Here is a 57,193-nt window from a genome sequence, read left to right on the forward strand (position 1 = left end):
AAGGACAGGATCGCCGCGGTCTGGGCCAGCGCCTCGACCATCAGCACGCCCGGCATCACCGGCTTGTGCGGGAAGTGGCCGTTGAAGAATTCCTCGTTGGCGGTCACGTTCTTGATGGCGGTGATGGTCTTGCCCAGTTCGTAGTCCACGACGCGGTCCACCAGCAGCAGCGGGTAGCGGTGCGGCAGGTATTCCTTGATCTGGGTGATGTCGAGAATTTTGGATTCGGAGGTCATTGTTGTTCTGTCAGTGTTTTGATTGTTTTTTCAAGCGTACGGATCTTGTCGCGCATCGAGGCCAGGTTGCGCACGATGGCCGCGCTGCGTTCCCATTCGGCGTTCTTGGCCAGCGGATAGAAGCCGGTGTACTGGCCCGGTTCGAGCACCGAGCGCGACACCATGCTGCCCGAGGAGATATGGACGTTGTCCACGATTTCCAGGTGGCCCAGCACCATGGCGGCGCCGCCGAAGGTGCAATGCTTGCCGATCTTGGCGCTGCCGGCCACGCCGACGCAGCCCGCCATGGCGGTGTGCGCGCCGACATGGCAGTTGTGGCCGATCTGGATCTGATTGTCGAGCTTGACTCCGTCCTCGATGACGGTGTCGGCCAGGGCGCCGCGGTCGATGCAGGTGTTGGCGCCGATGTCGACGTCGTCCCCGATCAGCACCGTCCCGGTCTGCGGAATCTTGATGTAGACGCCGCCCTCGTTGGCGAAGCCGAAGCCGTCGGTGCCGATCACGGCGCCCGAGTGCACGATCCCGCGCTTGCCGATGCGGCAGCGCGCGTGGAAGGTGACGTTGGCGAAGAAATGCGTGCCTTCGCCGACCGCGGCCTCGCGCCCGATGTAGCAGCCGGCGTCGATCACGGCATGCGCGCCGATCACGGCGCCCTCCTCGATCGTGACGTTGGCGCCCACATGAGCGGTCGGGTCGACCACCGCGCCGGGGGCCACCACCGCGCTCGGGTGCACGCCCGGGGCCGGCGGTGCTTCGTTCAGCGAGACGAAGTACTGCGCGGCGCGGGCGAAGTAGGCGTAGGGGTTGGTGGTGACGATGCGCGCGCCCTCGTAGGTGGCGGCCACGGTCGGATCGTCCAGCGGCGACAGGATCAGGGCCGCCGCCTGGCTTTGCGCGGCCAGCGCGCGCAGCTTGCTGTTGCTGAGGAAGCTGATGTGCGAAGCGCCGGCGCTGTCCAGGGGAGCGATCGCTTGAACCTCGAGGTTCGGATCGCCCGCCAGTTGCCCGCCGAAGCGCTCGACCAAATCGCCCAGTCGAATGCCCATCTCGGTCTTTCCTTTAAATCGTATTTACTTTGACGCGTCGAGCAGCTTCAGGATCTTGTCCGTGATGTCGATGCGCGGGTTGACCCAGGCCGCCTCGGCCAGCACGGCGTCGAGCTTCTCTTCCGCCGCGACCTGCTCGAGCAGCTTGTAGGCCTTCTGGGCGATCGCCGCGCGCTCCTCGTTCTTGCGCTGCATGAGGTCTTCCTGGAACAGGTTGTGCATCCGCTTCCAGTCGGCTTCCAGGTTGATCAGGTCGCGCGTGCGGCGGCCGCGTTCACCCTCGTTCAGGCTGTTGGCCTCGTTCTCGAACTTCTTGCGCGCCGCGTTGAAGCGCTCGGCCGCTTCCTCGACCGCCTTCTGGCGGCTCGAGAATTCCGAGGCCAGCTTGGCGTCGGCCGCCTTGGCCATCTTCGATTCCGTCATCAGGCGCTCGGTGAACACGAAGCCGATGCGGCCCGACGAGGCCACACCTTGGGCCTGCGCTTGGGCATGCACCAGCGGCGCGGCGCAGAGCGCGGCGATCACGAGGCTGCGTGGCAGCGAGGCAATCAGATTTTTCAGCATAAGTCTCTCGCAATCCTCTTTCGGTACAGCCTTGCCAGGACGCGTCCCGGTCAGAAACCGGTGCCCATCTGGAACTGGAAGCGCTCCAGGCGGTCGCCAGGCAGGGCGTTCAAGGGCTTAGCATAACTCAACTTGAGCGGACCCACCGGGGAAATCCAGGACAGGCCGATACCGGCCGAGTAACGGAATTCCGATGGGCGGATCTTCGCGTCCTCCTGGAACACCTGGCCACCGTCGAGGAAGGTGAACCAGCGCAGGCTGCGGTCGGTGCCGCTGCCCGGGAACGGGAACTGCAGTTCCGCATTGCCGATCAGGCGCTTGGAGCCGCCGATCGCATCGTAGTAGGTGGGGTCGACCACGCCCAGCGACGAGCTTTCGTAGCCGCGCACCGAACCGATGCCGCCGGCGTAGAAGTTCTTGAAGACCGGGTAGTTGTTGCCGCCGATGCCCTTGCCGTAGTCGAACTCGCCGCGCAGGGCCAGGGTCATCCACCGTGTGAGCGGACGATACCACTGATGCTCGTACACCATTCTGTAGTACTTGGCGTCGCCCAAAGCGTCGATCTCGAGGTTGGCGCGCTGGAAGCGGCCGCGGGTCGGCGTCACCGCGCTGTCGCGGGTGTCGCGGCCCCAGGCCACGGTCAGCGGAATCGCATTGGTGACGGCCTTGCCGACGCCGCCCACCGGGCCGCCGTTCTGCTCGACGAAGGTGCGGTACAGCACCGGCGAGCTCTCGTCGGTCTCGATCTGGGTGCGCTCCAGGCCGGCGCCGAAGTAGACGGTGTCGGACTCGGAGAACGGCACGCCGAAGGTCATGTTACCGCCGGTCTGGCGCACGGTGTACGAACCGATGTTCAGCGCCGGCGGGCGCGAGGTGCGCAGGTAGAGCTGGAAGGCGCGCGAGATGCCGTCGTCGGTGAAGTACGGGTTGGTCTGCGAGAACGCGATCGTGCGGTTGTACTTGCTGGTGTTCAGTTCCAGGCCGACGGTGTTGCCCGAGCCCGCGAAGTTGGCCTGCGAGACCGATGCCGTGAAGGTGAACTTCTCGGCCTGCGAGAACGCGCCGCCGATCATGAAGTTACCGGTCGGTTTTTCCTCGACCACGATGTTGACGTCCACCTGGTCCGAGGTACCCGGCGACTCCGGGGTCTCGACCTTCACTTCCTTGAAGTAGCCGAGGCGGTCGACGCGGTCGCGCGAGAGCTTGACGCGGTTGGCGTCGTACCACGAGCTTTCGAACTGGCGGAATTCGCGGCGGATCACTTCGTCGCGGGTCACGGTGTTACCCGAGATGTTCATGTGGCGCACGTAGGCGCGCTTGCCCGGGTCGACGAAGAAGGTGAAGGCGACTTCGCGCTTCTCGCGGTCGATTTCCGGATTGGCCATCACGTTGGCGAAGGCGTAGCCGAAGGTGCCGAGGCGGTCGGCGATCAGCTTGTTGGTCGCTTCCTGCAGGTCGCCCGAATAGGTCTTGCCCGGCTGGAGCAGGATCAGCTTTTCCAGCTCGGCTTCGCGGCCGAACATCTCGCCTTCCAGCTTCACGCTCTTGACGGTGTACTTCTCGCCTTCGGTGATGTTGATGGTGAGGTAGATGTCCTTCTTGTCCGGGGTGATCGAGACCTGGGTCGATTCGACGGTGGCCTCGAGGTAGCCGTGGTTCAGGTACCAGGACTTGATGGTCTCCAGGTCGCCGGTCAGCTTCTGCTTGGAATACTGGTCGGCCTTGGAATACCAGGTGAACCAGCCCGAGGTCGAGAGTTGCAGCTGTTCGCGCAGCTGCTTGTCCGAGAAGGACTTGTTGCCGACGATGTTGATGCCGCGGATCTTGGCGACGTCGCCCTCGTCGACGTTGAACATGATCGTCACGCGGTTGCGTTCGATCGGGGTGACGGTGGTGGTGATCTTGACGCCGTACAGGCCGTGCGACAGGTACTGGCGCTTGAGCTCCTGCTCGGCGCGGTCCACCGATGCCTTGTCGAAGATCTTGGTTTCGCCGACGCCGATTTCCTTCAGCGCCTTGACCAGCATGTCCTTTTCGAATTCCTTGGTGCCGGTGAAATCGACGGTGGAGATGGCGGGACGTTCCTCGACCAGCACCACCAGCACGCCGTTTTCCTCTTCCAGGCGGATGTCCTTGAAGAAGCCGGTCGCGTACAGGGCCTTGATCGCCGCGGTCGCCTTGCCATCGTCGAAGGTCTCGCCCACGCGCACCGGCAGGTAGCTGAACACGGTGCCCGCTTCCGTGCGCTGAATGCCTTCGACCCGGATGTCCTTGACGACGAACGGGTTGACGGCCAGCGCTTGTCCGGCGCACATGGCCAGCACGGCTGCGCCGATCAGGCTGCGACGGATGAACGGCAGGGCAAAACGATCTGGGTGTAATTTCATTGGCTGGATCAAAGGGTCAGTCATTAATACATATTCCTTGACGCGATCATTGCGGGATCGGCGGGTCTCCCGCCAATCCCACGATGCTGCGCGGTACAGCATTCATTATTCTGCCGGTGCAGTCGGCCGCTGCTAGAACAGCCGCACCAGGTCATTGAAGACGGCGAGCGCCATCAGCATGAGCAGCAGGCCGACCCCGGCGCGCTGCGCGAATTCTCCGACACGCGCAGGAAGGGGACGCCCGGTCAAAACTTCCAGCGAATAATACAGTAAATGGCCACCATCCAGAACTGGAATTGGTAACAAATTCATTACTCCTAAGCTGATACTAATAAAGGCGATGAACTGCAAATAGCTCACCAGGCCGATACGCGCGGTCTGCCCCGCATAATCGGCGATGGTGATCGGGCCGGTCACGTTCTTCCACGAGGCTTCGCCGGTGATCATCTTGCCGATCATCTTGAGCGTCATGACGCTGGTTTCCCAGGTGCGCTCGGCGCCCTTGGCCACGGCCTCGAACGGACCGGACGACACGGTCACCATCTCCGGCGCCTGGGCCACCATCACCTTGATCATGCCGCGGCCGGCGGGATCGCGTTCCGGGGTCAGGCTGAGATTCAGCTTGCCCTGGCCGCGCTGGACTTCCAGCGCCAGCGCGCGGCCGGGAGCGGCGCGCACCGCCTCGATGAAAGCGATGCCGTCGGCCAGGGCCCGGCCGTCGGCGCGCAGCACCACGTCGCCCGGCTGGAGACCGGCGCGCTCCCCTGCCCCGCCGGGCAGCACCTTGTCGACCTTAGCCTGCGGACGCCAGAGGTCCAGGCCCAGGCCTTTCAGCACGTCGCCTTCGACGTCGAGCCTGGCGACCGCGCTCTTTGGAATCGTGGCGCCGTACGTGCCGCCATGGGCGCCGCGCAGCTCGAGGCGCGCCTCGTGCTTTTCGATGGCCGCCTGCAGCACCTGCCAGCGCAGCTCGGACCAGGATGCGACCGGTGCGCCGTTCACCGCGACCACGGTGTCGCCGCCGCGCACGCCGGCCTGGTAAGCGGCCGAGTTCTCGGGCAAGGCGCGCAGGCGCGCCGAGGGCTCCTCGACGCCGTGCATGAAGAGGATGGCCATCAGGCCGATCGCGAGCAGGAAGTTGGCCATCGGGCCGGCGGCCACGATGGCGATGCGGCGCCATACGCTCTGGCGCGTGAACTCGCGGTCCCATTCCGATTCGTCCTTGGGCGCGGTCTCCGGATCGCGGCTGTCCAGCATCTTGACGTAGCCGCCCAGCGGCAGCGCCGACACCGCCCATTCGGTCTGGTCCTTGCCGAAGCGGCGCGACCAGACCACGCGGCCCATGCCGACCGAGAAGCGCAGCACCTTCACGCCGCACCAGCGCGCGACCAGGTAGTGGCCCAGTTCGTGGATGATGATGAGAGGACCGAGGGCCAGCACGAAGGCCAGCACCGTTACCAGCAGGTTCATGGCTTATCCCCGCAGGCGCGCGATGGCCTGGTTGGCCGCGGCGCGCGCGCGCGCGTCCTGGGCCAGCACCGCCTCGATCGAGGGCGCGGGACCGTGCTCCACCTCGTCCATCACCTGGCGGATCACGCGGTCGATGTCGCGGAAGCCGATGGCGCGGTCGAGGAAGGCCTGCACCGCCACTTCGTTGGCGGCATTCAGCAGGGCCGGCGAGGTGCCGCCCGCCCGCAGGGCGTCGAAAGCGAGTGCCAGGCAGGGGAAGCGCGCGAAGTCCGGCTGGTGGAACTGGAGCGCGGCCATGCTGGTCAGGTCGAGCTGGGGCACGCCCGAATCGATCCGCTCCGGGAAGGCCAGCGCGTGCGCGATCGGGGTGCGCATGTCCGGGTTGCCCAACTGGGCCAGCACCGAACCGTCGACATAGGACACCATCGAGTGGATCACGCTTTGCGGGTGGATCACGACCTCGATCAGGTCGGCCGGGGCGCCGAACAGCCAGTGGGCCTCAATCACTTCCAGGCCCTTGTTCATCATGGTGGCGGAGTCCACCGAGATCTTGCGGCCCATGACCCAGTTCGGGTGCTTGCAGGCTTCATCGGGCGTCACGTCGCCGAGGGTCTCGACGGCGCGGTTCAGGAAGGGACCGCCCGAGGCGGTCAGCAGGATCTTGGCGACGCCGGCCGCCTCGGGCTGGCGGTTGTAGTGCTGCGGCAGCGACTGGAAGATCGCATTGTGCTCGCTGTCGATCGGCAGCAGGGTCGCCTTGTGCTCCTTGACGGCGTCCATGAACAGCTGGCCCGACATGACCAGGGCTTCCTTGTTGGCCAGCAGGACCTTCTTGCCGGCGCGCGCGGCGGCCAGGGTGGGCGCCAGGCCGGCGGCGCCGACGATCGCGGCCATCACGGTGTCGACCTCCGCGCTGGAGGCGATGTCGCACAGGGCTTGTTCGCCGTGCTCCACCGAGATGCCCAGGCCGGCGACCAGGCCGGCGAGCCGGGCGGCCGCTTCGGGCGTGCCGACCACGGCGCGCTGCGGACGGTGGACGCGGCAGGCCTGCGCCAGTTCCTCGACGCGGCCGTGGGCGCTCAGGGCATAGACACGGTAGCGGTCCGGATGGCGCGCGAGGACGTCGAGGGTCGAGGCGCCGATGGAGCCGGTGGCGCCCAGGATGGTGATGCGTTGCATGATCTTGCTTCCTTCTAGAGCCAGGCGCCGATCAGGGCAGCCAATGGCAGGACCGGGACGAGCGCGTCGATCCGGTCCAGTACGCCGCCGTGGCCCGGCAGCAGGTTACTGCTGTCTTTCATGCCGGCGCGGCGCTTGAGCTGGGATTCGAACAGGTCGCCGACCACGCTGGCCGCGACGACGAGGATGAGTACGGCGAACATGCCGAGCCAGCCGAGGCCGGCCTGCACGCGCACCGCGAAGGTGTCGGCGAAGGCGTCGCCGCCGAACAGCACGGTGAGCGTGGCGATGAGCAGCACGGCGATGCAGCCGCCGATGGCCCCTTCCCAGGACTTGCCCGGCGAGATGGAGGGCGCCAGCTTGCGCTTGCCGAAGGCCTTGCCCGAGAAGTAGGCGAAGACATCGGCGGCCCAGACGATGGCCATCACCGACAGCAGGTAGAGCGCCGAGTGCTGGAACATGGTGACGATGGCCGCGAAGCAGGCCACCACCGAGATCGCGTAGATCAGGCTGAGCGTGGTGTTGGCGGTGCTGGCCAGCGGCGGCAGGCCGAGCTTGAGCGAGGGTGCGAAACGCAGGGCCCACAGCAGCACGCCGATGGCGAACCAGAAGGTGGGCGCGCTGCCCGAAGGGGCCAGGAAGAAGGCGTAGGCGAAGGCCGCGGTCCAGAACAGCGCGATCAGGGCCGCGCGCTTGGCGCTGGCGGCCGGATTGAACAACCGGAAGGCTTCCCCGACCGCCGCGCCGAAGAACAGCGAGGCCACCACCGCGAACGCCGTGAAGTTGTTGGAGTACAGGACCGGCAGCAGCACTGCCAGCAAAACGAGCGCGGTGAGGATCCGGGTTATCAGCATCAGTTGGTCTTCTTCGCTACTTGTTCGCCGGTCTGGCCGAAGCGGCGCTCGCGCTGCCGGAAGGATGCGATCGCCTCGTCCAGCGCTTCGGGCGAGAAATCGGGCCAGAAGGTCTGGGTGAAGTACAGCTCGGAATACGCGAGCTGCCACAGCAGGAAATTCGAAATGCGTTCCTCGCCGCCGGTACGGATGAACAGGTCGGGCTCCGGGGCATAGGCCATGGCCAGGTGCGGGGCCAGCATCTCCTCGGTGAATTCGGTGACGCCGGGGTTGGCCTGCACCATCTTGCCGGTTGCCTGCATGATATCCCAGCGTCCGCCATAGTTGGCGCACACGCTGACCGTGAGGCGGGTGTTGTTGGCGGTGCGGCGCTCCGCGGCGGCGATCATGTCCTGCAGCTTGGCGTCGAAACGGCTCAGGTCGCCGACGACCTTGAGGCGAATATTGTTGGCGTGCATTTTCGACACTTCGCGCTCGAGCGCGGTGACGAACAGGCGCATCAGCAGCGAGACTTCCTCGGCGGGACGGCGCCAATTCTCGGACGAGAACGCGAACAGGGTCAGGTACTCGACGCCGAGTTCGACGCAGTGCTCGACGACGCCGCGCACGGCTTCCACGCCCTTGACGTGGCCGGCGACGCGCGGCAGGAAGCGCTTGGTGGCCCAGCGGCCGTTGCCGTCCATGATGATGGCGATATGGCGCGGCACGGACGGCGTTTCGGGAACAGCGGTGGTCGAACTTTTGAACATCATTACTTCCAGAGAACTGCGTCCAGAGAGCTGCGATCTGCGGGTGACAAATCGCCAGTCGGACAAATTGACAATCATAAGGGACACGGACCGGCCGCGGCAAGCTGCCGGGGCCGGTCCGCTGGAGCCGTCATGACGCCGTCTTTACACGGTCATGATGTCTTTTTCTTTTTCCTGCAGCAGCTTGTCGATCTCGGCCACGAACTTGTCGGTCAGCTTCTGGATCTCGTCCGACGAGCGGCGCTCGTCGTCTTCCGACGCGGTCTTGTCCTTGACCATCTTCTTGAGCGCCTCATTGGCGTCGCGGCGGATGTTGCGCACGGCGATCTTGGCGTCTTCGCCTTCGGTCTTGGTCAGCTTGACCATTTCCTTGCGGCGTTCTTCGGTCAGCGGCGGGGTCGGCACGCGGATGGTGTCGCCCTGAGACGAGGGATTCAGGCCCAGGTCGGAGTCGCGGATCGCCTTCTCGATGGTGCTCGCCATTTTCTTTTCGAACGGCGTCACGCCGATGGTGCGGGCGTCGATCAGGGTCAGGTTGGCGACCTGCGACAGCGGGGTCGGCGAACCGTAGTACTCGACCATGACGGAATCGAGGATGCCGGCGTGGGCGCGGCCGGTACGGACCTTGGCCAGGTTGGCCCTCAGGGTCTCGATGGACTTGGCCATGCGATCCTGGGCGTTCTTCTTGACGTCAGCTAAGGACATGCTGCTCTCCTGTTCTTCTTAATTCAGGTTGTTCAACTAAAAATCAGACGTGTACCAGTGTACCTTCGTCTTCGCCCATGATCACGGCTTTCAGCGCGCCCGGCTTGACGATGGAGAACACCTTGATCGGCAGCTTCTGGTCGCGGCACAGGGCGAAGGCGGTGGCGTCCATCACCTGCAGGTGCTTGGCGATCGCTTCGTCGAAGGTGATCGACTCGTAGCGGGTAGCGTGCGGATCCTTCTTGGGGTCGGCGCTGTAGACGCCGTCGACCTTGGTCGCCTTGAGGACGATCTCGGCCGAGATTTCCGAACCGCGCAGCGCGGCCGCGGTGTCGGTGGTGAAGAAGGGGTTGCCGGTGCCGGCGGCGAACACGACGACCTTGCCCTCTTCCAGGTACTGCAGCGCCTTCGGACGCACGTAGGGCTCGACCACCTGCTCGATGCTGATGGCGGACATCACGCGCGCGGTGATGCCGACATGGCGCATCGCGTCGGCCAGGGCCAGGGCATTCATGACGGTGGCCAGCATGCCCATGTAGTCCGCGGTGGCGCGGTCCATGCCCTGGGCGCCCGGGGCCACGCCGCGGAAGATGTTGCCGCCGCCGATCACGACCGCCACCTGCACGCCCAGCTTCGCCACTTCCGCCACGTCCGCCACCATGCGGTCGATGGTCGCGCGGTTGATGCCGAACGCATCGTCGCCCATCAGCGCTTCGCCAGACAGTTTCAGAAGGACTCGTTGGTAGGCTGGTTTTGTCATGATGAAGCGGCTCCTATGTGATGTTTCGAATTCGGTTCCGACCGGCGCTTCGTGGGCGGCGGTCTCATCTGCGGGGTGCAACAGATGGCTGGGGGCGCTGCGCGTTGAGCGCTGCGGGTTTGCTCGCAAACCTGGGTTCCCGCTTGCGCGGGAATGACGGGCTGAAGGAGCGGGCCAGAGGCGCCATTCCACGAGTCAGCTTTAAAACCGTCACCCCCGCGCAGGCGGGGGCCCAAGTTCGCCGCGCCGCCGCCAGTTCACGCCGCCGGCCACGCACACAAACCCTTCCCCCTTAAAAAAACGGGCCTTGCGGCCCGCTTTCACATTACTGCTTGTTAGCAGCCATCTGTGCTGCAACTTCAGCTGCGAAGTCGTCGACCTTCTTCTCGATGCCCTCGCCCACGACGTACATGGTGAATGCCTTCACCGTGGTGTTGGTGGCCTTCAGCATCTGCTCGATCGACTGCTTGTCGTTCTTCACGAACGCCTGGTTCAGCAGCGACACTTCTTTCAGGTACTTCTGCACCGAACCGTCGATACGCTTGGCGACGATCTCGGCCGATTGCGGCTGCTTGCCTTCGGCGACGGCCTTGTCGGCGTCTTCCTTGGCTTTCAGTTCCGCAACCGAACGCTCTTTTTCGATCATGTCCGCAGGCACTTGCTCCGACGACAGAGCGACCGGCTTCATGGCGGCGATGTGCATCGCCACGTCCTTGCCCACTTGCTCGTCGGCGCCGTCGAACTCGACCATCACGCCGATGCGCGAGCCGTGCAGGTAGGAAGCCAGCTTGCCGGTGGTTTCGAAGCGCTGGAAGCGGCGCACGGTCATATTCTCGCCGATTTTACCGATCAGTGCCGTACGCACGTCGTCGAAGGTCTTGCCTTCGTGTTCCAGGGTTGCCAGGGCGGCGACGTCGGCCGGGTTCTTTTCGGCGACCAGGCGGGCTGCCAGGTTGGCCATGGCCAGGAAGTCGTCGTTCTTGGCGACGAAGTCGGTTTCGCTGTTGATTTCGACCAGCGCGCCGATGTTGCCGGCGATGTAAGCCGACACCACGCCTTCGGCGGTGATGCGCGAGGCTGCCTTCGATGCCTTGCCGCCCAGCTTGACGCGCAGGATCTCTTCGGCACGGCCCATGTCGCCGTCGGCTTCGGTCAGTGCTTTCTTGCACTCCATCATCGGTGCGTCGGTCTTGGAGCGCAGTTCGCCCACCATCGCTGCAGTAATCGCTGCCATGTGTATTCTCCTAAATGTTGGTCCGGTGCACGGATGTCAGCGACACCCGCACGATATATTTCTGCTAAAACTTTTGCTTAAAAAAAGGGGGGCACGTGGTACGGCTCCCCCTTTCTACTGCAGGCAGGCCGCGCGGCCTGCCGTCAAATTATGCCTGCTCGGAAACTTCGACGAAGTCGTCGCCGCCGGCCTTGACCATCTCAACGACTTCGTTGGTGGCGTTGGCGCGGCCTTCCAGGATCGCATCGGCGACGCCGCGTGCGTACAGGGTGATGGCCTTCGACGAGTCGTCGTTACCCGGGATGATGTGGGTAACGCCTTCCGGCGAGTGGTTGGTATCGACGATGCCGATGACCGGGATGCCCAGCTTGCCGGCTTCGGTCACGGTGCCCTTGTGGTAGCCGACGTCGACGACGAAGATCGCGTCAGGCACGCCGCCCAGGTCCTTGATGCCGCCGATCGACTTCTGCAGCTTGACCAGTTCGCGCGAGAACATCAGCGCTTCTTTCTTCGACATCTTCTCGACCGAACCGTCTTCGATCGCGGCTTCCATGTCCTTCAGGCGCTTGATCGAGGTCTTGATGGTCTTGAAGTTGGTCAGCATGCCGCCCAGCCAGCGCTGGTCGACGTAAGGCACGCCTGCGCGCTGGGCTTCAGCGGCGATGATGTCGCGCGCCTGGCGCTTGGTGCCCACCATCAGGATGGTGCCGCGGTTGGCAGCGATCTGCTTCACCGTCTTCATGGCTTCCTGATACATCCCCATGGTTTTTTCCAGGTTGATGATGTGGATCTTGTTGCGGTGACCGAAGATGAACGGGGCCATTTTCGGGTTCCAGAAACGGGTCTGGTGGCCGAAGTGAACACCGGCTTCCAGCATTTCGCGCATAGTAACGGACATGTAATTTCTCCAGGGTTAAGTCTTGAATGTGGCCAGTCACCTTGTCGGCACCCTTTGGCGGCCACACTCGCGATTTCAAATAAATTCGGTAAAAACTGGACTGTTTTTACAACATTGCTCGATACGAATACGAGCAACCCGAGATTCTAGCGGGATTTGGTTCGTTTTTCAAGCGTGCGCGCAGCCTTTCCCTTCCCTCGCCCCGGGCGGGCCCCAACTAGGCTGGTCCACATCCTTTATAATGGAAGGATATCGCCTGGACATGCTTCCGGGCTTCCCTGTTTTCAGGACCGATTCCAAGAACCGATTCCATCTATGTCCATTTCCATCAAGACCCCGGAAGAAATCGAAGGCATGCGCCTGGCCGGCCGCCTCGGCGCCGAAGTGCTGGACTACCTCACCCCCTTCGTCAAGCCGGGCGTGAGCACCGGCGAGCTGGACCGCCTGGCCCACGAATACATGCTCAACGTGCAAGGCACCACCCCGGCCCCGCTGAACTACGCCCCGCCGGGCTACACTCCTTACCCGAAGTCGATCTGCACCTCGCTCAACGACGTGATCTGCCACGGCATCCCGGGCGACAAGGTGCTCAAGAACGGCGACGTGCTGAACATCGACGTCACCGTCATCAAGGACGGTTTCCACGGCGACAACAGCCGCATGTTCTATGTGGGCGAGCCCTCGATCCTGGCGCGCCGCCTGTCGGAAGTGACCTATGAATGCATGTGGCTGGGCATCGCCAAGGTCAGGCCGGGCGCCCACCTGGGCGACATCGGCCACGTGATCCAGCAGCACGCCGAGAAGCACGGCTACAGCGTGGTGCGCGAATTCTGCGGCCACGGCATCGGCCGCGTGTTCCACGAGGAGCCGCAAGTGCTGCACTACGGCCGCCCAGGCACCCTCGACAAGCTCGAGGCGGGCATGATCTTCACCATCGAGCCGATGATCAACGCCGGCCGCCGCGAAATCAAGGAAATGCAGGACGGCTGGACCATCAAGACCAAGGACCGCAGCCTGTCCGCCCAGTGGGAGCACACGGTGCTGGTCACCGAGACCGGCTTCGAGATCCTGACCCAGTCGGCCGGCACCCCGCCGCCGCCCGCCATCGTGCTGCCGCTGATCGGCCAGGCCGCCGCCACCGCGGAAGCCTGAGGAAGCGCCATGGGACAGGCCGCCCAGCTGGATTCCGCCCGCAGCGAACTGCGCCAGCGGCTCAAGGCCGAACGGCAGGCCGTGTTCCAGGCCTTCGACGAGGACGGCAAGCCCGAAAAACTCCTGCGCAACCTGCGCCAGTGCGTCGACGGCGTGCTGGCCGACGCATGGCGCGCGGCCGGCCTGCCGGCCACTACTTCGCTGGTGGGCGTGGGCGGCTACGGCCGCGGCGAACTGTTTCCCTATTCCGACGTCGACCTGCTGATCCTGCTGAGGCAGCAGCCCGACGCCATCACCCAGGCGCGCCTGGAGTCCCTGGTCCAGCTGCTGTGGGACCTGGGCCTGGAAATCGGCCACAGCATCCGCACCGTGGACGAGTGCCTGGTGGAGTCCGGCGCCGACATCACGGTCCAGACCAGCCTGCTCGAAGCGCGCCTGGTCTGCGGTGACGCCCCCCTGTTCGACGAACTGCAGCGGCGCTACCGCGAGGCGATGGATCCGCAAGCCTTCTTCCAGGCCAAGACGGCCGAGATGCGCCTGCGCCACGCCAAGTACGAATACACGGCCTTCGCGCTCGAGCCCAACGTCAAGGAAAGCCCGGGCGCCCTGCGCGACCTGCAGGTGATCCTGTGGGTGGCCAAGGCCGCCGGCCTGGCCGAGTCCTGGGGCCAGCTGGCCACCCGCGGCCTGATCACGCGCATGGAAGCGCGCCAGCTGATGGAGAAGGAGCGCGCTTTCAAGGACATCCGCATCCGCCTGCACCTGCACACCAGGCGGCGCGAAGACCGCCTGGTGTTCGACGTCCAGACCGCGATCGCCAGGACCTTCGGGCTGAACTCCAGCGGCGACGGCCCCAACGCGCGGCGCGCCAGCGAATACCTGATGCAGCGCTACTACTGGGCGGCCAAGACCGTCACCCAGCTCAACACCATCCTGCTGCAGGACATCGAGGCCCAGCTGTTTCCGCACCCGGTGCATGCGGTGCCGATCAACGAGCGCTTCAACGAGGTCGGCGGCCTGATCGACATCGCCGCCGACGACACCTTCGAGCGCGCGCCATGCGCCGTGCTCGAGATCTTCGTGGCCATGACCGAGCGCCCCGACATCAAGGGCATGACGGCGCGCACCACGCGCGCCCTGTGGCATGCGCGCACCCGGATCGACTCCGCGTTCCGCGCCGATCCGGCGAACCGCGCCCTGTTCCTGCGCATCCTGCAGGCGCCGGTGGGCCTGGTGCATGCGCTGCGCCGCATGAACGAGTTCGGCATCCTGGGCCGCTACCTGCCGGCCTTCCGCAAGATCGTCGGCCAGATGCAGCACGACCTGTTCCACGTCTACACGGTCGACCAGCACATCATGATGGTGGTGCGTAACCTGCGCCGCTTCACGATGCCCGAGCATGCCCACGAATACCCCTTCTGCAGCCAGCTGAGCGCCGATTTCCGCGACCGCTGGCTACTCTATGTGGCCGCCCTGTTCCACGACATCGCCAAGGGCCGCGGCGGCGACCACTCCAAGCTGGGCATGGACGATGCCCGCCAGTTCTGCCGCGCGCACGGCCTCTCCGACGAAGACACCGAGCTGGTGGTGTTCCTGGTCGAGCAGCACCTGACCATGTCGCAGGTGGCGCAGAAACAGGACCTGTCCGACCCGGACGTGATCGCCGCCTTCGCCGCGGTGGTGCGCGACGAGCGCCACCTGACGGCCCTGTACCTGCTGACCGTGGCCGACATCCGCGGCACCAGTCCCAAGGTGTGGAACGCCTGGAAGGGCAAGCTGCTGGAAGACCTGTACAAGGTCACCCTGCGCGTGCTCGGCGGCGAGCCGCATTCCGCCGACCGCGAGCTGCGCACGCGCCAGAAGGAAGCCCTGGCCACCCTGCGCCTGTTCGGCCTGGCGGCCGACGCCCACGAGCCGCTGTGGCAGCAGCTCGACGTCGCCTATTTCCTGCGCCACGACGCCTCGGACATCGCCTGGCAGACCCGCGCCCTGCACGACAAGGTCGACAGCGCCAAGCCGGTGGTGCGGGCGCGCCTGGCGCCGATCGGCGAAGGCTTGCAGGTGGCGGTCTACCTCAAGGACCAGCCCGACCTGTTCGCGCGCATCTGCAGCTACTTCGACCGCAAGAACTTCAGCATCCTGGACGCCAAGATCCACACCACGCGCCACGGCTACGCGCTGGACAGCTTCCTGGTCACGGCCGAGGGCTTCGAAGGCAGCTACCGCGACATCATCAGCCTGATCGAGCACGAGCTGTGCGCCCTCCTCCTGAGCCAGGAAGCGCTGCCGCCCCTGGCGCGCGGGCGCCTGTCGCGCATGTCGCGCAGCTTCCCGATCACGCCGACCGTCGACGTGCGCCCGGACGAGCGCGGCCAGTTCCACGTGCTGTCGATCGCCGCCAACGACCGCGTCGGCCTGCTGTACGCGATCGCCAGCGTGCTGCAGCGCTACCGCATCAACCTGCACACCGCCAAGATCATGACCCTGGGCGAGCGCGTCGAAGACGTGTTCCTGATCGACGGCGCCGCCCTGACCAACCCGCGCGTCCAGGTCCAGCTCGAGACCGACCTGCTGGACGCGCTCAAGATTTAATCCTTTTTTTCAGCTCCGACCAATGACCGAACCGCTCCGCCTCTCCAAACGTATGTCCGAACTCGGCCTGTGCTCGCGCCGCGAAGCCGATGAATGGATCGCCAAGGGCTGGGTGCGGGTGGACGGCAAGGTGGTGTCCGAGCTGGGCAGCAAGGTGCTGCCCACCCAGCGCGTCACCGTCGAACGCCAGGCCGCGGCCGAGCAGTCCAAGCGCGTCACGGTCCTGATCAACAAGCCGGTCGGCTACGTCAGCGGCCAGGCCGAGGACGGCTACCAGCCGGCCGTCACCCTTGTCAAGCCAGAGAACCGCTGGGCGGACGACCCCTCGACGGACCAGTTCCACCCCACCCAGCTGCGCAGCCTGGTGCCGGCCGGACGCCTGGACATCGATTCGGTCGGCCTGCTGGTGCTGACCCAGGACGGCCGCATCGCCAAACAGCTGATCGGCCAGGACACGTCGATCGAGAAGGAATACCTGGTGCGGGTGCAGTACACCAAGCCGGGCAAGCTGCCGGACACCGAGCTCAGGAAGCTGAACCACGGCCTGTGGATGGATGGCAAGCCTCTCCTGCCCGCCAAGGTGCGCTGGCAGAACGAGGACCAGCTCAGCTTCACCCTCAAGGAAGGCCGCAAGCGCCAGATCCGCCGCATGTGCGACATGGTCGGGCTGAAGGTGCTCGGCCTGAAGCGGGTGCGCATCGGCAAGGTCAAGCTGGGCGATTTGCCGCAGGGGCAGTGGCGGTATTTGCGGCCGGACGAGCAGTTCTAGAACGGTCTTATGCGGCCCGTGAGGGGAACTGGTCGTCGTTTGCCTGTGCGTCATCCCCGAGACTCGCATAGGACCGGTCCTGCTGCGTCTCCACAGGGCGCCAGTTCGACAGCAGCACATCATCCGAACCGCCGTAGATCTTCCTGAAGCGGAAATAACCGGCTTCTGCGATGAAGAACGGTTCTCGCCCCTCGACGATATAGCGGGGAATGAACTTGCTACGGTCGGTTTCCCCTGGCGCCTGCCGCCTCGCCCGTTCGAAGGCCTCGGCGGCCATGCGATGGTTGGGATGCATGCCATAGTCCGGCGCACCGGGGATATGGCCAAGGCGCGATGAAATCCTCGACTGCTGATGCAGCGTTTTTCGCATCGCCAGCTCCCGTGACCACTTCTCCAGGTCTTTCACGGCGTCGGCAGGGTTGTCCGACGCACCCAGCTTGAATGCAGCGCGGGAGTCGTGCACGTACTCGTCGAAGAAGCGCGCGACGGCCGGATCCGGCTGCCTGAACGGCCAATGTGTCGCTATCTCTTCCCACTCGCGCGGCACGGAATTGCCGAAGCCGGGCGCCTGCTTCCGCGGCCGGTGTCTTTTCCAGGCATCGAGGCTTTCCTCGAACTCCGCCAGCTCGCTATTGAACTCCTTGTTGGCGCACTCGAGATCATTCTTGTCGAAATTGCTTGCTCGCCTGAAGTTCATTTGTGTGTGCAGCGGCGCCGCCCCGGCGTCGCGCCGGGCGTAACGCCACTCCATCTGCAGGATCTGCTGCTCGCGCATGATGTCCGTGAGCGACCCCGACTTCTTCGTGCATGTCGATACATAGGCATTGAAGTCCTTGAGCACACGTGCATCGATGGCGAACTTCTTTTGCGCCCATTCGTCCGCCAGGTCGAGTCTCAAGGGTACGCCCGCCAGGCGTGCCTTCCTGTACATGTAAAGCAGGGGCAAGCGGGACAGCATATCGCTGCCATCGGGATTCACGCCCTTGCCCTGCTGCATGGGCCCGTAGCCGCCCCCTACGTCGGAGTGAACGCCAGGGAACACCACTTCTTCGGACCTTGGAGGAAGCGTTGACCCGACCGCGATGGAGTCGAGTGGAAAACTGCGCCGTAGCTCGTGCCCGGCGACCAGGTGGACGCAGCTCTTGATACTGGCCGGGATGCGAAGGCTGTCTTCAGCATCCGCCCATGCGCCATGCCCGTCCGCCAGCTGCGTCAACAGGGCGTTACCGTAGGTGTTGCCCAGGCCGACGGAAGCGACGCTATCGAACAGCCCCAGGAAATCGAACTCGACCGGAAAACCACCGAGGCTGTGGCCACTACGGCCGCACAGCATGGCGTCGAGCCGGCACAAGGAATCCAGCCAGTTGGCAAACGCCCGGGCCTGGGTCGCACCACGGGAAAAACCGAAGGTCGACACGTGGATCGTCTTCACGATTCCAGGGTCGATCTTCCTGGGCTTACCACCAGCGACAGGCCAGTGCAGCGACACGCTGGCGTGCAGCCGCTTCAAGAGACTTTCGAACGCCATGCGCGGCTGAATGTTCGCGTAGCCCATGTAGTCACGCAGGCCCAGTTCCGGCTTCGTCATATATCCCCTGGCAATCCTGCCCAGGGACAGGCGGATGGCGAGATCGGTGCTCTCGCGGTAGGACAGCAAGGGACGGCGATAGAAGAACCGGTGGACGCTGTTTATGGCCTGTATGAGCGCCCAGACAATGCGGTCTTCTCCCTCCCTGCCCCCGGCCCCGCCGAGGATCTTCGTGAATCCGGCTCCGCTGTCTTCGACCTGCTCGAATGGCGACGCCACCCCGGGCACATAGATGCGGTAGAAGTGCGGGAATCGCGGATCTTTTTCACCTTTCCACTTGGATGCCTCGGGCAATACCTTGGGTACGTCGAAACCCGGAAAGATGTCATAGAGACGCGCTACATTTGATTGACTGTTTCCCTGTTCGTCCGCCCTATAGTTGTTGCGTGTGCCGTCGAAAAAGAATCCGAGGAAGAGATTGGTTTCGCAAGAGCGCCTTGGATCGAATCCATAAGGCGATTCGCGAATCTCGAAGTTCTCGATTCTTTCTAGGTCACCCTTGGAATCGAAAAATTCTTTATTATTGAATGCTCGAGCATACTTATCACTTAGTTTAGGACAGAGTATCGAGCTCATGGCTTCTCCTTCAGACTCTGTCGAACACGGGCTTGCGACCGCTGTAACCCCTCTTTGAGACGAGTTTTTAGGTGTTCTATGTAACGAGGGTCGTCGGGACCTGAAAAATGTTTGACCTCGTCCGGCTCATATTTTTTATCAGACTCCCAAAATTCTTTGAGGGTTCGCTCAGAATTTTCTTCCAATTCCTTAAGCGAATTTTCGTAATTTTCTAAATAATCCGTTGCGTTCTTGTGCAGCAAGGCCCAACGTCCACGCCGATACTCGAGAGACGGCTCGGGCCAGCCCTTGACCTTGCCCGGCCATTGCGGATGGTCGGGCTGTAAATCACTAGACACCACGTCGAGTCCCCCCTCCGCCGTGCGCATCACCCATAGCTCACCCGCTTTCCCGTCCGCGTAAGGCGGCAGCTCGACGGTATGGACCTTGTCGATCGTATCGGCGCCATTGTTCGCGCCCTTGCCCACCCAATGACTCGCATACACCGTGAGCTTGATACCAGGCTTCCATTTCTCCGGCAAGTTGAAGCAGCATACGGTGCCGCCAGCACTGAACGGTCCGATGTGCTCGCCCACGCCCGTGTCCTCGCCCGCATTCGGCTGCGTAACACCAAAGTTGAACGGGTCGCCGGAATAGTTCACGCCATGGACGCTGACCGCTACGGAGCCTTTCGGCGCAACTGCACCGCCATCCAGCTCCGATGTACAGCCGGCGAGAAGAACGAGCACCGCATGCAGTGCGACCAGACAGCGCTTCATTGTTGATACTCCATGTTCTTTAGCTTCTAACCCAGCGAGTATTGCGACGTTCACCGTATAGAACGAAGGATTATGCTCATGGCCGTTCCTTCAAACTTTGCTGCACACGGGCTTGCCAATACTGCTTCCCCTCAGTTAATTGAGTCTTTAGATAATCCGCGTAGCAGGGATCATTGAATCCGAAGAAATTTTTTATTTCGTCGGGTTCGTACTTTTGATCGGAATCCCAGGATTCCTTAAGTGATCGCTCAGGTGTTTCTTCCAGCTCCTTGAGCAAGTCTTCGTAATTCTTTAAATAGGCCGATGCATTCTTATGCAGTAAGGCCCAGCGTTTACGCCGATACTCAAGGGACGGCTCCGGCCAGCCCTTTATCTTGCCCGGCCACTGCGGATGGTCGGGTTGCAAATCGCTGGATACCACGTCGAGTCCACCCTCGGCTGTACGCATCACCCATAACTCTCCCGCCTGCCCGTCCGCATAAGGTGGCAGCTCGACGGTATGGACCTTGTCGACCGTATCGGCGCCATTGCTCGCGCCCTTGCCTACCCAGTGACTCGCATACACCGTGAGCTTGATACCGGGCTTCCATTTCTCCGGCAAGTTGAAGCAGCATACGGTGCCGCCGGCACTGAATGGTCCGATGTGCTCGCCCACTCCCGTGTCTTCGCCCGCATTCGGGTGCGCAACGCCGAATTTGAACGGGTCACCGGAATAGTTCACGCCATGGACGCTGACCGCTACGGAGCCTTTCGGCGCCGCTGGACCGCCGTCCAGCTCCGATGTACAGCCGGCGACAAGAATAAGCATCAAATGCAGTGCGACCAAACAGCGCTTCATCGTCGATATTCCAGGCTCTCTAGCGTCCAATTAAAAATTGCTACATCCACCGAATAGAACAAAAGATCGTACTCATGGCTTCTCGCTCAAACTCTCCGCAACACGTGCTTTCGATTGCTGCAATCCTTCCTTATACCGATTCTCAAGGTAGTCGGCATAGCGAGGATCCTCCGGTCCAGAAAAGTTCGCTATTTCATCATGACGGTATTGCCGGTCAAACTTCCAGCTCTTCGTGATGGCTGCGTGTGGCGTTCTTTTCAGTTCCTCAAGAAGGCTAATATTGTCCTCTACGGCCTGTATGGCGTAACCATGAAGCAAAGCCCAGTGTTTACGCTGAAACTCAAGAGACGGCTCAGGCCAGCCCTTGACCTTCCCCGGCCATTGCGGATGGTCGGGTTGCAAATCGCTGGACACCACCTCGAGTCCCCCCTCGGCCGTGCGCATCACCCATAGCTCACCCGCTTTCCCATCCGCGTAAGGCGGCAGCTCGACGGTATGGACCTTGTCGACCGTGTCGGCGCCATTGTTCGCGCCCTTGCCCACCCAATGGCTCGCATACACCGTGAGCTTGATACCGGGCTTCCATTTCTCGGGCAAGTTAAAGCAGCAAACGGTGCCGCCGGCACTGAATGGTCCGATGTGCTCGCCCACTCCCGTGTCTTCGCTCGCATTCGGGTGCGTAACGCCGAATTTGAACGGGTCGCCGGAATAGTTCACGCCATGGACGCTGACCGCTACGGAGCCTTTCGGCGCCGCTGCGCCGCCGTCCAGCTCCGATGTACAGCCTGCGAGAAGAATAAGTACCGCACGTAGTGCGGCCAGACAGCGCTTCATTGTTGATACTCCAGCTTCCAACTCACAAGTACTGCGGTACCCTAACCCGCCGACCCGCGCCACGGCCGGAAGACAATCGCGTCGCTGACGCTCTACCGGGGAATGGATTCGAATAGCGGAAACGACCCGCGGGAAGCATTCAGCTGGCGGAACAGGCTTGGGAAGAATCGCCATGAAGCAGTAGAACAGCTTCGCTCAGGCAAGACGCTCCCACACAAACCGGCATTACTTTACTGCAGACTTAACAAATATGCCTTCAAACAACAACCCAATCGTGTGCGTTCATGCATCATTCATGCTCCAGTGTGATTCCACAGGAGCATCGCATGCTTGCCGATGCAGGTGCCCGACGGGTGAATGGCGGGATGGCAGGAATGGGCCAAGCCGAAGTAGACGGTAGGTCATGCATGATTCAAGATGGGATCGCACGCAACTCGTCGCCCGATCCAGAAATCGGGAAAGATAATGTTCGGGGTAAGCTGTTGAATTGAACGCGGCACGAGCACGTGCTCGATGTCGAAAACGTGGCCTGGGCGGTGTATGCGGTGTGGGCGCCGCCGGCCACCGAACACAATGGCAAGTTCTACCTGTTCTTCGGGGCGAACGATATCAAGACAGGCAGAGAGCGCGGCGGCATCGGGCCGCGGTCAGCGCCCTTCCGAGAAATCGTTCATGCTTTGCTTCCACACCGCTGAGCTTCGCGCCTCCCCGGCGGGGTCGCCCCAAGGTCGTCAGGCTCGACCCAGACACCTTGGAAGGCAGCTCTTGGTCGAGCGCACGAGCGTAAATGAGGTCAGGTGGCCGGAAAGAGAATGGGCGGGGGCCGGACTAGCCCGGCTCCTTGTCCGGTAGAGAAGAACCGGCTCCTACGCCGGTTGACAGCAGCCGATTGCTCGGCCGCTGTCAACGGCCCATTTAGTACGAGCGCTTCGTGCCGGTATCGTTCGTCATGCGATCCCAGCCATGACGTACTGCCGACTTCATTTTTTCCCAGGTTGAACCTCCGCCGGCATTGCGCGATTCCCAGTCGGACCTCAGGTCGCTTTCGACATCGTCCCATTGCCTGCTGCTGTAGCGGCTGTCGCCACGCATCTGCGAGCCATAGGTGTACGCCGGCGCGTAATCGTCATACGAACCGCCCGAGGCGCCGTAATTGCTCTGGAAGTGGCTACGATAGTAGCTGTCGTCGTTCGTGCCGCCGGACGCAGTCATGCCATCGAGTCGTTCCACTTCCACTTCGGTACGACGCACCGTATCGTGGACCTGTTCCTGGCGCTCGTTGACTTGCTTGCTGACCGTGAGCTCCTCGACAACGCGGGCCGATTTCTGGACGACGGCTTCCTCGGCGGTTTCCCGCATCTCGATGCTTTGCTCCCGGAAGGCGTCGACGTCGTCGGAGCTGATCGGCTGGTCGACGGCGCGGCGTTGCACGTCCACGTGCTCCTCGCGCAGGCTGATGCTTTCGTTGACCGGTGTTTCAACAATGCGCGAGTAGACGCGCACGCCGCCCTGCTGTACTTCGCGCTTGCCGATCTTGAGCTGCTCTTCGACGACGGGAATGCTCTGGGTCGCAGTATCGCGCTGGAGGGAGCCCGTGCGCCCGATGCTGGCCTGCTGATTTGCCGACTGCGCCGACATCGACGACGATTTCTGGAAGCCGGTGCTCATGCCCGCGGCTCCGGCCATGCCAAGCCCCGCCGCCGGCGGATTCCAGCCCTGCGACTTCCACTGACTGGCGCGCTCGTCGATATCGACGCTGTTCATGTGGGCTTCATTGAGTGCTTTAACGGCCTCGTCAGCTTCATCGTCATCGACGTCGGCGGTCAGCAGGAAGCCACCGCGACGTACGCCCTCCTCGTAGGTGTGGCGATCCTCATCGGGCAGGAATGCGTTCTTGATCGACGCCCACATGCCGGGAGCGCTATGGGACGAATAGGCGGTTTCACCAAGCGACGCTTTATCATGGATCTTGACGTTATCGGCATCGATATTGGTGGCGAGCAGACGCTGGCGGCCCGCTTCGGCATCGGCGCGCGTGTTGAACAATGCTGTGATAGTGCGAGACATAGGATTTCCTTTCTTGACAACGGTTAGGATTAGCGCTGGAGGACGACCAGCTCGGTCCGCCGGTTCTCGGCTTGACCGGTCGAGGTCGCATTTGAATCGACAGGATTGGTCTCCCCACCGGAGGCGGTTTCGATCCGAGTAGCGGCAATGCCGTCCGCCACGAGCGCTGCCTTCACGCTTTCTGCGCGCTCCTTGCCCAGCGTGGCGTTGGCAGTCGCGGCGCCACGCGCATCGGCATAGCCGACGATCCGGATGCGCGCATTCGGATACTGCTTCAAGGCGGCTCCCAGCGTGTTCAGCTCGTCACGGTCGACGGGGCGGATGTCGCTTTTGCTGGTATCGAAATGAAGCTTTTCAAACACGAAGGTGCGGGGCAATGCTTCGGTTCCGGCAAGGTAGCTGCCGACACCCGAGGTGCCGGCAAGGACCGCCCCGGTGGCGGGGACAGCGGCAGGCGCCGGGGTCGCCACCGTTGCAGGGGCAGTAGCCGGGACGGTCGCCGTGTCGGCGACAGGCGCGGTCGCAGGAACCGCTGCGACGGGTGCGCTGTCTCTCTCGTCACTACAGCGCCTGAGCCCGAACAGGAGCGCAAGCAGCCCCAGCGCCAAAAGTATCCAGGGAATCCAGTTCGCCTTCTTTGTCGCTGGGCCGACATGAATATTGCTTGGCGGCGTACCGTCGCCTTGACGATCCGATTGCGCCATGACGTCATCTCCTTTTATGCTCTTGGTTGGGTATCGTTGAATTTCCGGCGAGCGCAGCTTGTAACACCGATAAATTACGTAAATCCACACGGCATGAAGGCCTTGCCCGTCTGATCAGCAATTCATTTTAGCTATTGGGCCTTTCGTTTTTCAGGCTACCCTGCCAGCATAAAACGCGGCCTTCTGTAGGACGCAAGAGGGGTTGTTTGTACAAGCTACCCGACAGTTTGAAAGCTCGCGCGGATCGCGGCGAGCCTGGGTGAGGAGCGCACTCGTCAAGAGTGGCGTAGTCGCCTATTGCTTTTTTATGCGTGACAGCTTCGTCGAGTATGCGAAGCGATAAGCGAGCATTGGGATGCACGCTCGGTTTCACGCATTCAGGCCAGCAATGAAACGCCATGTCATCGGGCGCATCCGGTAATTCTCCGGGTAGTGGGCCGGCTAGATATTGCCGACGATCGTGATGTTCTCGTCCGTGCCGTCGGTATAGACCCCCATTTGCGTGCTTCCCGAGAACGTGTTTTTCGAAACGATGGTAGGGCTGCCGTAGACGTAAGCCAGCGCAATATGGGCCTGAAATTGGCTGGGCGTCTTTCCACCACTACGCCGCCCCAGCACGGAGTAGCTGCAATTTGAATCCATCTTGTTGGAATCGATCGTATGGCCGCCCGTGTCAGTCCACTTCGCCCGATCGCCGCCGCCGTATACCTGGATACCATTCCCCTCATTGTTCGAGATGATGTTCCCGTACACCGAACACTTGCTGGTCCCATCGTCCACGCCGATGCCGATGCCTTCCGAACCGTTGTCCAGCGGACCGCCGTAGTTGAAGTTGAACCTGCAGGTGTTGTAGCGGATCGTGTGGCCCGAGACGGCGCCCTGCCCGTCCGCCGACGACAGCTCGATGCCGCGCCCATAATAGGTCGTGGTCAAGGTGCCGCCGTTGGCATTGCAGGTATTGCGTTCGATGATGTAGGACTTGGCAAGGCCGCTGATATGGATGCCGAAGTTCATATTCTTGCTGCAGTTATTGTTGCCGACGTAGCTACGGTCTCCACCATTGATGAAGATGCCGGTCAGCATGCCGGTGACGGTATTCTTGTCCAGGGTGGCAGCCTGCCCTTGGACCAGGTAGATGCCGATCGCCCTGCGGTTCGGGTTGACATCGACACCAGGTGGCGGAGAGACGCTGTTCCCGCGAATGACGAGACGTGTGATGAAGGCGGCGCTGCTATAGGTTTCACAGCGGATGCCATGCGATGCCACCGTGCCGCCGCCGCGGTGGCGGACAACATTATTGAGCAAGCGGATGTCGTCCATATTGGCGTTCCCGGCGACCAGGATCCCCTGGTTGCCGAAGCTCGGGCCATTCCTGATGACGTCCAGCACACAGCCTGAGACGGTCACGCCGTTCTTTTCGAAGATATACACGCCGGCGCAATTCGAGCTCACATTGCAGTTCTCGAAAACGCAGTAATTGCCCAGCCAGATGATCGCCGCGTCGCTCGCCTCCGGCAGTGCGCTATTCCGGATGTCGAGGTGACGGTAGGTGACGAAATCGCGCTCCTGCTTGTACACCGCGATCGACGCGCCGGTGGCCGGCGTGGTGGGCGCCGGCGGCAGAATGATGATTGGTTTTGGCTTGGACGTATCGTCGCCGCCGTTGGACTTGTAATACGCGCCAATGGTGATGCGCTTCGACGCGGTGCCGCTCGCCGCCACCTGGAATACCCCCGAATAGGTGGTGCCGCGTTTTTGCAGGTAGGTATGGCCGGACGCCCACGACACGCTGGCCCATGAGCGGAACGGGTTGGAGAGCGTTCCGTCGCCCGGACCGGCGACGCTCGGGTCGATGTAATGCACATTCACGCTGCGTCCGGCCTGCGCCTTTGCGAACTTCGGAACCACTGCCGCCGCGCACGCGGAGACACCCGCGCCGGAGGCCATCCGAAGGAAGTCTCTTCTCTTGGTCATCACGGTTTCCTCAATCAGGATCTGACAAACATGGGGCCAGCCGGGTCGGCCAGCCGCGTCATTGCCCTTGGCTGTACCGGCCAAGTGTTCTGTCTGCCAGACGATGCTACGCTTCGCGGTAACAAGACCGCAACGACTAGTTGTTAAAACAACTGAGCTGTGGCAAGGCCGAGTTGTGGCGGCGCCAATTCCCACCGTCAAGTAGGTCGTCATGCGCCGCTTGCTTGACGGGGAAAAAGTGATGCTATTCTTGAAAAGTTTCTGCGCCCCACGCCTGCCATGTTCACTTCCCGGAGTCCCAGCAATGAATAGAATGTCCGTCGCCATCGCACACGCGCTGGCGCTTGCCCTCTCCAGCGCCGCCGTCATTCCCGCGCATGCGGCCAATCCGATCGTTCCCGGCTGGTACGCCGACCCGGAGATCCGCATCTTCGGCAACACCTACTGGATCTATCCCACCTACTCGGACCATTTCGGCAAGCCCGACCGGTCCCGCTCCTTTACTCCGGAGCAGCAGCGCATGCGTGCGCAGTCGAAGCTGATCTGGGAACCCTACCTGAAGCAGACCTTCATCAATGCGTTTTCGTCCCCGGACCTGGTGAACTGGACGAAGCACGCGCACGTGCTCGATGTCGAGCATGTGGCCTGGGCCGCGTATGCGGTCTGGGCGCCGTCGGCCATCGAGCACGAAGGCAAGTACTACCTGTTCTTCGGGGCCAACGACATCAAGAGCGACGGGCAGACCGGCGGAATCGGGGTGGCGGTCAGTGAGCGTCCCGAGGGGCCGTTCAGGGATGCGCTCGGGCGTCCCCTGATCGACAAGATCCATCACGGCGCCCAGCCCATCGACCAGATGGTCTTCAAGGACGACGATGGCCAGCTCTACCTGTACTACGGCGGGTGGAAGCATGCGAACGTGGTCAAGCTGGCGCCCGACCTGCTGAGCCTCGTCCCCTTCCCCGACGGCGTCACCTTCAAGGAAATCACGCCCGACCCCGCCTATGTGGAAGGCTCCTTCATGGTCAAGCGCAAGGGCGTGTATTACCTCATGTGGTCGGAAGGAGCATGGACGGGGCCGGACTACCGCGTCGCCTATGCGATGGGCGAGTCGCCCACCGGCCCGTTCAAGCGCGCCGGCACGATCCTGGGCCAGGACCGCAAGATCGCCAAGGGCGCGGGGCATCACTCGGTGGTCAACATCCCGGGCACCGACGACTGGTATATCGCCTACCACCGCCGCCCCCTGAACGACACCAACGGCCATCACCGCGAGACGGCGATCGAGCGCTTGTACTTCGAGGACGACGGCAGCATCCGGCCCGTGGTCATGACCACCACGGGCGTGGCGCCACGGACCTTGTCGCCGGCGCCAGGACCCGGGAAGTAAGGGCATAAAAAATGGCGCCCAAGGGCGCCATTTTCGTTACCGCTGCCGCGGAGATCAGCGCACGGTCACGCTGACGGTCTTGGTGGCCACGTTGCCGGCCTTGTCACGCGAAGTCGCGGTGATGGTGTGGGTACCCTTGCCCGACTTCTTGCTGTTCCAGCTGTAGGCCAGCGAGCCGCCGGTGCCGGTCGCCTTGACGGCGCCGTCGATGGCGATGCTGTTGGTGATGCCCGCGGCGCCGGCATTGTCGGAGGCGCTGACGCTCACCGACACCGAGCCGCGGACACTGCCGCCGTTGACCGGGTTATTGATCGCGACCACCGGGGCGGTGGTATCGGTCACCACGGTGCCGGTGCTGCTGTTGGCGACGTTCACCGACACCGCAGCCGAGCTGCCGGCGTTGTCGGCGGCGTCGTAGGCGACGGCGACCAGGCTGGCCATGCCGTTGGCCACGCCGGCCGAATTCCAGCTGAAACTGTACGGCGCGGCGCTGTCGGTGGCGACCACGGTGCCGTTGACCTTCAGCTCGACGCGGGCCACGCCCACGTTGTCGCTGGCGTTCACGCTCACCGGGACCAGGCTGGAGACCGTGCTGCTGCCCAGCGGCGCGGAAATCGCAACCTTAGGCGCAGTGGTGTCCACCGGCGAGGTGTAGCCGCGGGCGGCAGCCATCGCGGCGGCGGCGTCGACGCGGCCGTAGCCGAAGATCGGGTCGCGGCCGGCCACGCCCAGGTCGACCGCGGTCGAGTACATGATCGATTCGACCTGCGCGCCGCTCAGGTCCGGACGGGCCGCCATCAGAAGGCCGGCCACGCCGGCGCTGATCGGGCTCGAGAACGACGTGCCGCTCTTGGTGCCGTAGCCGAGGGTGCTGGTGGTGGTCCAGATGCCGGTGCCCGGCGCCGACAGCGTGACGAAGCTGCCCCAGCTCGAGAAGCTGGCCTTCTTGTCGTAGCTGTCGGTTGCCGACACGATGACGTAGCCGGTGTCCGGCACGACGTTCTCGTCGACGTTGTTGTTGCCCGCCGAGATGAACACCAGGCCGCCCTTGTTCTTCATGTAGCGCGAGGCGCTTTTCACCGAGGCGCTGCCAGCGATGCCGACGAAGCTGACATTGGCGATGCGCGCGCCGTGGTCGGCGGCCCAGGTGATGCCGTTGGCGATGGTGCTGTCGTAAGCGTGGCAGCCGGTCGAATCCTTGTAGGAGATCTGGATCGGCATGATCCGGGCGGCGCCCGCGATGCCGGCCACGCCCAGGGCGTTGTTGGTGGTCGCGGCGGCGGCGCCGGCGACGGCGGTGCCGTGGCCGCACAGGTCGGTGACGTCGGTGCCGTTGTTGACGGCGTTGTAGCCGGCGACCATGCGGTCCTTCAGGTCCGGGTGGGCCACGTTGACGCCGGTGTCGAGCACGGCGATGGTGATGCCGGAACCCTGGCTGCTGTCCCAGGCCGTGCTGGCACCGATCTTGCCGATGTGCCAGGCGCTGCCGATATACGGGTCGGTCACGGCCATGGCGACCGAGACTTTACGGTCGAGTTCAGCGAATTTGAAGTGCGGATGGCGCGACAGCTTGGCAACCATGTCTTCTTCCGACAGGCCCGGCGGCAGCTCGACTACATGGATGTTGCTCTGGCCCAGCTTGCGGGCCGACTTGCCGCCATGGGCCTTGATCGCCTTGCCGAGCTCGGCGTCGGACAGGCCGGCGCGCGCTTCGACCAGGATGCGGCCGCGGGCGAACTCGCCCTGGACGCCGCCCGGTGCGGCGCTGGCGTTCGAGACGGCTAGCAGCGACATGAAGCCGGCGGCGATGGCGATGGAGGTCTTGCGGAAGATGGCGGAGGTGAGTGGCATGCTGGCGAATCCTGTAAGTTAAGCGACGACTCGAGGATTGCGAGCAAGCGACCGCAGGGCGAACTGGCGTTCGCGGGTTTGCGCGGATCGATTCTGGCAGTCCTGCCGTCATCGAGCCCGAAGGCTCATTAGACCGTTGACTTTGCGTCCTCCGCTTTCGCGGAGTTTGCCCTTTTCAGACACTGAAACGAGTATAGCCACGCTTTTTCCGTGTGACAACCGGTTTCAAACAAATCTTGTTGCGTTCAGGCGATTTATTTCTTTGAGGGGTAGGATCTGGCAGTTTCCCTATGGCAGAGATAGCAGGGGCAGCAATCTTGCAAAGAAATTCATGGGTAGTTCAATAATGCAAACGCTCTTGACTGCCAGTTACTATTGGTTATTTTCGCGACATGCATTGCGCATGGATGGGATACCGAAAACGGTATTGCGGCCGAGATTAAATTCATTGGTGGCGCCCCACGGTCGCGCCTACGCTGGCCGGGCAGTACATACAACCACAATACTGGAGATCTCGATGAACAAGTACCTGGCAGCACTGTGTTTGGCGCTCAGCGCCGCTTCCGCAACAGGCATCGAACTGGCTGGACTCAAGAACGCGCACGATCCCGGCACCATCACCAAGGATGGCGACACCTACTTCAACTTCACCACCGGCACCGGCGTCTGGTACTCGACCTCGAAGGACCTGGTAACCTGGACCGGCGGCCCCGGCCCGGTATTCACGAACTACCCCGCCTGGATCAAGAACAAGATTCCCGGCTTCACCGGCGCGTTCTGGGCGCCGGACCTGATCCGGATGAACGGCTATTACTACCTGTACTACTCGGTCTCGACCTTCGGCACCTCGAGCTCCGCAATCGGCGTGGCGCGCACCGCCTCCTTGAAGAACCCCGCCTGGACCGACCTGGGCATCGTGGTCGAATCCTTCGGCGGCAGCGGAGAGATCAACGCGATCGACCCGTCCCTGTTCCGCGACCATGACGGCAAGGTCTACATGTCCTGGGGTTCCTTCTTCGGCGGGATCGGGCTGGCCGAGATCAACCAGTCCAGCGGCAAGATCACCGGCAGCATCAGCACCATCTGGGGCGGTGGACACCGCGACATCGAGGCGCCCGCGATCACCCGCAACGGCAACGAGTACTACCTCTTCGTCAACCGCGGAAAGTGCTGCGACGGCGCGGCCAGCACCTATTACGTGGAAGTACAAAAGGCCAGCAATATCCGCGGCCCCTACTCCGGCACGCGCACCGTACTACCGGTGAGCGACGGCAAATACCGCGGTCCCGGCCATATCGGCGAGCTGAAGCAGGACGGCTGCCACTTCGTCTCGACCCATTACTACGACCTGAGCGACGGCGGCAATGCCAAGCTCGACATCCTGCGCATGAGCTACGCCAACGGCTGGCCCACCCTCACTCGCAACTTCAGCAACTTCGCCGGCTGCGGCGGCATCAGCGACGGCTTGTACGCCTTCAAGTCGCGGCTGAGCGGCAAGGTGCTGGGCGTGGCGGGCGCCTCGGCGGCGGATGGGGCGATGGTGCAGCAGGCCAGCGACGCCAACGGCCGCCACCAGCAGTGGTATGTGATCGGCCAGGGCGACGGCTACTACAGCGTGATCAACGCCAACAGCCTGCGCAGCCTGGACAACTACGGCAACTCGACCACCCAGGGCACGAATATCGCCCAGTGGGGCTACTGGGGAGGCCCGGGCCAGCGCTGGCGCTTCGCCAGTCCGGCGGCCGGCTACCATACGGCGGCCAACCAGCTGAGCGGAATGGTGCTCGACGTGCAGAACAAGAGCACGGCGGAGAATGCGCAGATCATCCAGTGGCCGGTGAATAACGGCAGTAACCAGCAGTGGTCGCTGGTGCGCAAATAGCGTCAACTTCCAGCCGGCTTGACCCTTATCGTTAGCCGTAAAACCGTCGCCCCGGCGAAGGCCGGGGCCCAAGTTCGTCGCGCAGTGGAAGCGCAAGCAAGACTTAGGCACCGGCCTGCGCCGGTGCGACGGTCTTGCTGCCGCGGGGAACACTAGCGCCCGCTGCGGTCCGCCAGGAACTGCTGCGCCCGCGGGTGCTGCGGATTGTTGAAAAACTCATCCGGCGAGGCCTGCTCCAGGATCTTCCCTTCGCTCATGAACCAGACGCGGTCCGCCACTTCGCGCGCGAAGCCCATCTCATGGGTGACGCAGACCATGGTCATGCCCTGTTTCGCCAGCGAGCGCATCACCTGCAGCACCTCGCCCACCATCTCGGGGTCGAGCGCGCTGGTCGGCTCGTCGAACAGCATGATAGGCGGGCGCATGGCCAGCGCGCGGGCGATCGCCACGCGCTGCTGCTGGCCGCCCGACAGCTCGCTGGGGTAGGCGTCCCGCTTGTGCGCCAGGCCCACCTGCTCCAGCAGTTGCAGCGCGAGCTCACGCGCCTCTTTCAGGCTGGCGCGCTTCAGCTGGACCGGCGCCAGGGTGCAGTTCTCCAGCACCGTCAGGTGCGGGAACAGGTTGAAGTGCTGGAACACGAAACCGATGCCGGCGCGCAGGCTGTTGACGTCGAGGCCGCGCGCATGGATATCGCGGCCGCCGACTTCGATGCGGCCGCCATCGATCTCTTCGAGCCGGTTGAGGGTGCGGATCAGGGTCGACTTGCCCGAGCCCGAGGGGCCGCAGACGACCACCACCTCGTTTTTCTCCACCCGCTCGCTCACATCGACCAGAGCGTGGTAGTCGCCGTACCACTTGTTGACTTTATCCAGAACGATCATCGTTCACACATCCTTTACAGAACCCGCACGGCGCGCCCCTGCAGGCGCCGCTCGAGCAGGAAGGCCAGCCGCGACAGGCCGAAACAGAGCACGAAATAGGTCAGGGCCAGGATCAGGTAGACCTCGACCGCCTGGGTGAACACCAGGGTGTTGACCTGGGTGGCGATGAAGGACACCTCCGACAGGCCGATGATGTAGCCGAGCGAGGTCGCCTTGATGGTCGACACCAGCTGGCTCACCAGCGAAGGCAGGCCGTTGCGCAGGGTCTGGGGCAGCACCACGTGGCGCAGCGCCTGGCCGTAGCCCAGGCCCAGCGAGCGCGCGCTTTCGAGCTGCCCCTTGGGCAGCGCCCGGATGCCGGCCGCCACGATCTCGGCCAGGTAGATGCCGTCGAACAGCACCAGCACCATCAGCATGGTGGTGGCCTGGCCGGTCTTGACGCCGGTCACGGCCGGCAGGAAGAAGTAGACCCAGAACACCACCAGCAGCAGCGGCACCGCGCGCACCACTTGCACCAGCGCGGCCACCGGCCAGCGCACGGCGCGCAGCGGGCTGACGCGGGCGATGCCGAGCAGCAGGCCGAGCGGCATCGCCAGCACCAGGGCCGCGCCGGACAGCAGCACCGTCAGCGCGACACCGCCCAGCGGGCCTTCGGGATATTGGCCGACCAGGAAGTACAGCCAGTAGGTATCGATCAGTTCGAGCATGGCTTGTCTCACGTCCTCATGCCGGTCGCACCGGATAGCGGCGCTGGTAGAGGTGGGCCGCCAGCGAGATCAGGAGCGACACCGTCAGGTAGGCCAGGGTGGCGAAGGTGAAGGCCTCGACGCTGCGGAAGCTGCTGGTCTCCACGCGCGCGGCCTGGTACATCATCTCGGCGGCGCCGATCACGGTGGCCACGCTGGTGTCCTTCCACAGGTTGACGGTCTGCGACAGCAGCGGCGGCACCGAGGCGCGCAGGGCCTGCGGCAGCAGCACCAGGCGCACCGCCGCCACCCGGCCCAGGCCAAGCGAGCGCGCCGCTTCGAGCTGGGTGGACGGAATGGCGCGGATGCCGCTGCGGATGTCCTCGGCCATGTGTACGCCGCTGTACAGTGCCAGCGCGATCACGGCGCACACGGCTTCCGGATTGTGGGCATATAAAAATTCGCGCGCGCCTTCGGGCAGCAGTTCGGGGAAGGCGAAGTACCAGAACAGCAGGTGCGCCAGCAGCGGCACGTTGCGGATACCTTCGACGATGACCGCGCCCGCCGTGCGCGCCAGGGCGAACGACGAGGTGCGCATCACCGCGACCAGGGCCCCGAAGGGCAGCGCGAAAACGAAGCTGGCGGCGGTCAGCTGCAGCGACAGGATGAAGCCCTGCACCAGCCAGTCATGGTACTGGCCGGACTGCAGGATGGTCGGATCGAAAAACTGCAAGGTGTGGACTCAGATTCAGATCTTGTCGGTGGCGATCTTGAACTGGCGCTTGGCGATGTTCGCGCGGGTGCCCGGGCCGTACCACTTGTTGAACAGCTGCTCGGCGGCGCCGCTTGCTTCCAGCTCGCGCAGGGTCTGGTCGACCACGGCCTTCAGGCTCTTCTCGCCCTTGCGCAGGCCCATGGCGATGGACTCGTTGCCGATCGAGGTCGGCAGGATGGTGAAGCCCTTGGCGGCCGGCCCCAGCTTGCCGTAGTCGGCCAGCAGCGAGGATTCGTCATTCACGTAGGCGACGCCCTTGCCCTGGCGCAGGGCCTGGAAGGCTTGCTGGGTGTTCTCGAAGGTCACCACGCCGGCCGTCGGGACGGCCTTGCGGATATTCGTTTCCTGGGTGCCGCCGCGCACCGTGACCACCTTCTTGCCGGCCAGCTGGTCCAGCCCCTTGATGCCGCTGACGGCGCGCACCATGACCTTGGAGCCGGTGACGAAATGGGTCAGGGCGAAATCGACCTGCGACTCGCGTTCCTTATTGTGGGTCAGCGTGGCGGCCAGCACGTCGACGTGGCCCTGCTGCAGCTCGGGAATGCGGGCCGAGACGGCCATCTGCTTGAACACCGGCTTGACACCCAGCTTCTTCGCCACCGCGGTGGCCAGGTCGATCTCGTAACCCACCAGCTGGCGGGTCTTGGGTTCGATGAAGCTGTTCGGTTCGTCCGTACCGAGTACGCCGAACACGATCACGCCCTTCTTCTTGATGTCGGCCAGCTGGTCGGCCTGGGCGGCGCCGCTTGCCAGGAGAGACAGGGCGAAGGCGCTAATGACAAAGTGACGGCGGTTGAACACGGATGCTCCAAAGCTAAAAATATTCGATCCCAGCAGTATATGACAAACGCATATATGCCAAAAAGAATAAATAACCATAAGAAAATGCTCGTTCCGCTATAAAGGCCGAGTTTTGCTTAGTTTGCCAGCTTATGCGTGCGACAACACTACAGCTCAAGGGGCACAATCTTGTCCATCGACTCATCCGGAGACACCATGCTCGTCGTCACCTACAACGTCAATGGCATCAGCAGCCGCCTGCCCGCCCTGCTCCAATACCTCGAGGAGCGCCAGCCGGACGTGCTCTGCCTCCAGGAGCTCAAGGCCGTGCACGAGAAGTTCCCGGAGGCGGCGATCCGCGATGCCGGCTACCACGCGCTCTGGATCGGCCAGAAGAGCTGGAACGGCGTCGCCATTCTCACCCGCGAGGGCCCGGCCCAGGAAGTCCAGCGCGGCCTGCCGGGCGATCCGTCGGACGAGCAGAGCCGCTACCTGGAAGCGGCCTACCAGGGCGTGCTGGTCGGCTGCCTCTACCTGCCCAATGGAAACCCGGCGCCCGGCCCCAAGTTCGACTACAAGCTGGCCTGGTTCGAGCGCCTGATCCAGCGCGCCCAGGGCTTGCTCGATGCCGGCGTGCCGGTGGTGCTGGCCGGCGACTACAACGTCATGCCGACCGAGCGCGACGTCTACAAGCCGGAGCGCTGGCTGACCGACGCGCTGTTCCGCCCCGAGACGCGCGAAGCCTTCCACCGGCTGGTGGCCCAGGGCTGGCTTGATTCCCTGCGCGCCATGCATCCGGACGAAACCATCTATACCTTCTGGGATTACTTCCGCGACGCATTCGGGCGCGACGCCGGCCTGCGGATCGACCACCTGCTGCTCAGCCCTTCCCTGGCGCCGGCGCTGAAGGCCGCCGGCGTGGACAAGTTCGTGCGGGCGCGCGAGAAGCCGAGCGACCACGCGCCGACCTGGATCGAACTGGACATGAAGGCGATCGCTTAGATCTCTTTACCCGGCATGCGGTATGCTGTTTCTTTTTTGTTCATACCAACCGCATGCTCACGCCCGAACAATTCGCCGGCTTCCTGGCCGCCGCCGTCCTGATCACCCTTTCCCCCGGCCCCGACAACCTGATGGTGCTCAGTCTCGGCATCGCCAAGGGCCGCGCGCGCGGCATCGCTTTCGGCCTCGGCTGCGCGCTCGGCTGCCTGAACCATACGATCCTGGCGGTAATCGGCGTCAGCGCCCTGATCGCCGCCTCGCCGACGGCCTTTATGGCGCTGAAAATCGCAGGCGGGCTCTACCTCATCTGGATGGGCTGGCAGGCGATCCGCAGCCGCGGCGGCGCCAAGGTCGGCGCGGCGGGCGGCGCCGACGAGACGCCGGGCCAACTGTTCGTGAAGGGCCTGGTGGCGAACTCGATCAACCCGAAGGTGGTGCTGTTCTTCCTGTCCTTCCTGCCGCAGTTCGTGGTGGCGACGCGCGGGGATGCGAACTGGCAGACGGCGGCGCTGGGGCTGACCTTCACCGCGCAGGCGGCGCTGCTGTTCGGGATGCTGGGTTACTTTTCGGGGGCGATCGGGCAGTGGCTGAATCGGACGCCGACCGCGGGCCTGTGGCTGGACCGGGTGGCGGGGGCGATCTTTATTGGGTTGGGGCTGCGGCTGATCGTGGCGCGGTAAGCGCGATCACCGCTAGCCTCAGCACGTCGTTCCGGCGAAGGCCGGAACCCAAGTTCGTCGCGTTACCACTAACAGGGGCCGCAGGAGGTACGCGTAGAAACTTGGATTCCGGCCTTCGCCGGAATGACGGTCTTAGGGTTGGTGGTGAGACTGAATTACCCGATCACGCTCACAGCGACATCACAACCTTCCCCGCTTGTCCCTTGCGCGCCGGGACGCCGACTTCGAGGAGCTTGTGCTTGGCATTCCAGCTGAACCGCGCCGCGCGGCCGTCGATGCTGACCGCGCGCGGCGAGGCCTGGACGTTGTGCACCTTCAGCACGAAGCCGCGTTCCGCCGCGCGGTACGCTTTACCGGTCTCGGTCTCGAATCCCACCTCCAGCTTGCCCGCGGCGTACTTGCTCGCGAAACGCACGATCTCGTACATGCCCTTCGCATGGGCGTCGGCCGTCTCGCCGTCGTCGTCGTACAGCTTGCCGCTGGACGCGGCCACCGAGGCGTCGTGGTAGTAATGCAGGTCGATCTGGCGGCTATTGTAGTCGCGCGTGGTCTGGGCCACCTTGGCCATCGGGATGAAGGCGCCGGCACGGACGTAGACCGGGATGTGGGCGTCTTCCGGCTTCACCACCTCCAGCACGCCGCCCGTATGGGCTTCGCCGGTATGGAAGTCGAACCAGACCTTGCTCGAGGTCGGGAAGTAGACCTCGGAACGGGTCGCGCCCGGCTCCACCACCGGCGCCACCAGGAAGTCCGGCCCCCACAAATACGTGGTCGAGCGGTCGAAGGGCTTGTCCGGATCGGTCTCGACGAACATCAGGGGACGCATCAGCGGCATGCCGTTCCGGCTGTTGTCGAACGCGATGGTGTAGTTATACGGCAGCATCGCATAACGCAGCCACACCGCCTCGCGCGCCAGTACCTTGGTGCGCTCGCTGCGGAACACCGGTTCGGACGGCACCGCATCCTGCGCGTGCGGACGGAACACCGGCTGGAACACGCCGTACTGCAGCCAGCGCACGTACAGCTCGTCGTCCAGCACCGGTCCCGCGAAGCCGCCCAGGTCCGAGTGCATGTAGGCCAGGCCCTGCATGCCCATCTGCAGCGCGATTTCCATCTGCGACTGCAGGCCGCCCCAGCTGCGGCTGACGTCGCCCGACCACGGGATCATGCCGTGGCGCTGCGAGCCCGAGTAGCCGGCCCGCATCAGGATGAAGGGGCGCTCGTTCGGGAAATCCTTCTTGTAGCCTTCCGCGATCAGGCGCGCCCAGTCGTGGCCGTAGATGTTGTGCACCTGGTCGGCGCTGCCGGCCGCGTGCAGCAGCGCGCTCGGGTGCATCTCCGGCTCGCCCAGGTCGCCCCACCAGCCGCCCACGCCGCCGTTCTTCAGGCCCTTGTAGATGTTCCAGAACCAGTCGCGCCCTTCCGGCTTGTACAGGTCGACCAGGCCGGTGTTCCCGAAATAGAAATCGTAGACGAAGGGCTTGCCCGCTGCGTCCGTCGCCAGCACCCCCTTGTCGACCGCTTCCTGCCAGCGTTTCGAGGTGGTCAGGACGAAGGGCTCGCTGATGACGATGGTCTTCACGCCCTTTTTAGCGAAATCCGCCATCATCTTCTCGGCGGTCGGGAAGGTGTCGCGGTCCCAGTCCAGGTTGCCCATGGTGCCCTTGACGGTCTTGCCGAACCAGTAGAGGTCGAGCACGACGGCGTCGAGCGGGATCTTCTCGGCGGCGAATTTGTCGACCACCGCGCGCGTCTCGGCCTCGCTCTTGTAGCCGAAGCGGCTGGCGAAATTGCCGAAGGCCCAGCGCGGCGGCAGCGGCTGGCGGCCGGTCAGGCTGGTGTAGCCGTCCATGACCTGCTCCCAGTTGTCGCCGGCGACCACCTGGTAGGTCTTGCGCCCGCCGCTCACTTCGTAGCGCAGGGTGCCGTCGCGGCGGCTGTCGAAGTCGAGCCAGCCGGTTTGCGGATTGTCGAAGTGGATCGCGTACTGCCTGGACGACAGCGCGACCGGGATCGTGAAGTTCAGCAGCTCCGAGCGCTTGCCGTAGCCGTAGTCGGCGCGGTTGTACAGGCGGAAGCGGTTGCCGCGGCGGTTCATGCCGACCGCGCGCGCGCCGGCGCCGTACAGGGCCTCGCCGCCGTCCAGCGCGAACTCGATGGACTCCAGTTCGGCGCCCTTGGCATAGCCGCGCTTCTCGGCCACCAGCGGCTTGCCTTTATAGGCGTAGCTGATGCGGAAGGGCTGCTTGTCGACGACCACGCTGATGCCTTCGGTCGCGTAGGTGATGCGCCCGCCCTCGTCCTTGAAGCTGGCGGCCACCTTGCCTGGCGCCAGCACCACCGCATGCGAGGCCGAGTCCAGGCGCTCGCCCTTGGGCACGAAACTGGTCTCGACGATATTGGCCGCGTAGGGACGGATCAGGTAGCGGCCGTCGCTGGTCGCGATCTCGAGCGTGTCTTGGGCGCGCGTGACGCCTTCGAATTGGCGGTCGGCGTTCTGGGCGAAGGCAAGCTGGCTGGCCATCAGCGCCAGCGCCAGGGCTATCGGTGTTCGTGTCATGTCGTCGCTATCGTTGTTCTGGTTGTCGTAAACGGGCGGCAGCCGGCCCGCCGGCCGCAGACGAGAGCATGACACAAATCGGGAATGTCTATGTAGTTTTGTTTCATGCGGGCCGGACGGTGCACGATGCGCCGGCCCGCGGCTCAGCCCTCAGCGGCGGCCGAGGGTCAGCTGCAGTAACCTGCCCTGCCCGTCTTCGCGCTCGTTGAGCGTGATCAGCACGTGGCCTTGCGCATCTTCAGCCAGCGAAGTCGGGATTGCCGCCTTGGTGTCGCCGCTCGGCGGCTGGCTGTAACCCGGCAACATGCTGGAGAGCTCTTGCCAGCTCGTGCCGCCGTCGCGCGAGACCGCCAGGTAGGGCTTGGCGTTCTTCTTGTCGAAGCCGCTCACGACCAGGGTGTCCGGCCGCGCCTTGAGGGCGAGGATCGATTTGACATAGGGGTAGATGCTGGCGCCCTCGACCGGGTGGTGGATCACGAACTTGAAGCTCTTGCCGCCATCCTCGCTGCGCAGCAGGCCGCCCTCGACGCCGACAAAGATGCGCTGGGCGCCGCCGACCTGCTCGATGAACTGGATGTTCCGGTTCTGCAGCGCGGGCACGGTGAGCGCCAGCTTGTCCTGGCTGGCCAGCGCCAGGCCATCGGCGGACAGCTGGTAGGCTTCGAGGAAAGCGAAGTCCAGCGGGCACTCGCCGCCCACCAGCACGCGCTCGCCGATCACCTGGAACGAGGTGTGGGTGCACATCATGGCGTCGAACTGGCCGCGCAGCACGCGCCAGGTGGCGCCGCCGTCGCTCGACCCGAACAGGTTCAGGCCGGCGCCGGCGTTGCTGTACAGGCGCGTGCCTGAGAGCTTGATGTCGCTCATGTCCAGGGTCGAGCAGAAGTACTCGTTGCAGGCGCGCAGGCCGGCGTCGCGCGGTGCGAAGCTGGCCGCCTGCGCCGTCATGGTGCAGGCCGAATGTTCCTGGACCGCCGGGTCGGGCCCTTCCGTCCACGGCTGGATCAGCCACAGGGTGTCGCCCGCCATCCTGAGCTTGGGCGCGCGCACGATGAAGTCTCCCACCGGGCCGAGGGCGCAGCCGCCCAGGGCCACCGGGGTCCACGTCGACGCGCTGCTCAAGGGCAGCGCCGCCTTCAGGACCGCCGTGCCCTGGGTGGCGCTGTTGGACAGCGAGACGAAGGCGGCGCCGTCCTTGAGCACGACGCTTTCCATGCCGCGCGTGTCGCTGGCCAGCAGGTCGATGCGCGAGACGGCCGGGATCTGCGCGCCGCCGCCGTCGAGTTGTCCGCCGCTGTCGCCGCCGCAGCCGGCCAGCAGCAGCGCGCAGGCGCCCGCGACCGCCAGCACGCCCGGTGTGATGTGTTGTTGCATGCCCTACCCCCTGTTGAAGGCCGCGGCGCTGGCGCCGCCGGCCGGTTGTCGATGCGGGGATTCTAGGGCGGACCGCAAAGCCGTTCTTGGGCTTATTGTCCGGAGAATGTCGCGAATCTGTAAGCGCCGACCGGCTGGGCGTCGGCGGCCGGCACCGGGCGCGAGAAATAGTAGCCCTGCCCCTCGTCGCAGCCGAGCGTCTTCAGCAGCTGCATCTGGCGCTGGTTCTCGACGCCCTCGGCCACCACCCGCATGCCGAGCGCGTGGGCCATGGCGATCATCGAGGCGATGAGCGTGTCGCCCTCCGGGTATTCGATGCGCAGCACGAAGGCGCGGTCGATCTTGAGCACGTCGAAGCGCAGGCGCTGGAGCTGGGACAGCGAGGAATAGCCGGTGCCGAAGTCGTCGATGCACAGCTTGATGCCGAGCGCGCGCAGCCCGGCGAACACGCCCGATTCGCCTACCCCGTCCTGCATCATCGAGGACTCGGTGAGTTCGATCTCGAGCAGCGCCGGATCGATGCCGTGGCGGGCGACCGCGTCGCGGAACATGGCCAGGATGTCGGATTGGCTGAACTGGCGCGGCGAGACATTGACCGACACCGGCACCAGGTCCGCGCCATCGCGCGCCCACAGGGCCAGCTGGCGGCAGACGCTGTCGACCACCTGCTCGCCCAGCGGCACGATCAGGCCGGTCTCCTCGGCCAGCGGGATGAAGCGGTCGGGGCCGACCAGCTCATTGCCGGGGCGCTCCCAGCGCACCAGGGCCTCCATGCTCGAGGCGGTACCGGCGAGCAGGTCCACGCGCGGCTGGTAATGCACCACGAACTGGTGCTGGTCGAGCGCACGCCGCATCTCCATCTCGGTCTCCAGCCGGGTGCGGATCGCCTCGAAGAAGCGCGACTGGAAGAAGCGATAGCTGCCCTTGCCGTCGGTCTTGACCGAGTACATCGCGATGTCGGCATGCTTGAGCAGGGTCTCGGCATCCTCGCCATGCTCGGGGAACAGGCTGATCCCGATCGAGGCGTTCAGCACATGGGTACTCTGCTGCAGGTGGAAGCCGTCGTGGAAGGCGCCCAGCACACGCCCGGCCACATGCTCGACGTCGGCGGCGCCGTCCACATGTTCCAGCACCACCACGAATTCATCGCCCCCCAGGCGCACGACATGGTCGCGCGGGCGCACGGCCGTGATCAGGCGCCTGGCCACCGTGCGCAGCAGTTCGTCGCCGGCCGCGTGGCCGAGGGCGTCGTTGACGGTCTTGAAGCCGTCGAGGTCGACGAACAGCACCGCCAGGCCGTGGTCGCCCCCGCGCGCGTCGTCGATCGCCTTGGGCAGGTATTGCTGGATCCAGTAGCGGTTGGGCAGGCCGGTGAGCTCGTCGGAATTGCTCCTGCGCTCGAGTTCGCTCAGGTAGGCCTTGCTCTCGCTGATGTCGCGGATCGTGACCGCGAGGTCGCCGCCTGCGCGCACCGCCTTGTAGCGGATCCAGCGCGCCTTCAGGAGCTGTCCGGGAACCGGACGCACCTCGAGCTCGCGGTCGTAGAAGCCGGTCTCGAGCGCCTTGCACATGCGCCCGCAGGTGCTGCGGAACAGTTCGCCCTGGTAGAACTCGGACAGGCGGTGGCCGATCGCGTCCTCCGGCTGCTTGCCGAACAGGTCGGCTCCATACTGGTTGCAATCGATGAGGACGAAGTCGCGCACCACGCCTTGCGCATCGCGCAGCGGCCGCCCGATGAAGAAGCCCTCCGCCGCATCCTCGGTGGCCAGGCGGTAGGTGGCGCGGATCGCCTCGATCTGGTGCTGCTTCCACTTGGCGTGCACATAGAAGCTCGTGGCCAGCAAGGTGGCCAGCAGGATCCATCCGGTGTTCAGCCAGGCGCCGGCGAGCGCTTCCCGGCGGTGGTCCCGGTACACGGCCATGGCCGTGTCCTCGTCCACGCCGATCATGCCCACCAGTCCCAGGTCGGCCAGGGTTTGCCAGCCGACCACCCGCGCGCGCCCGTCTGCGAACCAGGCCCGGCCGTCGAGGCGGCGCACACCCGCCGGCGTGTCGCGGGGCACCGCGCCAAGCAGGAAGGCGCCGGGCGCGTGGTCGGTGTTGCCGGAGCGGGCCGCGAGTACCGTACCGTCGGTCCTGGCCAGGCCCACGAAGCCGTGTTCGCCCAGGATGGGCTCGGCATAATGCTGGGTGAAGAAGGAGGGCCAGACGGAGACCAGCACGATGCCGTCGAAATCCCCTTCCGGAGTCAGCAGCGCGCGCGAGAAGATGATGACCACGCGCTTCGACAGGCGGCCCGGGATCGGGCCCCTCAGCTGCAACCGGTCTCCGGCCGCGCGCTGCTGGGCGCCGAAGTAGTCCTGGTCCCCGAAATACCGTCCCGCCACTTCCGGATGGGTGCTGGTCACAACCATGCCCGCACGGTCGATGATGGCCACGGCAGAAATATACTGCCTCGAGAAGATGCCCGCCTCGATGGTGCCGCTCAGGTTGCTGCGGTGGCCCGAGGTGGCCCAATTCTGGCGCAGGAGCAAGAGCAGGCGGTCGGTCTCGCCGATCGAGCGGCGGGTGCGGATGAGCAAGCTGCGGGTATAGGCGTCGACCTGCCGGTTGAGCTCGGCACGCCGTTCCTGCAGCTCCTGTTCGAGATGGCGCTGTCACCGCGGTGTGTTGAATTTGAACTGTCGAGCTTTGTCGGAGTCCAACCCGATCTCACAGACCAGCGGAGCAGCGATGGAAACGAAACGCTTTGGCAGGTGGCTGCGGCAGCTTTCCCTACTGACCAGGCGCCAGCGTCTCCAACTGATGGATGCCTTGCGGCCGGCGGTCGGGTTGGACCAGGTGTGCGAGGCGATTGCATGCGCGGCGCCGGATCCTTGCTGTCCTTCATGTCAGGCGCGGCGTTCCTATCGGCACGGTTACAGCCGGGGACTGCAGCGTTACCGTTGCCGCGCTTGCGGCAGGACCTTCACGGCCCTGAGCGGCACCCCCTTGTCGCGGCTGCGCCACCGCGCCAAGTGGCTCGGCTACCTCGGCAACATGCTCGACGCCAAGAGCGTACGGACCAGCGCCAAGGCGGTCGAGGTGCACCGCAACACCAGCTTCCGCTGGCGCCACCGTTTTCTCGCCCTCGTCAAACACGACCGCCCGGAGCGGTTGGCAGGCATTGCCGAGGCCGACGAGCTCTTCCTATTGGAGTCGCAGAAGGGCTCGCGCAAGCTCGACCGGCCGGCACGTCACCGGGGCGGCGTGGCTGCAACCCGCGGCATCTCGCGCGAGCACGTGTGCGTGCTGGTCGCGCGCGACCGCACCGGCGGCACCCACGACTTCATCACCGGACGCGGCGCGGTCACCACGGATCAATTGCACCGGCACCTGTTGCCCGTGCTCGATCCCGATGTCCTGCTGGTCACCGATGGGCATCCCGCGTACCGCTCCTTCGCGCGCGAAGCCGGCATTTCCCATGAGTTCGTCAACCTGCGCGCCGGCGAGCGCGTCCGTGGAGCCGTCCACGTCCAAAACGTGAATGCTTACCACCGGCGCTTCCGGCAATGGCTGGCGCGCTTTCATGGCGTCGCTTCGCGCTACCTGCCGAATTACCTGGGCTGGCAATGGGCGCTGGACGGCGCGCGCATCGCCACGCCAGAGCGACTGCTGCGCATCGCGCTCGGCGTCTTCAACACATAACGGGCACAGCGCCTTCGAGATCGAGCAAGACAAAACCCCACAGCACGACCGCGGCGGCCAGGGCCAGCGCCGGCCACACCAGCAGCAGCGCCAGCCGTCCGCGCAGGAAGGCGAGAAACGGCCGCAGGGAGCCGTTCGCCCCGAGCGCGATCGAGGTTCCTGCTGGCATTTCCTTGTCGGTATGCGGATTCATGGGGTCCTGCACGGACTTGAGGCAGCGGCAATTCCAGTATAACCCGCGGCCGCCGCCGGGAATCCGCCCTTTTTAGAGGGCGGCCCGCGTTCCTCCGGGGGGCCGGGCGGTCATGTCGTTTGCTTAATCGCTGCGATGTGACAATCCGCGCGCTTTTCGGGCAAGCCCAAGCGCTAGACTTGCCGTTTTCTCAATGTTCAGCAAAGCCGTCTTACCATGTCCGTGATTTGTCCCAAGTGCAGCCATGTCCGTCCGACCGATGCGACCAACCCCGACTGGCAATGCCCTGCCTGTGGAATCTGCTACGCCAAGTTCGGCAGCCTTGCCCCTGCGCCAGCCACTGCCGCGCGCTCCGCGCGCCTGGACGGGATGAGCGTCAGCCAGCCCTGGGACTGGGGTCCGCTGCTCAAGATCCTGCTGGTGGTCGTTCTCGGCTGGGCCCTGCATCTCGCCTTCCAGCGCAGGGAGGAAGCGCCGCCGCCTGAGGAAGAAGAAGTGGCCGCCGTGGCGGAACCGCGGGAATCCGCGGCCGGGGCGGCCGCGGCCGCGACCGCGGCCGATGCGGTGATCGCGATGTCGGACGTGGACGCCACCGTCCTGTACAAGCTGGCGGCGCGCCTGGAAGAAGGTTGCGCGCGCAATAAGTTCGGCCTGACGGACAGCGCCTGCCGCGCCCTCGTGCGCGAGCGCGGCGATGCCTGCGCGAGCGCCACCGCGCACCGTTTTCCGGGCCAGCTCGGCGATACCAGGCGCATGGCCGTCGTGGTGAACGCCCACGTCGACTGTATTTTCGAGGGTTACCGCTAGCCGGCGGCGGTGCCGCTTCAAGGCGCCGCGCTGCCGCAATGCAGCACTTGTCAAGATTGCGTCTTGCATGCGGAGCGGGTACGATCGCCTGCTTATTGCCGGGCCAGCCCGGCCGTTCTAATCTCAGGAGACGTATGGACAGGCATATTCCGCCGGCGGTCGGCCAGGGCCCCAGCCAGACCCGATCTTTCCTCACGCTCGCGCTGATCGAGCTGTGGGAACGCTTCGGCTACTACGGCATGCAGGCGCTGATCGTGTATTTCATGGTGCAGCGCCTCGGTTTCGAGGACAGCCGCGCCAACCTGGTGTGGGGCGCGGCCGCCGCGCTGATCTACGTGGCCCCGGCCATCGGCGGCTGGATCGGCGACAAGGTGCTCGGCACCCGCCGCAGCGTGCTGCTGGGCGGCGCCATCCTCGGCCTCGGCTACGCGCTGATGGCGGTGCCGACCACGAATACCTGGTTCACCTTCTCGGCGCTGGGGGTGATCGTGGTCGGCAACGGCCTGTTCAAGCCCAACAACGCCAACCTGGTGCGCAAGATCTACGAGGGCGACGATTCCAAGATCGACAGCGCCTTCACCATCTACTACATGGCGGTCAACGTCGGTTCCACCATATCGATGCTGGCGACGCCCTGGATCAAGGACTACGTCAACGCCACCTACGGCGGCGAGCTGGGCTGGCACGTCGCCTTCGGCGTGTGCAGCGCCGGCATGATCGTCGGTCTCCTCACCATCACCGCGCTGCGCCATACCGTGAGCCACATCGGCTCGCCGCCTGACGCCCAGCCCCTGCACACGGGCAAGCTGATGGCCGTGCTGGCCGGCGCCGTGGTGGCGGTTGGCGCCTCGGCGCTGATCCTCGAGTACCAGGCCCTGGCGCGCGCCTTCGTCTACGTGGCGGGCGTCGTGGTGCTGGGCATCTTCGTCCACCTGATCCGCTCCAGCCAGCCGAGCGAGCGTGCCGGCCTGGTGGCCGCGCTGGTCCTGACCCTGCAGACCGTGTTCTTCTTCATCTTCTACCAGCAGATGTCGACCTCGCTGTCGCTGTTCGCGCTGCGCAACGTCGACCTGGAGTTCACCCTGTTCGGCCTGCACCTGTGGACCTGGTCGCCGGCCCAGTTCCAGGCGCTGAACGCGATCTGGATCATGGTCCTGAGCCCCGTGCTGGCCTGGATCTACACCCGCGCCGGCAAGAGCGGCAAGGACTTGTCGATCGCGGCCAAGTTCGCGCTCGGCTTCACGGTGGTGGCGGCCGGCTTCTTCACCTACGGCGTGGCGGGCCAGTTCGCCGTCGATGGCCTGACCTCGTCGTGGATCATGATCGCCGGCTACGGCCTGTACTCGCTGGGCGAGCTGCTGGTGAGCGGCCTGGGCCTGGCCATGATCGCGCGCTACGTCCCGGCGCGCATGGGCGGCTTCATGATGGGCGCCTATTACGTGGGCGTGGGGATCTCGCAGTACCTGGGCGGCGTGGTGGCCAACCTGGCGGCCGTGCCGAGCGACATGACCGACCCAGTCCAGACCCTGCCCGTGTACACGGCGCTGTTCAACAAGCTGGGCGTGGCGGCAATTGCTTGTACACTCATTGCGTTGGCGGCGCTGCCGCTGATGCGCAGGCTGACGGCGACGCACAACGCGCATCAATAAGCGGGACTATCACCGCGTGCACGGCGGAGCCGTCCACGCGGTGATAGTTGGCGTGCGATCCGCCGCGAACGCGAGATTCTTGTAAGATGCCTGGATTCGCCACCCCGAACTCCACAGCATGTCCGTCAAACCTCCCCTTGATTCCCAGGCCGCGCGCGCCCTCCAGGTCGCCGGGCGCGTCCACGCCATCGAACCCTTCCGCGTCATGGAAATGGTGAAAGCCGCCGGCGAACTGAAACGCGCCGGCGCCGACGTCATCAGCATGAGCGTGGGCGAACCCGATTTCACCGCGCCCGAGATCGTGGCAGCAGCCGCCATGGAAGCCATCCGCGGCGGCATTACCCAGTACACCGATTCGCTCGGCCTGCGCGAGCTGCGCGAAGCGATTTCCGGCCACTACGCGGCCACCCACGGCCTGGACATCGACCCGCGCCGCGTCGTGGTCACGGCAGGCGCCTCGGCCGGCCTGCTGCTGGCCTGTGCCGCGCTGGTGGCCGAGGGCGACGAAGTGCTGATGCCCGATCCCTGCTACCCCTGCAACCGCCATTTCGTCACCAGCTTCGGCGGCAGCCCGGTGCTGGTGCCCGCATCCAGCGCCGACCGCTACCAGTTGACCGCCGCCCACGTGGCCGGGCGCTGGACCGGACGCACACGCGGCGTGCTGGTCGCCTCGCCCTCGAACCCGACCGGCACCTCGATGACGCCGCAGCAGCTGCGCGACATGCTCGGCGCCGTGGAGGCGCGCGGCGGCTTCGCCATCGTCGACGAGATCTACCAAGGCCTGACCTACGATCACACGCCCGTCAGCGCCCTGGCGCTCAGCGACCAGGTCATCACGGTCAACAGCTTCTCCAAGTATTTCAACATGACCGGCTGGCGCCTGGGGTGGCTGGTGGTGCCCGAGGACCTGGTGGCGGTGTTCGAGAAACTGGCCCAGAACCTGTTCATCTGCGCGCCGACGGTGGCCCAGCACGCGGCCCTGGCCTGCTTCACCCCTGAAGCGCTTGCCATCTTCGAGGAACGCCGCCGCGAATTCCAGCGCCGCCGCGACTTCCTGGTGCCGCGCCTGCGCGCACTGGGTTTCCAGGTGCCGGTGATGCCGGACGGCGCCTTCTATGTATATGCGGACATCAGCCAGGTGGCGCACCGCGACAGCGCCGACAGCGTCGCCTTCAGCTGGGCGCTGCTGCGCGACGCCCACGTGGCCATCGTGCCGGGCGACGATTTCGGTTTCGCCGCGCCGGCCCGCCACGTGCGTTTCTCGTATGCGACGAAGTACGAACGGATCGAGGAAGCGCTGGCGCGCCTCGAACGGCAACTCGGCCGCGGCTAGCCTGAGCGAGCCGTGGCGTCGAGGGCTTGCAGCAGGGCGTCCGGTCCCACCGGCTTGACCAGGTAGCGGTCGAAGCCCGCGGCCATGGCGCGTTCGCGATCGCTCGAATGGCCGTAGCCGGATAGCGCCACCGCCAGCGGCGCCGCCCCGCTGCCCGCGGCCCGCAGGCGCGCGATCAGTTCGTAGCCGTCGATACCCGGCAGGCCGATGTCGCACACGATGGCGTCGAAGCCGCCGTCCAGCGCCATCGCCAGGCCGGCGTGGCCGTCGGCCGCGAGCGCGACTTCGTGGCCTTCGAGTTCGAGCAGCATGCGCAGCACGTCGCCGGCATCGGTATTGTCTTCCACGACCAGGATGCGCCGCGCGCCGCCACCTTGCGCGGACGCGGCCGCCGCCGGCTCGGCCGGCAGGCCCTGCAGCGAGAGCGGCAGGCGCACCGTGAAGCTGCTGCCCGCGCCGATACCCTCGCTCGACGCCACGACGCTGCCCCCGTGCATGCCCACGAGGTTGCGCACCACGTTCAGGCCGACACCCAGCCCGCCCTCCGAGCGCGCCAGCGTACGCGGCCCCTGGGCGAACAGGTCGAAGGCGTGGGCGATGGTTTCCGCCGCCATGCCGCTGCCGTTGTCGGCGACGGTCACCTCTACCTGGTCGCCGCACTCCACCGACAGCGAGATCGCGCCGCCATCCTGGGTGTACTTGGAAGCGTTGCTCAGCAGGTTGGTGAAGACCTGGGCCAGGCGCACCGGATCGCCATCGACGACCACCGGATCCACCGGCAAGTGCAGCGCGAAGCGCTGTCCGCGTTCGTGCATGCGCTGCAGGACGGTTTCCACGGCCTGGGCGATCACGTCCTTGAGGTCGAGCGCCTGGATCGCGAGGGTGATCTTGCCGCTGCTGAGGCGCGCGGCATCGAGCAGGTCGTCCAGCAGGTGCGACATATGGCCTACCTGGCGCTGGATCACCTTCGTCAGCGCGCTCAGCTCGCCGTCCAGGCTTGACCGGCCCAGCAGGTTGGCCGACATGCTGATCGGGACCAGGGGATTGCGCAGTTCGTGCGCCAGCATCGCGAGGAATTCGTTCTGGCGCCGGTTGGTTTCTTCGGCGTCATCGCGCAGGCTCTGGGCCTGGACCGCGGCCATGACCAGGTTGCCGTTCGCTTCGCGCAGCTGTTCCACCAGGGCGTCCAGTTCGCGCTTGCGCTCGGCTTCCGCGCGCAGCAGCGCGTTCTCGTTTTCCAGCGTCTCTATGCGGCGCAGCAGCAGTTGCTCCAGGGCCGGCGGTGCCAGGCCGTCCTCTTCCTTCGACAGACGCTGCAGCGAGCCGGAGTCTTCTCCCTGGAACGTCGTCATCATCGTTTCTCGTATCCTCAGCAGCCAGCGCTGCGCGCCTGCGGCAGGCCGTGCAGCACGCCTTCGTACTCGGTGCGCTGCGGGTAGATGTCCAGGCCCTCGTCGGTGATCACGTATTCGCGCAGGTCCGGGCTATGGCCGGAGCCGCGCACCTTCACCACCGACAGGAACTTGCGCAACTGGCCGTCGATTTCACCGTAGCGCATGACGATGATGGCGTCGGTGAGGTAGGCGATTTCGGCCTGGCTGGTCTGGAAGCGCATGAACTCGTCGTCCATGCCCATCGTGACCAGGACACTGACGCCGCGCTTGGCCAGCGCGGCCAGCATGCGGAACACGACCCCACGCAGCCGGTCGCGGCTCTCGGGCGCCAGGAAGAGCGACATTTCCGAGAGCGAGTCGACCACCACGCGGCGCGCACCAGTGCGGTCGATGGCTTCGTTCAGTTCGTCGAGCAGCTCGTCGATGGACAGGTCGATCATGCGGCTTTCGATCACGGCCACCTGGCCCGCCTGGACCAGCTGCGCCATCTCGGCGTTGCGCAGGCGCGCCGTGCCTTTTTCGAAAGACACCGCGACGCCCTTCTCGCCATGGCGCACGCCTTCCTGCAGGAAGCGGGTGCCGAGGATGGTCTTGCCGCAGCCGCTGGGACCCGTCACCAGCACCGAGTGGCCCTGCGGCAGGCCGCCGTGCAGCATCTCGTCCAGACCCGGCACGCCGGTCGGGATGCGGTGCGGCGCGCGGTCGACCTTCACGCCCGGCAGGCGGTCGTCCGCCAGTGGCGGCAGCACGCGCGGGTAGACCCGCACGCCGTCGCCGGTGATGCGGAAAGTATGCGAGCCGCCCAGGTGGGCCTGGCCGCGCATCTTGACCACGCGGATCTTGCGCACGACGGAATCTTCCTCGTGCAGCTGGCTGAGGGCGATCATGCCGTCGGCAACCGTCATGATCGGGTTGGCCTCGACGTCGCTGTGCAGGTATTCGCCGATCAGGAAGGTGGTCGCCTGCCAGCTGGTCATGCGCGTGCCCAGCTCCTGCGTGAAATGCTGGAGATCGGCCACGCCCTCGTTGCCGCTGCGCGCGGTCTGGGCCACCGAGCGGAAGGAGTCGACGAACACCATGCTGGGCGAGAAGTCCTCGACTTCCTTCATGATGCGCTCCAGTACACCCGTGAAGTCGCCCGCACGCAGGTCGTCGGCCAGGTTCACGTAGCGGATCGCGGTGCCCACCTTGTCGAGCTCGAAAAAGGCGTACTGCTGCTGGTAGCGCAGCATCTTGAGGGGCGGCTCGCCCAGCACCGTGAAGAACAGTGCCCGCCGTTCGGGCGTGGCGAGGGAAAACATGATCTGGTGCGCAAGCGTCGTCTTGCCGCAGCCGGGCGCCCCCGCGATCAGGTTGAACGAGAATTCACTCAGTCCGCCTCCCAGCAGGATATCGAGCCCGGGCACGCCGGTGCTCAATTTTCCGAGGCTTACTTTATCCTTCATTACTTGTGCTCCTGTGGATTCTGCTCTTTCCCGTCGAGCAGCGCGGCGTCGACAAGGCGGGTGGCCAGCGCCTGGCCGATGAGGCTGGCCAACAGCTCGGTGAAGGTGCGCAGCAAGGCGGCGTGGGCCGCCCCGGCCTGCTCGGGGGCGACGCTGGCGAGCATGGCGTCGAGCGCATTGACCTGGGCGTCGCAGGCCTTGCAGGGAGGCGTGCCGGCCAGCCAGCGGAATTCCGGGCTCACGAGGCGGCAGGCACGCCCGAACAGCGCACAGAAGCCGTTGTCGCCGACTAGCGGTCCTAGCTGGACGGCCAGGCGCCGCCAGGATTGGATGAGATGGGCATGTCCTTCCGAGCGCCCGGGATCGCCCTTACTCGTCATCATGTCTGGTTTGCGATACGGATTCTGCCGTGGTTGTCGTTATTGGTCATGTGCGCGCTGTTCCTGACAGCGTGGCGGACCGATGGCGTCGGCCGACCGGCGGACCGGTTGCCAGGCCGAGAATGTGCGGGCGGCCAGGCTACTCCGCAAACGGGCTGGGCCCATTATAGCCTTTGCGTCCGCCGAGCATGACACATTTTCATCAGGTGTTGCACACACTTTATCCGCGGCGCGCCTCCGCAATCAGCGCGATCAGGGTCTCGGGCGCGGCCGGTTTCACCAGGTAGCGGTCGAAGCCCGCCGCCAGGGCCCGCTCGCGGTCCTCGGCCTGGCCGTAGCCCGACAGGGCGATCGCGAACGGGCGCTGCCCGTTCTCCACCGAGCTCAGCCCTTCGATGACGGCGTAGCCATCGATGCCCGGCAAGCCGATGTCGCAGACCAGGACGTCGAAACGCCCGCCGCGGGCTCGTTCCAGCCCGCTGATGCCGTCCGAGGCCGTCTCGACCTCGTGGCCCGACAGTTCGAGCAGGGTGCGCAGGGTGTCGCAGGCGTCCATGTTGTCCTCGACGACCAGGATGCGCAAAAGCCGCTTGCCCGCGTCAAGCTCCGCCCGTGGCGGCGCGCCCCGCCCGGCCGGTCTGCCGCTGGAAAGCGGGAGGCGCACCGTGAAGGTGCTTCCCTGCCCCGGCCCCGCGCTGGCCGCCTCCACGGCGCCGCCGTGCATCTCGACCAGGTTGCGCACCACGTTCAGGCCCACGCCGAGGCCGCCTTCGGAGCGCGCCAGCGAACGCGGCCCCTGGGTGAACAGGTCGAACAGGTGGGGCAGCATGTCGGGATCGATGCCGGCGCCGCTGTCGCGCACCGCGACCACGGCCTGGTCCACGTCGCCGGGACGCTCGCGCCAGGCCGTCAGGGCGATGCTGCCGCCGTCGCCCGTGTACTTGGAGGCGTTGGCGAGCAGGTTGGTGAAGACCTGGGTCAGGCGCACGGCATCGCCTTCCACCACCAGGGCTTCGGGCGCCAGGCGCACCGTGAGCTGCTGGCGGCGCTCGCGCAGGCGCGGCCCGACGGTCTCGAGCGCCTGCTCGATGGCGTCGCTCAGCAGCAGCGGAGCGAGGCTGAGGGTGACCTTGCCGCTGCTGATGCGGGCGGCGTCCAGCAGGTCGTTGAGCAGGTGGGCCATGTGGTCGACCTGGCGCCGGATGACGCGCGAGACCTGGGCCAGTTCGCCCGTCGTCCCGGCGACGCTGTCGAGCAGGCTGGCCGACATGCTGAGCGGCGCCAGCGGGTTGCGCAGTTCGTGCGCCAGCATGGCGAGGAATTCGTTCTGGCGCCGGCCGCTGGCGGCGGCCTGCTCGCGCAACTGGGCCAATTCGCCGTTCTCGCGCCGCAGCCGCTCGGCCTCGAGGGCCAGCAGGTGGCGCTCGCGCGCCAGGATCCGGGTATGCGCCAGCTCGGCCTCGAGCGCCGCGACCTGTTTGCGCAGGGCGTGCTCGGCCAGGCCGGACGGCATGCCGCCCTCGCCCATCTGCGCCCGCTGCTGGGAGCCGGGCCGCGATTCACCGGAATTCGCCATCCTGTCCTTGTCGCTCTACTGGTTATGTGGGTTATCAATACAGCGCGGCCAAGCCGCCGCACGCTGTCGTGCGTTGTATCCATTCCCCGCTTTCCCGGATAAGATGCATACTGCCGGGCAATAGTGCTCTTCTTCAAGCAGGTGAACAATGGAAAACAAACTGGGCGCCGTCGTGACGACGGCTTGCGTGCTGCTGGCTCTGTCGATCGGCCCCAGCATGGGACCTGCCGCCGCGGCAACGAAAACCGCCACGCAAGCCGACTCACGGTTCAAGACAATTTACACCAAAGAGTGGAAATGGCGCGTCTCGGAAAAGCTGGCGCGCGCCGACGACGAGCGCGGCGTGAGCCCGGACATCGCGCGCGTCGACGCCCCCGCCCAGCAAGCCCGGCTCGTTTATTGGCAAGGCATCCTGAAGGAACTCGACGCGATCCGCCCGGCCGAGCTGTCGCCGGGTGAACGCATCAATTTCGCGGTCTACCGCGCCCAGATCGCCGCCCTGCTCGACGCCCAGCGCTTCCGCGAATACGAGCAGCCGGTCAATGCCGACAGCGCCTTCTGGACCGACGTGACCTATGGCGCGCGCCGTCCGTTCAAGCGCGCCGAGGATTACCGCAACTATGTGCGCCAGCTGGAAAATCTCCCCGGGTATTTCGACCAGGAACTGGCCAACATGCGGGCGGGCCTGGCGCGCGGCTTCACGCCGCCCAAGGTGACGCTCGCCGGGCGCGAAAGCATGATCGTCTCGATCGCCCAGGCCAGGACGCCGCAGGACACCATCTTCTATACGCCCTTCAAGGACATGCCGGCCAGTATCCCGGAGGCCGAGCGCGATGCCCTGCGCGCGCAGGCGGCCGAGGCGATCCGCGGCAAGGTCCAGCCGGCCTACGCCAAGGTGCTGGATTTCTTTGTCGGCGAGTACGTGCCGAAGGCGCGCACCACCCTGGCCGCCGAAAGCATGCCTGGCGGTAAGGCCTACTACCAGTCGAAGATCGTCGAGTACACCACGACCAATCTGACGGCCGAGCAGATCCACGCGATCGGCCTGGCCGAGATGGCCAAGATCCGCGCCGAAATGCAAGAGACCATGAAGAAGGCGGGCTTCGAGGGCGACCTCCCGAGCTTCCTGCAGTTCTTGCGCACCGATCCGCGCTTCTACGCCCGGACCCCGGAAGAGCTCCTGATGCGCGCGGCCTGGGTGGCCAAGAAGTTCGACGCCAAGGCCGACCAGTACTTCGGCTACCTGCCGCGCCGCCGCTTCGCCATCCTGCCCGTGCCGGACGACCAGGCGCCCTACTACACGGCCGGCCGCGGCGGCCCAGGGGCCTATTGGGTCAACACCTACAACCTGCCGGCGCGCGCCCTGTACAGCCTGCCGGCCCTGACCCTGCACGAATCCGCGCCCGGCCACGCCTTCCAGATGCCGGTGGCCCAGGAGCAGAAAGGCGTACCGCCCTTCCGCCGCGCCTACATCTCGGCCTTCGGCGAGGGCTGGGCGCTTTACTCGGAGCGCCTGGGCACCGAGATGGGCATCTACGAGACCCCGTACGAGGTGTTCGGCATGCTGAGCTACCAGGCCTGGCGCGCCTCGCGCCTGGTGGTCGACACCGGCATCCACGCCAAGGGCTGGACGCGCGAGCAGGGGCAGGCCTACCTGATGGAGAACACGGCGCTGTCGAAGCACGAGGTGGAGACCGAGGTCGACCGCTATATCTCATGGCCGGGGCAGGCCCTGTCCTACTACCTCGGGCAGATGGCGATCCAGGAAGCGCGCGCGCGGGCCGAGAAGGCGCTGGGGGCGAAGTTCGACATCCGCAATTTCCACGATACGGTGCTGCAGCTGGGGTCGGTGCCCTTGCCCGTTCTGCAGCAGAGGATAGATGCGTTTATTGCGGAGGGTGGGAAGAGTCCGTATCCGAAAGAACGTTGAGATACTGGCTTCTCGACGAACTTGGGTCCCCGCCTTCGCGGGGAGTCGTGGGCGCCAGTGGCGCGTACGACGGTCTTAAGGTGAGCGACTCACGATGAGATTTTGGGCCCGCCACGTTTGCACGTCGTGCCGGCGGAGGCCGGGACCCAAGGTGATCTCACCTAAAAAGGGGGATGCATCGCATCCCCCTTTTTTCACTTCACTTCGTCCCGTCGGACAGCTTGAACTTCAACTGCACCGACACCCCGCCATACAGCCGGTCGCGGTATGAAGGAATGATCCCCACATTCACCCCCATCCGCTGGTACTCGTAAGTCAGGGTTGGAATAGCCGCCGGGAACCAGCCGCCGTGGCGCATGTTCGGATAGCCGTCGAAAGCCGCCAGCGCCAGCCCCGCCCGGACCGGTCCGATGGCATACGGCTGCCAGATCACGCCTGCGTAATTCGACCAGGCGCGGTCGCTGTTGTAGAAGCGCCCCGCGGTCGCCGCCATGGTCCCGCTGAAACGGTACTCCAGGCCCAGCCCCTTGTTGGCGCCGTTCAGGTCGTCGCCGCGCTCGGTCTTGCTGTCGAAGTGGGCCGTCGCGAAACCGGTGTCGACCCAGAACTCGCTCTTCGGCGCCGCATCGATCTTCGTGAACCAGTCGTCCGCATGGCTTGGCGCCGCGGCAAGGCATGCCGCGCACAAGGCGGCGCGGTGGAAGAAAGCGCGCATCAGTCGTCGGCTCCGGGATCGAGGTGGGGGAACATGACTTCGGTGAAGCCGAAGCGCGAAAAATCCTTGATGCGCATCGGGTACAGGATGCCGAGCAGGTGGTCGACCTCGTGCTGCACCACGCGCGCGTGGAAGCCCTCGGCGTCGCGCACGATGCGCTGGCCGTACTGGTCGACACCTTCGTAGTGCAGGCGCGTATACCGCGGCACGCTGCCGCGCAGGCCGGGCACCGACAGGCAGCCTTCGAAGCCCTCCTCCATCTCATCGGAGATGTGGGTGAGCACGGGGTTGATCAGGACCGTCTCGGGCACCGGGGGCGCGTCCGGATAGCGCTGGTTGTTGGCGAAGCCATAGATCACGAGCTGCAGGTTGACACCGATCTGCGGCGCCGCCAGTCCCGCGCCGTTCACCGCATGCATGGTCTCGAACATGTCGGCAATCAAGGCGTGCAGTTCGGGCGTATCGAATTCGCGCACGGGTTCGGCCACCCGCAGCAGGCGCGGGTCGCCCATGCGCAGGATCTCGCGCACGGTCATGGCGCGCCTCGTCCTTCGAGCAGGCCGGCCAGGCAGGCGCGGAAGCCCTCGGCCGTTTCCGGATGCTTGAGGCCGATGGCGGCGGTCGCCTTCAGGTAGCCCAGCTTGGAGCCGCAGTCGTAGCGCTGGCCCGCGTAGCGGTAGGCCAGCACGCGCTCGTCCTTCATCAGCGAGGCGATGCCGTCGGTCAGCTGGATCTCGCCGCCGGCGCCGGTGCCCAGGTGTTCCAGGTGATCGAAGATCGATCCCGACAACACGTAGCGGCCGACCACCGCCAGGGTCGAGGGCGCGGCGTCCGGCTGGGGCTTCTCGACGATGCCCGCCACCAGCTCCAGGCCGGGGCGGTAAGGCGAGGCGCTGACGATGCCGTACTGGCGGGTGTGCTCGCGCGGCACGTCCTGCACCGCCAGGATGCTGCTGCGCTCATAGGCGTAGACGTCGGCCATCTGGGCCAGCACCGGCTTGTGGCCGGCGTCGGTGTCCATGAAGTCGTCCGCGAGCAGCACCGCGAAGGGCTCGTTGCCCACCACGGGACGCGCGCACAGCACCGCGTGGCCCAGGCCCAGGGGCTCGGACTGGCGAATGTAGATGCAGTTGACGTTTTTCGGGATCACGTTGCGCACCACCTCGAGCAGGGCGTGCTTGCCGGCCTGCTCCAGCTCCGACTCGAGCTCGTAGGCCTTGTCGAAGTGGTCTTCGATGGCGCGCTTGTTGCGGCCGGTGATGAAAATCAGCTCGGTCACGCCGGCCGCCACCGCTTCCTCGACCGCATACTGGATCAGCGGCTTGTCGACGATGGGCAGCATTTCCTTCGGCTGCGCCTTGGTGGCCGGCAGGAAGCGGCTGCCCAGTCCCGCCACGGGAAACACTGCTTTGCGAATCAGGTTCATACCTTGGCTTTCAATTGTTCAGCAGCGCCAACAGGCCCGCTTCGTCCAGGATCGTGACGCCCAGCTCCTCGGCCTTGGCGAGCTTGCTGCCCGCCTCCGCACCGGCCACCAGGTAGGATGTTTTCTTCGAGACCGAACCCGACACCTTCCCGCCGGCCGCCTCGATCAGGGCGCCGGCCGCATCGCGGCTCATGGTCGGCAAGGTGCCGGTCAGCACGAAGGTCTTGCCGCTGAGCGGGCCCGCCGCCTCCTGGGCCGCCTCGGGCAGCTGGGCCAGCAATTCCTGGCGCAGGGCCGAGAGCGCGGCCAGCATCGCGCGGTTGGCCGGCACGGCCATCCATTCCTCGAGCGCGGCGGCGACATTGGCTGGCAAGCCGAACACACCGAACACCTTCAGGTGCGACAGCGATTCCAGGGTTTGCCCCTCTTGCACCAGCTGGCGGGCGCGGGGCTCGGTCAGCTTGGGGATGCCGAGAGCGGCCAGCAGATTGAGCTCGTCGAGCTTCTCGCGCAGCTGGGCCTTCGGGGGATGCTCGCCTTGCGGCGCCACCCCGGCCGCCAGCAAAGCGTCGATGGCTTTCTGGTTCTTTTCTTCGGCAAAGAATTCGGCGATCGCCTCGGCCACGGTGCCGCCGATATCGGGCAGCACGCGCAGCAGCGCGGCCGGTGCGCGCCGGACCAGTTCGAAGCGGCCCAGCCAGTCGGCCAGGGTCTTGGCGGTCGACTCGCCCACGTGGCGGATGCCCAGGGCGAACAGCAGGCGCTCCAGCGGCGGCTGCTTGCTGGCCTTGATCGCGTCCAGCAGGTTGTCGGCCCACTTGGTGGCGACCTTGCCGTTCTTCACCGTCTCGGGCGTCGTGCCGTCG

At 65.0% G+C, this 57,193-nt stretch carries 49 protein-coding genes and 1 riboswitch (2 of these 50 running past the window's edge); of the genes, 13 read left to right on the forward strand and 36 right to left on the reverse strand.

Going from position 1 to position 57,193, the window contains the following annotated elements:
* The 12 genes from fabZ to rpsB form a co-directional block, all read right to left on the reverse strand.
* Positions 1–236: the 5' end (the start) of a 3-hydroxyacyl-ACP dehydratase FabZ gene (gene fabZ / locus V7778_RS02415; protein ID WP_335551757.1), read on the reverse strand. It extends 259 nt beyond the left edge of the window; only the first 236 of its 495 coding nucleotides appear in the window; the start codon lies at positions 234–236; the stop codon falls past the left edge of the window.
* On the reverse strand, positions 233–1,282 hold the full coding sequence (gene lpxD / locus V7778_RS02420; RefSeq protein ID WP_335551758.1) for a UDP-3-O-(3-hydroxymyristoyl)glucosamine N-acyltransferase: 1,050 nt from the start codon (positions 1,280–1,282) through the stop codon (positions 233–235). Before lpxD ends, fabZ begins: the two co-directional genes overlap by 4 nt.
* 24 nt (positions 1,283–1,306) lie before the next feature.
* Complete coding sequence (locus V7778_RS02425; RefSeq protein WP_335551759.1) at positions 1,307–1,846, reverse strand: OmpH family outer membrane protein; 540 nt, start codon at positions 1,844–1,846, stop codon at positions 1,307–1,309.
* A 50-nt stretch (positions 1,847–1,896) separates the two neighbouring features.
* A complete protein-coding gene (bamA, locus tag V7778_RS02430; protein WP_335551760.1) occupies positions 1,897–4,233 on the reverse strand; it encodes an outer membrane protein assembly factor BamA in 2,337 nt (778 codons plus the stop codon).
* Positions 4,234–4,365: 132 nt separating this feature from the next.
* Positions 4,366–5,703: an RIP metalloprotease RseP gene (rseP, locus tag V7778_RS02435; protein ID WP_335551761.1), complete on the reverse strand. Its 1,338-nt coding sequence runs from the start codon at positions 5,701–5,703 to the stop codon at positions 4,366–4,368.
* Between the two features lie 3 nt (positions 5,704–5,706).
* Positions 5,707–6,882 carry a 1-deoxy-D-xylulose-5-phosphate reductoisomerase gene (gene ispC, locus V7778_RS02440; RefSeq protein ID WP_335551762.1) on the reverse strand — a complete coding sequence of 392 codons (1,176 nt, stop codon included), beginning with the start codon at positions 6,880–6,882 and terminating at the stop codon, positions 5,707–5,709.
* 14 nt (positions 6,883–6,896) lie between these two features.
* The gene (locus V7778_RS02445) at positions 6,897–7,736 is read right to left on the reverse strand and encodes a phosphatidate cytidylyltransferase (RefSeq protein WP_335551763.1); all 840 of its coding nucleotides are present in this window, start codon (positions 7,734–7,736) and stop codon (positions 6,897–6,899) included.
* Positions 7,736–8,488: a polyprenyl diphosphate synthase gene (gene uppS / locus V7778_RS02450; RefSeq protein WP_335551764.1), complete on the reverse strand. Its 753-nt coding sequence runs from the start codon at positions 8,486–8,488 to the stop codon at positions 7,736–7,738. Before uppS ends, V7778_RS02445 begins: the two co-directional genes overlap by 1 nt.
* A 141-nt stretch (positions 8,489–8,629) precedes the next feature.
* Positions 8,630–9,190 carry a ribosome recycling factor gene (gene frr, locus V7778_RS02455; RefSeq protein ID WP_335551765.1) on the reverse strand — a complete coding sequence of 187 codons (561 nt, stop codon included), beginning with the start codon at positions 9,188–9,190 and terminating at the stop codon, positions 8,630–8,632.
* Positions 9,191–9,233: 43 nt separating this feature from the next.
* On the reverse strand, positions 9,234–9,950 hold the full coding sequence (gene pyrH, locus V7778_RS02460; protein WP_335551766.1) for a UMP kinase: 717 nt from the start codon (positions 9,948–9,950) through the stop codon (positions 9,234–9,236).
* A gap of 325 nt (positions 9,951–10,275) precedes the next feature.
* The gene (gene tsf / locus V7778_RS02465; RefSeq protein ID WP_335551767.1) at positions 10,276–11,184 is read right to left on the reverse strand and encodes a translation elongation factor Ts; all 909 of its coding nucleotides are present in this window, start codon (positions 11,182–11,184) and stop codon (positions 10,276–10,278) included.
* A 148-nt stretch (positions 11,185–11,332) separates the two neighbouring features.
* Entirely contained in the window at positions 11,333–12,082 is a 750-nt protein-coding gene (gene rpsB, locus V7778_RS02470; RefSeq protein ID WP_211518984.1) for a 30S ribosomal protein S2, read from the reverse strand.
* A gap of 315 nt (positions 12,083–12,397) precedes the next feature.
* Between rpsB and map the strand changes: the two genes are divergently transcribed.
* From map to V7778_RS02485, 3 genes are read left to right on the forward strand one after another with little or no spacing between them, the layout of a single operon-like run.
* A complete protein-coding gene (map, locus tag V7778_RS02475) occupies positions 12,398–13,234 on the forward strand; it encodes a type I methionyl aminopeptidase (protein WP_335551768.1) in 837 nt (278 codons plus the stop codon).
* Between the two features lie 9 nt (positions 13,235–13,243).
* Positions 13,244–15,826 (forward strand): [protein-PII] uridylyltransferase, encoded by a 2,583-nt coding sequence (locus V7778_RS02480; protein WP_335551769.1) that lies wholly within the window; start codon positions 13,244–13,246, stop codon positions 15,824–15,826.
* 22 nt (positions 15,827–15,848) lie between these two features.
* Positions 15,849–16,595 (forward strand): pseudouridine synthase, encoded by a 747-nt coding sequence (locus V7778_RS02485; protein ID WP_335551770.1) that lies wholly within the window; start codon positions 15,849–15,851, stop codon positions 16,593–16,595.
* A 7-nt stretch (positions 16,596–16,602) separates the two neighbouring features.
* Here V7778_RS02485 and V7778_RS02490 read toward each other — a convergent pair whose 3' ends face one another.
* The 4 genes from V7778_RS02490 to V7778_RS02505 all read right to left on the reverse strand — a co-directional run bounded on the left by V7778_RS02490 (position 16,603) and on the right by V7778_RS02505 (position 21,189).
* Positions 16,603–18,759 (reverse strand): T6SS phospholipase effector Tle1-like catalytic domain-containing protein, encoded by a 2,157-nt coding sequence (locus V7778_RS02490; protein WP_335551771.1) that lies wholly within the window; start codon positions 18,757–18,759, stop codon positions 16,603–16,605.
* Positions 18,756–19,517 (reverse strand): DUF3304 domain-containing protein, encoded by a 762-nt coding sequence (locus V7778_RS02495; RefSeq protein WP_335551772.1) that lies wholly within the window; start codon positions 19,515–19,517, stop codon positions 18,756–18,758. The genes V7778_RS02490 and V7778_RS02495 overlap by 4 nt, the downstream gene beginning before the upstream one ends.
* Before the next feature lie 76 nt (positions 19,518–19,593).
* On the reverse strand, positions 19,594–20,355 hold the full coding sequence (locus V7778_RS02500) for a DUF3304 domain-containing protein (protein ID WP_335551773.1): 762 nt from the start codon (positions 20,353–20,355) through the stop codon (positions 19,594–19,596).
* Positions 20,356–20,427: 72 nt separating this feature from the next.
* A complete protein-coding gene (locus tag V7778_RS02505; RefSeq protein ID WP_335551774.1) occupies positions 20,428–21,189 on the reverse strand; it encodes a DUF3304 domain-containing protein in 762 nt (253 codons plus the stop codon).
* Positions 21,190–21,695: 506 nt separating this feature from the next.
* Between V7778_RS02505 and V7778_RS02510 the strand changes: the two genes are divergently transcribed.
* A complete protein-coding gene (locus tag V7778_RS02510; protein ID WP_335551775.1) occupies positions 21,696–21,884 on the forward strand; it encodes a hypothetical protein in 189 nt (62 codons plus the stop codon).
* Positions 21,885–22,104: 220 nt separating this feature from the next.
* Here the strand turns inward: V7778_RS02510 and V7778_RS02515 are convergent, their stop codons facing one another.
* From V7778_RS02515 to V7778_RS02525, 3 genes are all read right to left on the reverse strand, one after another.
* On the reverse strand, positions 22,105–23,256 hold the full coding sequence (locus V7778_RS02515) for a YsnF/AvaK domain-containing protein (RefSeq protein ID WP_335551776.1): 1,152 nt from the start codon (positions 23,254–23,256) through the stop codon (positions 22,105–22,107).
* A 29-nt stretch (positions 23,257–23,285) separates the two neighbouring features.
* Positions 23,286–23,960 (reverse strand): OmpA family protein, encoded by a 675-nt coding sequence (locus V7778_RS02520; protein ID WP_335551777.1) that lies wholly within the window; start codon positions 23,958–23,960, stop codon positions 23,286–23,288.
* A gap of 441 nt (positions 23,961–24,401) precedes the next feature.
* Positions 24,402–25,934: a right-handed parallel beta-helix repeat-containing protein gene (locus tag V7778_RS02525; protein WP_335551778.1), complete on the reverse strand. Its 1,533-nt coding sequence runs from the start codon at positions 25,932–25,934 to the stop codon at positions 24,402–24,404.
* A 304-nt stretch (positions 25,935–26,238) separates the two neighbouring features.
* Here V7778_RS02525 and V7778_RS02530 point away from each other — a divergent pair, with 304 nt between their 5' ends.
* Positions 26,239–27,321, forward strand: coding sequence for a glycoside hydrolase family 43 protein (locus V7778_RS02530; protein ID WP_335551779.1), 1,083 nt, complete (start codon positions 26,239–26,241; stop codon positions 27,319–27,321).
* A gap of 54 nt (positions 27,322–27,375) precedes the next feature.
* Here V7778_RS02530 and V7778_RS02535 read toward each other — a convergent pair whose 3' ends face one another.
* On the reverse strand, positions 27,376–29,172 hold the full coding sequence (locus V7778_RS02535; RefSeq protein ID WP_335551780.1) for a S8 family serine peptidase: 1,797 nt from the start codon (positions 29,170–29,172) through the stop codon (positions 27,376–27,378).
* A gap of 92 nt (positions 29,173–29,264) precedes the next feature.
* Positions 29,265–29,353: riboswitch (cyclic di-GMP riboswitch) on the reverse strand.
* 336 nt (positions 29,354–29,689) lie between these two features.
* Between V7778_RS02535 and V7778_RS02540 the strand changes: the two genes are divergently transcribed.
* Positions 29,690–31,054 (forward strand): family 43 glycosylhydrolase, encoded by a 1,365-nt coding sequence (locus V7778_RS02540; protein WP_335551781.1) that lies wholly within the window; start codon positions 29,690–29,692, stop codon positions 31,052–31,054.
* A gap of 152 nt (positions 31,055–31,206) precedes the next feature.
* Here the strand turns inward: V7778_RS02540 and V7778_RS02545 are convergent, their stop codons facing one another.
* The 4 genes from V7778_RS02545 to V7778_RS02560 are packed head-to-tail and all read right to left on the reverse strand — an operon-like array spanning position 31,207 to position 34,197.
* Entirely contained in the window at positions 31,207–31,935 is a 729-nt protein-coding gene (locus tag V7778_RS02545) for an amino acid ABC transporter ATP-binding protein (RefSeq protein ID WP_335551782.1), read from the reverse strand.
* Positions 31,936–31,949: 14 nt separating this feature from the next.
* Positions 31,950–32,642, reverse strand: a complete 693-nt coding sequence (locus tag V7778_RS02550; RefSeq protein WP_335551783.1) for an amino acid ABC transporter permease — start codon at positions 32,640–32,642, stop codon at positions 31,950–31,952.
* Positions 32,643–32,658: 16 nt separating this feature from the next.
* Positions 32,659–33,354 (reverse strand): amino acid ABC transporter permease, encoded by a 696-nt coding sequence (locus V7778_RS02555; RefSeq protein WP_335551784.1) that lies wholly within the window; start codon positions 33,352–33,354, stop codon positions 32,659–32,661.
* A 15-nt stretch (positions 33,355–33,369) separates the two neighbouring features.
* Entirely contained in the window at positions 33,370–34,197 is an 828-nt protein-coding gene (locus V7778_RS02560; protein ID WP_335551785.1) for an ABC transporter substrate-binding protein, read from the reverse strand.
* A gap of 195 nt (positions 34,198–34,392) precedes the next feature.
* Here V7778_RS02560 and xth point away from each other — a divergent pair, with 195 nt between their 5' ends.
* Both xth and V7778_RS02570 read left to right on the forward strand, forming a co-directional pair.
* Positions 34,393–35,178: an exodeoxyribonuclease III gene (xth, locus tag V7778_RS02565; RefSeq protein ID WP_335551786.1), complete on the forward strand. Its 786-nt coding sequence runs from the start codon at positions 34,393–34,395 to the stop codon at positions 35,176–35,178.
* Between the two features lie 53 nt (positions 35,179–35,231).
* Positions 35,232–35,858, forward strand: coding sequence for a LysE family translocator (locus tag V7778_RS02570; RefSeq protein ID WP_335551787.1), 627 nt, complete (start codon positions 35,232–35,234; stop codon positions 35,856–35,858).
* Between the two features lie 169 nt (positions 35,859–36,027).
* Here the strand turns inward: V7778_RS02570 and V7778_RS02575 are convergent, their stop codons facing one another.
* The 3 genes from V7778_RS02575 to V7778_RS02585 all read right to left on the reverse strand — a co-directional run bounded on the left by V7778_RS02575 (position 36,028) and on the right by V7778_RS02585 (position 42,374).
* Complete coding sequence (locus tag V7778_RS02575; protein ID WP_335551788.1) at positions 36,028–38,418, reverse strand: glycoside hydrolase family 31 protein; 2,391 nt, start codon at positions 38,416–38,418, stop codon at positions 36,028–36,030.
* A gap of 150 nt (positions 38,419–38,568) precedes the next feature.
* The gene (locus V7778_RS02580) at positions 38,569–39,792 is read right to left on the reverse strand and encodes a WD40/YVTN/BNR-like repeat-containing protein (RefSeq protein ID WP_335551789.1); all 1,224 of its coding nucleotides are present in this window, start codon (positions 39,790–39,792) and stop codon (positions 38,569–38,571) included.
* Positions 39,793–39,884: 92 nt separating this feature from the next.
* The gene (locus tag V7778_RS02585) at positions 39,885–42,374 is read right to left on the reverse strand and encodes a bifunctional diguanylate cyclase/phosphodiesterase (protein ID WP_442920684.1); all 2,490 of its coding nucleotides are present in this window, start codon (positions 42,372–42,374) and stop codon (positions 39,885–39,887) included.
* A 151-nt stretch (positions 42,375–42,525) separates the two neighbouring features.
* Between V7778_RS02585 and V7778_RS02590 the strand changes: the two genes are divergently transcribed.
* A complete protein-coding gene (locus V7778_RS02590; protein WP_335551790.1) occupies positions 42,526–43,479 on the forward strand; it encodes an IS1595 family transposase in 954 nt (317 codons plus the stop codon).
* On the opposite strand, the gene V7778_RS02595 is transcribed toward V7778_RS02590, so the two are convergent.
* Positions 43,469–43,672 carry a hypothetical protein gene (locus tag V7778_RS02595; protein WP_335551791.1) on the reverse strand — a complete coding sequence of 68 codons (204 nt, stop codon included), beginning with the start codon at positions 43,670–43,672 and terminating at the stop codon, positions 43,469–43,471. The two genes, V7778_RS02590 and V7778_RS02595, sit on opposite strands and share 11 nt — an antisense overlap.
* Positions 43,673–43,888: 216 nt before the next feature.
* Here V7778_RS02595 and V7778_RS02600 point away from each other — a divergent pair, with 216 nt between their 5' ends.
* From V7778_RS02600 to V7778_RS02610, 3 genes are all read left to right on the forward strand, one after another.
* Positions 43,889–44,479, forward strand: a complete 591-nt coding sequence (locus tag V7778_RS02600; protein ID WP_335551792.1) for a hypothetical protein — start codon at positions 43,889–43,891, stop codon at positions 44,477–44,479.
* Between the two features lie 134 nt (positions 44,480–44,613).
* Positions 44,614–46,128, forward strand: coding sequence for a peptide MFS transporter (locus V7778_RS02605; protein ID WP_335551793.1), 1,515 nt, complete (start codon positions 44,614–44,616; stop codon positions 46,126–46,128).
* Positions 46,129–46,246: 118 nt separating this feature from the next.
* Complete coding sequence (locus V7778_RS02610) at positions 46,247–47,461, forward strand: pyridoxal phosphate-dependent aminotransferase (protein WP_335551794.1); 1,215 nt, start codon at positions 46,247–46,249, stop codon at positions 47,459–47,461.
* Here V7778_RS02610 and V7778_RS02615 read toward each other — a convergent pair.
* The 4 genes from V7778_RS02615 to V7778_RS02630 all read right to left on the reverse strand — a co-directional run bounded on the left by V7778_RS02615 (position 47,458) and on the right by V7778_RS02630 (position 52,256).
* Positions 47,458–48,816 carry an ATP-binding protein gene (locus V7778_RS02615; RefSeq protein WP_335551795.1) on the reverse strand — a complete coding sequence of 453 codons (1,359 nt, stop codon included), beginning with the start codon at positions 48,814–48,816 and terminating at the stop codon, positions 47,458–47,460. The genes V7778_RS02610 and V7778_RS02615 overlap by 4 nt on opposite strands.
* Before the next feature lie 14 nt (positions 48,817–48,830).
* A complete protein-coding gene (locus tag V7778_RS02620; protein WP_335551796.1) occupies positions 48,831–50,300 on the reverse strand; it encodes an ATPase domain-containing protein in 1,470 nt (489 codons plus the stop codon).
* The gene (locus V7778_RS02625; RefSeq protein WP_335551797.1) at positions 50,300–50,683 is read right to left on the reverse strand and encodes a hypothetical protein; all 384 of its coding nucleotides are present in this window, start codon (positions 50,681–50,683) and stop codon (positions 50,300–50,302) included. Before V7778_RS02625 ends, V7778_RS02620 begins: the two co-directional genes overlap by 1 nt.
* A gap of 217 nt (positions 50,684–50,900) precedes the next feature.
* Positions 50,901–52,256, reverse strand: coding sequence for a hybrid sensor histidine kinase/response regulator (locus tag V7778_RS02630; protein WP_335551798.1), 1,356 nt, complete (start codon positions 52,254–52,256; stop codon positions 50,901–50,903).
* Between the two features lie 148 nt (positions 52,257–52,404).
* Between V7778_RS02630 and V7778_RS02635 the strand changes: the two genes are divergently transcribed.
* Positions 52,405–54,186: a DUF885 domain-containing protein gene (locus tag V7778_RS02635; RefSeq protein ID WP_335551799.1), complete on the forward strand. Its 1,782-nt coding sequence runs from the start codon at positions 52,405–52,407 to the stop codon at positions 54,184–54,186.
* A gap of 199 nt (positions 54,187–54,385) precedes the next feature.
* On the opposite strand, the gene V7778_RS02640 is transcribed toward V7778_RS02635, so the two are convergent.
* The 4 genes in view from V7778_RS02640 to ligA are tightly spaced (at most 10 nt apart) and all read right to left on the reverse strand, a layout consistent with a single transcriptional unit that may run on beyond the window.
* Positions 54,386–54,901, reverse strand: coding sequence for a hypothetical protein (locus V7778_RS02640; protein WP_335551800.1), 516 nt, complete (start codon positions 54,899–54,901; stop codon positions 54,386–54,388).
* Positions 54,901–55,437 (reverse strand): peptide deformylase, encoded by a 537-nt coding sequence (gene def / locus V7778_RS02645; protein ID WP_335551801.1) that lies wholly within the window; start codon positions 55,435–55,437, stop codon positions 54,901–54,903. Before def ends, V7778_RS02640 begins: the two co-directional genes overlap by 1 nt.
* Positions 55,434–56,327, reverse strand: a complete 894-nt coding sequence (gene galU / locus V7778_RS02650) for a UTP--glucose-1-phosphate uridylyltransferase GalU (protein ID WP_335551802.1) — start codon at positions 56,325–56,327, stop codon at positions 55,434–55,436. The genes def and galU overlap by 4 nt, the downstream gene beginning before the upstream one ends.
* A gap of 10 nt (positions 56,328–56,337) precedes the next feature.
* Positions 56,338–57,193: the final stretch of an NAD-dependent DNA ligase LigA gene (gene ligA / locus V7778_RS02655; RefSeq protein WP_335551810.1), read on the reverse strand. The gene runs 1,463 nt beyond the window's last position; the window shows 856 of its 2,319 coding nt (coding positions 1,464–2,319); its start codon lies beyond the right edge, outside the window; the stop codon is at positions 56,338–56,340.

Source organism: Massilia sp. DD77, from assembly GCF_036961685.1.
Taxonomy (GTDB): domain Bacteria; phylum Pseudomonadota; class Gammaproteobacteria; order Burkholderiales; family Burkholderiaceae_D; genus Telluria.

Excerpts from the sequence above, each read along its gene's own strand:
- lpxD (WP_335551758.1), bottom strand. The coding sequence starts at position 1,282 with ATGGGCATTCGACTGGGCGATTTGGTCGAGCGCTTCGGCGGGCAACTG.
- V7778_RS02425 (WP_335551759.1), bottom strand. The coding sequence starts at position 1,846 with ATGCTGAAAAATCTGATTGCCTCGCTGCCACGCAGCCTCGTGATCGCC.
- bamA (WP_335551760.1), bottom strand. The coding sequence starts at position 4,233 with ATGAAATTACACCCAGATCGTTTTGCCCTGCCGTTCATCCGTCGCAGC.
- rseP (WP_335551761.1), bottom strand. The coding sequence starts at position 5,703 with ATGAACCTGCTGGTAACGGTGCTGGCCTTCGTGCTGGCCCTCGGTCCT.
- ispC (WP_335551762.1), bottom strand. The coding sequence starts at position 6,882 with ATGCAACGCATCACCATCCTGGGCGCCACCGGCTCCATCGGCGCCTCG.
- V7778_RS02445 (WP_335551763.1), bottom strand. The coding sequence starts at position 7,736 with ATGCTGATAACCCGGATCCTCACCGCGCTCGTTTTGCTGGCAGTGCTG.
- uppS (WP_335551764.1), bottom strand. The coding sequence starts at position 8,488 with ATGATGTTCAAAAGTTCGACCACCGCTGTTCCCGAAACGCCGTCCGTG.
- frr (WP_335551765.1), bottom strand. The coding sequence starts at position 9,190 with ATGTCCTTAGCTGACGTCAAGAAGAACGCCCAGGATCGCATGGCCAAG.
- pyrH (WP_335551766.1), bottom strand. The coding sequence starts at position 9,950 with ATGACAAAACCAGCCTACCAACGAGTCCTTCTGAAACTGTCTGGCGAA.
- tsf (WP_335551767.1), bottom strand. The coding sequence starts at position 11,184 with ATGGCAGCGATTACTGCAGCGATGGTGGGCGAACTGCGCTCCAAGACC.
- rpsB (WP_211518984.1), bottom strand. The coding sequence starts at position 12,082 with ATGTCCGTTACTATGCGCGAAATGCTGGAAGCCGGTGTTCACTTCGGC.
- map (WP_335551768.1), top strand. The coding sequence starts at position 12,398 with ATGTCCATTTCCATCAAGACCCCGGAAGAAATCGAAGGCATGCGCCTG.
- V7778_RS02480 (WP_335551769.1), top strand. The coding sequence starts at position 13,244 with ATGGGACAGGCCGCCCAGCTGGATTCCGCCCGCAGCGAACTGCGCCAG.
- V7778_RS02485 (WP_335551770.1), top strand. The coding sequence starts at position 15,849 with ATGACCGAACCGCTCCGCCTCTCCAAACGTATGTCCGAACTCGGCCTG.
- V7778_RS02490 (WP_335551771.1), bottom strand. The coding sequence starts at position 18,759 with ATGAGCTCGATACTCTGTCCTAAACTAAGTGATAAGTATGCTCGAGCA.
- V7778_RS02495 (WP_335551772.1), bottom strand. The coding sequence starts at position 19,517 with ATGAAGCGCTGTCTGGTCGCACTGCATGCGGTGCTCGTTCTTCTCGCC.
- V7778_RS02500 (WP_335551773.1), bottom strand. The coding sequence starts at position 20,355 with ATGAAGCGCTGTTTGGTCGCACTGCATTTGATGCTTATTCTTGTCGCC.
- V7778_RS02505 (WP_335551774.1), bottom strand. The coding sequence starts at position 21,189 with ATGAAGCGCTGTCTGGCCGCACTACGTGCGGTACTTATTCTTCTCGCA.
- V7778_RS02515 (WP_335551776.1), bottom strand. The coding sequence starts at position 23,256 with ATGTCTCGCACTATCACAGCATTGTTCAACACGCGCGCCGATGCCGAA.
- V7778_RS02520 (WP_335551777.1), bottom strand. The coding sequence starts at position 23,960 with ATGGCGCAATCGGATCGTCAAGGCGACGGTACGCCGCCAAGCAATATT.
- V7778_RS02525 (WP_335551778.1), bottom strand. The coding sequence starts at position 25,934 with ATGACCAAGAGAAGAGACTTCCTTCGGATGGCCTCCGGCGCGGGTGTC.
- V7778_RS02530 (WP_335551779.1), top strand. The coding sequence starts at position 26,239 with ATGAATAGAATGTCCGTCGCCATCGCACACGCGCTGGCGCTTGCCCTC.
- V7778_RS02535 (WP_335551780.1), bottom strand. The coding sequence starts at position 29,172 with ATGCCACTCACCTCCGCCATCTTCCGCAAGACCTCCATCGCCATCGCC.
- V7778_RS02540 (WP_335551781.1), top strand. The coding sequence starts at position 29,690 with ATGAACAAGTACCTGGCAGCACTGTGTTTGGCGCTCAGCGCCGCTTCC.
- V7778_RS02545 (WP_335551782.1), bottom strand. The coding sequence starts at position 31,935 with ATGATCGTTCTGGATAAAGTCAACAAGTGGTACGGCGACTACCACGCT.
- V7778_RS02550 (WP_335551783.1), bottom strand. The coding sequence starts at position 32,642 with ATGCTCGAACTGATCGATACCTACTGGCTGTACTTCCTGGTCGGCCAA.
- xth (WP_335551786.1), top strand. The coding sequence starts at position 34,393 with ATGCTCGTCGTCACCTACAACGTCAATGGCATCAGCAGCCGCCTGCCC.
- V7778_RS02570 (WP_335551787.1), top strand. The coding sequence starts at position 35,232 with ATGCTCACGCCCGAACAATTCGCCGGCTTCCTGGCCGCCGCCGTCCTG.
- V7778_RS02575 (WP_335551788.1), bottom strand. The coding sequence starts at position 38,418 with ATGACACGAACACCGATAGCCCTGGCGCTGGCGCTGATGGCCAGCCAG.
- V7778_RS02580 (WP_335551789.1), bottom strand. The coding sequence starts at position 39,792 with ATGCAACAACACATCACACCGGGCGTGCTGGCGGTCGCGGGCGCCTGC.
- V7778_RS02590 (WP_335551790.1), top strand. The coding sequence starts at position 42,526 with ATGGAAACGAAACGCTTTGGCAGGTGGCTGCGGCAGCTTTCCCTACTG.
- V7778_RS02595 (WP_335551791.1), bottom strand. The coding sequence starts at position 43,672 with ATGAATCCGCATACCGACAAGGAAATGCCAGCAGGAACCTCGATCGCG.
- V7778_RS02600 (WP_335551792.1), top strand. The coding sequence starts at position 43,889 with ATGTCCGTGATTTGTCCCAAGTGCAGCCATGTCCGTCCGACCGATGCG.
- V7778_RS02605 (WP_335551793.1), top strand. The coding sequence starts at position 44,614 with ATGGACAGGCATATTCCGCCGGCGGTCGGCCAGGGCCCCAGCCAGACC.
- V7778_RS02610 (WP_335551794.1), top strand. The coding sequence starts at position 46,247 with ATGTCCGTCAAACCTCCCCTTGATTCCCAGGCCGCGCGCGCCCTCCAG.
- V7778_RS02615 (WP_335551795.1), bottom strand. The coding sequence starts at position 48,816 with ATGATGACGACGTTCCAGGGAGAAGACTCCGGCTCGCTGCAGCGTCTG.
- V7778_RS02620 (WP_335551796.1), bottom strand. The coding sequence starts at position 50,300 with ATGAAGGATAAAGTAAGCCTCGGAAAATTGAGCACCGGCGTGCCCGGG.
- V7778_RS02625 (WP_335551797.1), bottom strand. The coding sequence starts at position 50,683 with ATGATGACGAGTAAGGGCGATCCCGGGCGCTCGGAAGGACATGCCCAT.
- V7778_RS02630 (WP_335551798.1), bottom strand. The coding sequence starts at position 52,256 with ATGGCGAATTCCGGTGAATCGCGGCCCGGCTCCCAGCAGCGGGCGCAG.
- V7778_RS02635 (WP_335551799.1), top strand. The coding sequence starts at position 52,405 with ATGGAAAACAAACTGGGCGCCGTCGTGACGACGGCTTGCGTGCTGCTG.
- V7778_RS02640 (WP_335551800.1), bottom strand. The coding sequence starts at position 54,901 with ATGCGCGCTTTCTTCCACCGCGCCGCCTTGTGCGCGGCATGCCTTGCC.
- def (WP_335551801.1), bottom strand. The coding sequence starts at position 55,437 with ATGACCGTGCGCGAGATCCTGCGCATGGGCGACCCGCGCCTGCTGCGG.
- galU (WP_335551802.1), bottom strand. The coding sequence starts at position 56,327 with ATGAACCTGATTCGCAAAGCAGTGTTTCCCGTGGCGGGACTGGGCAGC.